The following is a 57671-nucleotide window of genomic DNA, read 5'->3' as shown; positions in this document are numbered from 1 at the left end:
GCAGCCTGACTGCCCGCATAGTTTACAGCAACATTCGCTCCGGCTTCAGCCAGGGCAAGTGCAATACTGCGGCCAATTCCGCGGGATGCTCCGGTTACTAATGCATTTTTACCTTCTAACGGTTTAGACATAACCATTCCTCCTCTCCCTGAATCTACATAAGTTGAACTTCGATTATTTACACAGCCACTCCGATGACAGAATAACCTTTCAATCGCTGTTATCCCCAGATTTTCTTGATTCCCTTTTCCAAAGGGAAAAATCTGGTGATAAAGGCGAAGCATATGCTTCCGATGCAGCTTTCTTTCAGAAAGCTTTCAGCTTCGCTTTCCCAGTTTTTTTCTGTCCTCTCCGTTAAAGTGTAAATAAATAGTTTTGCTTATGTGATTTAATTATTTTTTAAGATCAGCAGCGGTTGCTTCCAAGGTTTCAAGACTGTTTACATTGTATAATTTTACGGTTTTATCTGTTTTTTTAATCAAACCGGTTAATACATTGCCTGAACCAATCTCAACAAACGTATCCACACCTTGCTCAATCAGCCATGTCACACTGTCTTCCCATAAAACCGGAGAATAGACCTGGGTGGTAAGCAAGTTCTGAAATTGTCCATCTTCAGCAGGTCTTGCGGTTACGTTAGCTACCACAGGAACCTTCGCAGGTGAGAACGTCGCTGTACTCAGCTTATCGACCAGCTTATCGGCAGCGCCTTTCATCAATGAAGAGTGGAACGGACCACTTACTTCAATTGCAATTGCGCGCTTGCCACCTGCTTCCTTCACCCGTTCTGACACGGCAGCAACGCCCTCTTTTACACCCGAAATAACGATTTGTCCAGGACAGTTAATGTTGGCAAGTTCAACTGTATCTCCGCTTTCTGACACTTCACGGCAAAGCACCCCCAGCGCTTCCCGATCCGCACCCAGTACAGCAGCCATTGCTCCCTGTCCACCTGGAACAGCTTCTTCCATATACTGACCACGTGCCCGGACAATTTGCACAGCATTCTCAAAGGAAAGAACACCCGCTGCCACTAGTGCACTGTATTCGCCCAAGCTATGACCTGCAACGTAGTCTGCCTCAATTCCTTTTTCTTTGAAAGCTTCCAGCAGTGCAATACTCGCGGTGAGCAGTGCCGGCTGGGTATTGGATGTCTGTTTCAGCTCCGTGTCTGGTCCTTCAAAGATCAGGTTGCTCAGCGAGAAGCCCAGCGCCTCATCTGCTGTGCGAAAAACTTCCGTGGCTGCAGGTACAGACTCATATACATCTTTGGCCATACCTACTTTTTGTGATCCCTGTCCAGGGAATACAAAAGCGATTTTACCCATTTCATTCATCCTCCAGCTGTCTAGTTTACCATACGAGTACGGATGCGCCCCAAGTTAAACCGCCGCCGAAACCAACCATCAAAACAGTATCTCCTGCTTTCATACGGCCTTCTTCTGCAGCTTCAACCAGTGCAAGTGGAATGGATGCCGCCGACGTGTTCGCATACTTGTCTACATTGACAACCACTTTCTCCTCTGGAAGTTCAAGTCGTTGCATAGCCGATTGAATAATTCGAACATTCGCCTGATGTGGAACGAACAAATCAACATCCGTGCGATCCATGCCAGCTTTGCGAAGAACTTCAATCGTTGCTGTACCCATGACACGAACAGCAAATTTAAACACTTCACGGCCGTTCATATAGATATAATGCTTTTTGTTCTCGATCGTTTCCGCACTTGCTGGCAGACGTGAACCACCGCCTTCAATGTTAAGAAGACTGCCTCCTGCCCCTTCTGCACCGAGATCAAATGCTTTGAAACCACGGCCTTCCGGAACTTCACCAACAACGACAGCTCCTGCTCCATCACCGAAAAGAACACAAGTGTTGCGGTCTGTGTAGTCTGTAATACGTGACAAACAATCTGCACCAATAACAAGCGCGTTGTTGTACATGCCGCTTTGAATGAAACTGGTTGCCGTTGCAAGACCGTATACAAACCCGGAACAAGCAGCAGACAAATCAAATGCAGCAGCGCCCTTGGCACCCAGTTTATCTTGCAGAATGCAAGCTGTCGACGGGAAAGAGGAGTCCGGTGTAATCGTAGCAACGATAATCAGATCCAGATCACTGCCTGTCATGCCAGCAGATTCAAGCGCTTTTATTGCTGCCTCATAGGCTAGATCAGAAGTAGCTTGATCCGGTGCAGCGATATGCCGCTCCTTAATACCTGTACGACTGACAATCCACTCGTCATTCGTATCGACCATTTTTTCCAAATCACTGTTTGTCAAAATTTTCTCCGGCACATATTTACCTGTACCAATAATCCCTACTGGGCGCAAATTATTCATATCGTCACTCACTTCCCACTAATTTCCTTAGATATGCTCTCCACCAACTGGTTTTGTACTGCAATCCGTGCCTGACGCACGGCATTTTTGATCGCATTGCCGTCAGCGGAACCATGGCTTTTGACGACCAGTCCACTCAAACCTAACAATGGGGCACCACCGTGCTCCGTATAATCAAGTTTGCTCTTTAACCCACGCAATTCTGGCATGAGTACCGCCGCAGCCAATTTATTTCTGAAGGATGAAGTAAATTTTTCTTTGAGCAGACCGAATATCGCTCCTGCCGCGCCTTCCAGTGATTTCAGCAGGATGTTGCCTGCAAACCCGTCACACACCAGCACATCACAGGCACCAGTCAGTACATCACGTGCCTCTACATTCCCCACAAAACGAATCGGAAGCTGTTCTAAGAGCGGATAGGCATGTTTGGTCAGCTCATTGCCTTTGCCCGGCTCTGTGCCCACGTTGAGCAACCCCACTCTCGGGGAGGCAATGCCTTGTACTTTTTGCCGGTACAAACTGCCCATCAGCGCGTATTGTGCCAAGTGTTCCGGTTTAGCATCCATATTCGCACCGAGGTCTAACGCAAGCACACCTACATCATCCATCGTGGGAATCATGGGGGCAAGTGCAGGACGTTCAATTCCGTCCATCCGGCCTACAACAAGCAAACCAGCCGTCATTAACGCCCCTGTATTCCCTGCCGAGATCATGGCGTCGGCTTCCTTCTCTTTGACCATACGTCCGGCTACAACCATGGAAGAATCCTTTTTGCGCCTTACTGCCTTTACCGGCTCATCATCTGAACCAATCACTTCGGAAGCGTGCCGAACGCTCAAATTGGCTGGTCTTGCTCCTGACTGACTTAAAAGAGGTTCAATCTTGGTTTCATCGCCAACCAGGACGATCTGTGTATCCGCCCATTCCGTAGCTGCGGCAATAGCCCCTTCTACGGTTGACGCAGGAGCATGATCTCCTCCCATGGCATCAATGACGATTCTCATTCCATATGACCTCCTTCTTTGCTGTCTTCTCCACCTGAATGATAGATCACAAAATTACCTTGGAACACCATTTCTTCACCAACATAGGTGAACACTTCAACTTTGGCTTTCCCCTTCTGACCGGGAATTGATTTCACATAAGCTTTGGCAATACACTTTTCTCCCAAACGAACAGAGCGAACAAAACGTATATCTGCCGAAGCAGTTAACGCAATCTCATCATTAATGACAGCGACAGCAAGTGAATTCGCTTGTGCAAAGACATAGTGCCCGCGGGCAATACCTGTTCTTGAAAAAACATGTTCCTCTTTGATCTCAAATAAGGATATCCCGCTCTTGTCCAGCTGTAAATCCACAATGTCACCGATAATCTCATGCAGGGGCAGTGATCGCACCTGATCATACGAGCGCTCCGCCATCAGTTTCATCCGTTCCCGAAGCTCCGGTATGCCAAGTTCCAGCCTGTCAAGACGGATCGTCTGGATACTTACCTTCAATTGACGTGTAAGCTCCTGATCGGTCACAAACGGATTCTCGTCTATCATTTTGGTTAACTGCTGTTGCCTCTGTCTCTTCGGTAAACGCTCGATGCCTGACACCCCCCGCTGTATCGTTTCCAGAACCTACCTTTAGGTCAAGTTCGTTCCTTCAAACCTTACTTCTTTATATGCTGTAGCCCTGCTTATTCAGGGAGCTTCTAAATAAAAGTGTATGATGATCTGTATGTAACGTCAAATCTTAGAACCTGGTACTAAACTATAGTATATCTCATCCTGTGTCAAAAAGAAAGGCTAGTATAACAAATTCACATCACTTCATCAAAGTGCTGATGAACATGTGTAACAAGCATACATACCCGCTTGAACAAGCTTATGCGTTCACTTTTCTTTACACAAAAAAGCAACACCTCATCGAAATGAAGTGTTGCTTGATGTGTAGCTATTATTGAGAGATGATCTCTCTTGCTTTGTACGTTCCGCACACTTTGCACACGTGGTGAGCAAGCTTCAATTCGCCGCATTGTTCACATTTCACCATGCCCGGTACAGCCAATTTAAAGTGAGTGCGACGTTTGTCGCGACGCGTCTTGGACGTTCTCCGTTGAGGTACTGCCATTATTCCCACCTCCTTATCAAAATCAACCTTTGCAGGTAGTTGTTACGTTCGATTTTCAATCATGCTCATTTAAAAAAATCCTTGAGTCCTGCAAGCCGCGGATCAATAACCTGGTTATCGCAACCGCAGTCACCTTCGTTCAGCTCATGGCCACACTTAGGACAAAGTCCTTTGCATGTCTCGCTACAGAGCGGTACAAACGGAAGATCCAGCAGAAAAGCTTCCTCGGCATAACCTTTCAGATCAACGCTATCCTCATCCACATAGAGAGTATCGTCATCTTCAGATAATTCCTCCGGTTGTTTTCCCTGCTTGAATTGCTCATGAAAATCAATATGAAAATGTTCACTTAGTGGCTTGAGACAACGGGAGCACAACATGTCCACCCCTACTGTCAGTTTGCCATGAACATCCACAACGTTCTCCTCTCTGATCTCTGCAGACAAATCTGCAGTCAGCGGAGTAACGGCTGTGATATCTTGTCGGTTAGAAACCAGATGTTTGATATCCCACTGTTCGTTAAAGCGCAGGGGGCGATCACTGGTTGCCACTTTGCGAAATGGCATTATCATGTTCTATCACTCCAAACGAAACCAATTTCATAAATAGTTGTCTAACGAATGGCGGCAGTATACAGTACAAGACGATCCTAATATGTGCGTTCATTCCTGACTGTATGTATGCTGTCTGTCACTCACAAAAGATTTATGAAACTGACTTAACAAACAAAATTCATTATACCGATTTTCCAAGAGGTTTGTCAACACTTTTAACTTTACACCCTTTCTGGAAAACAATCACTCCGATTCAGCCGTCACATCTGATCTATTATAGACCTACTCCATCATAACTACAAGTCATCTATAGGATCTATACTTACGATTCTATCCCTTACTTATATCTGATGCTCTCCACTCCTTACATCGGTCACCAATCGTTAACGAATGGTGTGATCTATGTCACACAGGTCGCTAGACCTGATGCCTATACTTGTCGTAGATTCAATCACAAAGTAACTTTCACAACCATTTTTATAACCATCCATTATTGATATTTCAAAGAAAATCGGGAGGGAAATTACATGTTAAGCCAACAAACGATTGACGTAATCAAATCTACAGTACCCGTACTTGAAGTTCATGGAGAAGCCATTACACGCCATTTCTATCAAACGATGTTTACGGCTCACCCGGAGCTATTAAACATTTTCAATCACGCAAATCAAAAACAAGGCCGTCAGCAAGCCGCACTCGCCAACATGGTTTACACCGCGGCAATGCACATCGATAACCTCGCAGCTATTTTGCCAGCCGTTCGTCAGGTTGCTCACAAACACCGTAGCCTCGGCATTGTACCTGAACAATACGCTATCGTTGGCACTTATCTGCTTCAAGCCATCAAAGATGTACTCGGTGATGCCGCAACTGATGAAATTTTAGCCGCTTGGGGCGATGCTTATCAAGGGATTGCAGATGCCTTTATAGGCATTGAGCAGGATATGTACAGCGAAGCCGCAAATCAAACGGGTGGATGGGACGGTTTCAGAACCTTCAAAGTTGCCAAAAAAGTACAAGAAAGCGAACTCATCACTTCGTTTTATTTGATACCGGAGGATGGCAAGTCTATCTCTTCATACAAGGCAGGACAATATATCAGCATTAAAATCCAGCCTGCCGGACAGGAATTCACTCAGATTCGTCAGTATACCCTTTCCGACGCACCTGGCAAACCCTATTATCGTATATCCGTGAAACGTGAGTCGGGCGGATCGGATCGCCCTGACGGTGTAATTTCCAATTATCTTCACAATCATATTACAGAGGGGAGCCTGGTCGAACTTTCCGCTCCTGCGGGTGATTTCACATTGGATATGGAAGATCCGCGTCCTGTTGTGCTGTTAAGCGGAGGTGCAGGGATAACCCCTATGGTCAGCATGCTGAATACAATGTTGGAGTCGGATGATCAGCGTTCCATTACCTTTTTACATGCTAGCCCGAACGGATTATCGCACGCGTTCCGCGATCACGTAAGTCAACTGGCTCAGGAGCATGTTAATCTCAACGCACACTATTGTTACACTTCTCCTGCCGATTCCGATCTGGAAAATGAGCTGGTTTACAAACAGGGATACATGGATGCGGCATGGCTTCGTCAAGTCATTCAAGAACCGGATGCGAACTATTATCTGTGCGGCTCTGTCACGTTTATGCGTTCGGTATATGCAGAACTTCAGTCCATTGGTGTTGCAGAAGATCGTATCCATTATGAATTTTTCGGGCCAAAAGCCAGTCTTGCTCCTGCTACGGAGAATGTGTGAGCATAAAATACAGTCGGAAAGAAAGATAATAACAACTATATTTCAGGTACAGGCTGCATCTGCGGATGCAGGTTCTGTGCCTTTTTTCATCATTTGCTCTAATGCCAGCTCTATTCTATGATGAAAGAGGTAAAATGAGCTTTGACGGTGAACAAACAAATGTATGCTATCCTATATTGTAAAAATGTCATGACCCGCGTGATTAACGACCCCATGGGAGATTTCAACGCGACAGGAAGGAGTAACGCTCATGAAAGCTGTAGGCGTTATTGTGGAATATAACCCGTTGCACAACGGACATGTGCATCATCTGAATGAATCGCGGCGGCTTAGCGCAGCAGATGCCGTTGTTGCCGTGATGAGCGGCCCTTTTCTCCAGCGTGGCGAACCCGCCATCGTTGGTAAAAGGGCACGCACCGAGATGGCGCTCCATGCTGGCGCCGATCTGGTGATTGAACTGCCGGTTGCCTATGCGGTTCAACCGGCGGAGTGGTTTGCCTTCGGTGCGGTATCATTGCTGCACCGCACCGGGGTTGTGGACTCGCTCTGCTTTGGCAGCGAGTCCGGCGACATCGACAGCCTGCAGCGCATTGCGCGCGTGCTGGCTGTGGAGCCCGCAGGGCTGCGCGAGGATATCGCGCGCCGCCTACGGGAGGGCGCCAGCTACCCCGCCGCGTACGCAGGCGCGGCGGCAGCGCTGGCGCCCGGCGGCGTCGATGCTCACGACGCCGCGGCACTGCTGGAGCAGCCCAACAATTCGCTTGGGCTACACTACCTCATCGCGCTGCAACGGCTTGGCAGCGCGATCCAGCCCTTGACGGCGGCACGTACCGGTGCCGCCTATCATCAGGCGACGCCCGGCCCGGGGGCGATCGCCAGTGCCACAGCTGTCCGCCGCCTGCTGCTGGCGGACGGGCCCAAAGCCGCCGCACCATATGTGCCGGCGGCAACCCTTGCCATTCTGCATCGCGAATGGCAAGAAGGACGCGCTCCCATGCACTGGGAGCGCTTCGCCCAGCCGCTGCTGCACATCGCGGCCACCCGCCGTGCCTCCGAGCTGGAACGTATTGCCGAAGTCACGGAAGGACTGGAGCATCGGCTCATACGTGCACTCGCCCAGCTCCCCGAGCCTTCAGTCGAGGCTCTCCTGAATGCGCTCAAAACCCGGCGTTACACGCGCACCAAACTGCAGCGCATGCTCGCCCACCTGCTCCTGAACCACACAAAAGAAGAGTGTTCACCAGAGCGATTAGCCACCGGACCCGGATATCTGCGTGTCCTCGGTTTCACTTCAACAGGCCAGAGTCTGCTCAAACAGATGAAAAAAACAGCCACCCTGTCTGTTGTAATGAAACCCTCAACGTTTGAACATGCTCAACTGGAGTTGGATATCCAGGCGCAAGCCGCCTATGCTCTTGCCCATGACCAACAGGATTCGCGCAACATATCACGCATAATGTATAGCGACTACTACGAATCACCCGTGAGAATCTGACTCATCTCGCCCTACAAACTATAGAACCAGCAAAAAATCCCCTGTGCCGAGCCTTTGGCTGTCATCACAGGGGATTTTGTCATTTCGATTTTTTAAAAGCAACGTCTTACACATGTATCCTACCAATGCACAACACTTATCGTATTATTCAACCTGACCTGGACACTTAATTTACATCCCTTTTTCTCATTGCTTTCTCGCTCTTTTTTATGAATCTCCTATAACTGTTTTTCCGAGCGTACCTTCTTATTTTAAAAGAGGTCACTGCCCAAGCTCTTCTAAGTCCAATCTTCTAGTAAGATACTCTTATTTCACTTAAGACTTCACAGACAGAGTTTTCAAGAAGGCTAACGCATCATCGAGTGTGCTTACGGGCACAAGCTTCATTGGAGTGTTGATTTCTTTTGCTTTGGCCTCAGCTTCTTTGTAGTTGTCTTTAGGTACAAAGAAAATTTCTGCCTTTTTACGGTCGGCAGCGACAATTTTATGTTGCACACCGCCAATGGCTCCTACAACACCATCTTTCGTAATCGTACCTGTACCAGCAATCCGATGTCCCTTGGTCAGATCACCAGGAGTCAACTGATTATAAATCTCCAACGTGAACATTAACCCGGCAGATGGACCTCCCACCTGCGTGCTTGAAAATGTGATTTGTTTGTTCGGGTCTTCCGGCTTCACCTTCTGCACGGCACCAATCATCACCCCAAGTCCAGTACGCATCTTGCCTGTCTTGCTGTCTTTCACCTCAACCAGCGTGATATCCCGGCTAATCGTTTCACCGCCGCGCTCCAATTGCATCTCCACCGTATCCCCGGCTTTTTTTCCTTCCAGCTGTTTGGCAAGCACCGTATTATCCGGTGTAGCTGTACCGTTCACACCCAGAATAATATCTCCGGGTTCAATATCTCCATCCGGTTTGGGATTTTCCGAAAGACCAAACACAAAGATGTTTTCAGGCACAATGGAGTATGCAATGCCCGCTTTCTCATAGGCCGCTTCCATGGCAGAGGATTGCGAATCACTCATGAACCAGACTTGTTCAGCGGAGTATTCCGCCTCGCTTTTACCACGCAGACGATCTTCCTTTTTATCCACTTGTGCATTTTTATCAAAATACGAAGTGCCTAACAAAAATAAATTGGCATACGTTGCCGACACGGTGGTCATCATGAATACGCCTTTTTCATCTTTGTCACCGTCCTTCACGGTAACCATGGGTTTAACTTCATCCGCACTGCCGGGTTTATAAATAATATACGGCGTTGGCATGTACACCGTAAGATAAACAATAAGAGCCACCGCGATCACGTAGATCGAAGCTCTGAAACCACCTGTTTTCCGGAACCGATTCATCTCATGAGCCTCCGTTCTTATCTCTATACAAGCTGAACCCACTCCACAAGAGTTGCTTTGTGTAATTCATTTAGCTCATCTTATTCCATATGATTATAATCCAAGTCTAACACCTTGTTGTTCCTGCATACAATGGTACAGGCCGGATAGGCCGCAGGATGATTCGCCGTCTATCCGGTCAAGGCCGAACCGTTTACGAACGTGATTCGGCCGTCCACTATAATCCCAATGCCCGAGGGGCGTTAATTGATATGAGGTGAAACGATGACCGTATCCAGTGAGGTTCGAAGTCCGGGTTTGGTACGAACCGTATTCCTGAGCACCAGTGCATTCATGCTGGTTGTTGCAATAGTTGCATCTCCGAAAGAAGCGTTCGACGCATCCATTCAAGGACTCGACATCTGGTGGAAAATTGTCTTTCCTGCCCTGCTGCCGTTCCTGATGTTATCCCAGATGCTGACCGCGTTTGGCTTTACCCACGCCCTGGGGGTTCTGCTAGAGCCCCTGATGAGGCGTTTGTTCAAGCTACCCGGCCATACCGGGTTCGTTCTCGCTGTGGGCATGTGTGGAGGTTTTCCAACCGCCGTAGATGCCGTATCTCGATTACTCAAGGATCAACAAATGACCGCCAGACAGGCGGTTATTATTACGGCAGCAGCTCATTTTGCCAACCCTATGATGATTCTGCTGGTTATTGGAGGTGCTTTTCTTCATAATCCTGCCGCTGGATATTTTCTCCTCATTATACACTGGATCAGTGGCTGGATTGCAGCAGCCGTTGCCATTCGTCTCATTCCTGCATCCCGCAAAAAAAATCTTGTACCAGACTCCATGTCACCTAATAATGATGTCCATTCTCTCTCTCCAGCCCAAGATCACACAGAGACAGAAAAGAAGCAGTTGCCTCCCTTAGCTCCAGATTCTCAGAAACTCCGCATCGGTTCGCGCATGTTGCGAGCCGCTAGAGAAGCACATAGCCGGGACGCACGAGGGTTTGGCAAATTACTGGGGGACACCGTATCTCAGGCCGTACAAATTCTATTATTAACTGGAGGATACATCATCGTTTTTGCTGTATTTATCCGGTTACTCTCACTCTATCTGACTCCCGGTATTTCAGCTGCAGTTTGGCCTTCTGTGCTGGAGCTTCACCTGGGGACATACCACATTAGCAAAACAGCAATAGCACCCGCCCTACTGATGGCATTCCTGGCAGGTGCGCTTGGCTGGGGAGGCGTATGCTCGCACCTACAAGTCTCGTCGATGCTAAGAACAGCCATCCCCGGACTGCATTCCATGCTCTTTTTCATTATCGTTCGATTAGGACATGGGTTAACCGCCTTTAGTCTTACCCTCTGGTTGTGGGAACCATTCAGCCGTTACAGCACAGAAGTATCGACCACATGGCAGACCACTGCGGTAGAGCGCTCAAACTCTTTATTCTATTGGCCGTTTCTGCAATTTCCAGACACCACAAGTACATGGCAACTCATCTGGAACAGCTTCCCTGTAGCAGCCCTAAGTCTCGCTTTACTTCTTGGGGTAATGATTAGTCTCTCGGGCCTTACCTTATGGATTAACCGCCTTTTTTCTCGCTGATCTTCTGACGAAGCGCAGCTTCAACTTCAGGCGATACCAGATCCGTTACATCCCCATGATAGTGGGCGATTTCTTTAACGATACTAGAACTGAGGTAGGAGTATTTCGGGTTGGTCATCATAAAAATCGTTTCTGCATCCGGGTTCAACTTGCTGTTGGTCGACGCGAGTTGCAACTCATATTCAAAATCGGTTACGGAGCGGATGCCGCGAACGATAACCTGCGCTTCCTTTTGCCGTACATAATTAGCGGTCAGATCACGGAAGCTATCCACTTCCACATTCGGCAGGTGGCTGGTTACAGTAAGAATTAACTCTTTGCGTTCCTCTACCGTGAACAGCGGATTTTTACTCATATTGTTCAATACAGCGACGATGACACGGTCAAACTGTTTAGACGCTCTCGCAATTATGTCGAGATGTCCCATCGTTACGGGATCAAAGCTTCCTGGGTATACGGCAATACGTTCCTGCCGATGAATCATTTCAGTCATGAGGAGCCTCCTCTTCTGTGATGCTGTTTTCTTCATCCTCTGCCGCACCGGGTACGTAATCGTAAATGGATACAGCTGTCTCACCGTACACCGCTTTACGCGTTTGCTCAAACGGGCCAAATTGCTCCGGGTATTCATGTTTGGATTCATACTCAAGCACGATGGTTGCACCTTGGGTAAGCAGCTCCAGTTCGTGCATCGTTAACATTAACTCGTGCCCGTTCTTCATGCGATAGGGCGGATCGAGAAACACCAGATCAAATGTTGCGTTACGTTTAGCCAGCGCTTTGAGCGCACGACCTGCGTCATTCCGATATACAGCCGCCTGATCCTCCAGCCTCGTTGCCTTCAGATTTTCGCGGATCACTTCAATACTTTTCGATTCCAGATCAACAAAAACAGCCTTGTCCATGCCGCGGCTCAGCGCCTCGATACCGAGACCTCCACTGCCTGCAAACAGATCCAATGCTGCCCCGCCCTCAAAATAAGGACCAATCATACTAAACAACGCTTCCTTCACCTTATCAGTGGTTGGACGCGTACCTGTGCCGGGAACTGCCTTCAGCGGCCTGCCCTTCGCACTTCCAGATACCACTCTCACGAATGTGTCACCTTTTCTCTCTATGTAAGTTTATTGATAAAGCTATCGTACCACAATCAGGTTCCGTTTGAAAAATACTGTTGAGCAATATGTATAAAAAGGAAACCCTTGGGCCATTCTATAATTATCGACATCACAAGTGTCGTAGACAACCGCGGAGAAGACTTACGTTTCCCCATAAGCTCTTCGTCCGGTTTCTCCTCTCCCATGAAAAAGAAGCTCTCGAAAGAGGGCTTCTTTTTGTTGAGCAATTTATCGAGAGAAAAATTGGGTTAATGTGAAAAGTACAGACCATAAAATGATCCCAACAAAGATAAAAAACAGGAAAACTTTAAAAGCATCGAAAACAGAATGAATCGTAAACCAGCCACTTAACAGCAGGATCGGATAAATGGTCACAAGCATTACAGTAAAATGGATACCGCTTTTTTTCGCCAAAGTCCAATGTTCTATGTTATAAATAACAGTTGCAGCACCGACAAAAAGAGCAATCAGACTTGCAACAAATGTGCCTTTAGCGTCAGCATATTTTCCTTGAGAATAAAGGATCAGAGCGATACCGTTCATAATCACGAAGGGTATTCCACCTCTTAATAGTGCATTCATCACCAAGATTTCCAACCTTCTTTCTCAAAAGAACTAGATAATAATCCATTTTGGATAAATTGCTGGCCATTTTCCATCTTTCTTCTTTATACGGTAATCATTCCTTACAATGATTTAATGTCCTCTTCAATTTTACGAATCGGAATCCATACTTCAGTGATGAAATCCTTCTCCCGTTCATCCACCCAGTAATATTTTTCTATACAGGGTCCTTCCACTTGTTCAAAATTCGTTGACGGGAACCACTCGGTGTAGATCCGTTTCCAAATATCCTGAATGCTTACATCAATTTCGACATCATCTGGCATCGTCCCTCGGCTGTCAAAAACAGCATAAGTTTGATCAGGTATAGGAAGGACAGTAAATTCATCCGGTACCTGAATGCCCTCTGGCACTTCTGCTCCCATCAAATACCGCCTCGAACCATTCTCAGCAAAATCATAATGATACCCATATAACAATGATCCATCCGGTTTCTCTAACAACTTGAGTATCTGACCATGGGTCCCATCTTTCCAAATGCCCTCCACAAATACGGGTATCTCTTTATACGCATCTTCATGGATGATAACGCTTTTCCCAAATACAATAGAGCCTTTTTCCTCGACAAATCGATAATTCATCTCTGATTCACCTCTAACCTGAATTTGAAAGGAGATTCGAGGAAATGCTTTAAGTTTCACATTCATTTTCTTCGCCTCAAGAGGTGTTACCCCATGCATCCTTTGGAACGCTTTTGTAAAAGCTGCTGGACTTTCATAACCATACTTAAGTGCAACATCAATAACTTTACAGTTTGTTCCTGCTAACTCCTGAGCCGCAAGTGTGAGACGTCTGTTTCTTACGTACTGGGTAACCGTTACGCCGGTTACTGCATGAAACATTCGCTGAAAGTGATACTTCGAACTCATGCCTGCCCTAGCAATATCTTCAATCTCAATTGGCAAATGAAGATGTCGTTCCACATAATCAATCGATTGGTGAAGCAGTTTAAATATTTCCAGGATCTCTCATCTCCTTTCTTTTACAGTGTAAAAGAACCCTCTGGAATCTTCTTGCTCAGAAATGCTCTGATTTGTCTATTATTAAAAGAACCGACTAATCAGTCGGCCAGATACTGCTATTTTGACACTTAACTTATTTCTTATAGGTTACTCTAAGAATGATTGAACTCACCCGTTTCTACTCATACTTCTCCTGCATCTCATTCAACTCTGCTTCCTCTTCCGTCTGCAACCATCCAATTTCTTTAAGCCACGCACCCATATCTGCAATAAATGCATCCCTATCCAGATGATCTATCTTATACTTCTTCATCTTGTCGCTCACAAACGTATAAAACGCATGGCCTAATGCATATCGCTGTTTACTTTTGCTCCAGGTCTTATAACGGTCTTCACTAACCGTCATATCGAAATAGATTACCTTTTCTGCCTTCACATGTCTGACGTTTGATTTGCACCCATATTCATCGGGAAGGCAGCGGAAGACAAAGTACAGTTCAATATCACACGAAGCATATTTTTCAGCGGCTTTGTCGAAAACAGGCTGCAATTCATCAGATAGGTCAACAACTTGTGTCAGCCCTGACGTATCGGTTGTTTTGTCCAGAATCAAAGCGCAACCTCCTTGTCTCGACAACTCAAGTACATTCTTGTTTAACACGTTCTCTTTGTTTTCGATTCGAGATTCGCATATTCATTAACGTTATAAAAAGTAGGACAGACGGCAAGAACATAGAAGATGCTCCTGATCTGATCGCATAGAAAGCAAAAAAAATCAGTGAAAGCCAAGTTATGATTTCTATGATCTCCAACTTCGTTAACGTCACTTTAAAAGCTTTTTTTGAAATGATGCGAATCAGGAGGTAAGCAATTAAACTATAGAAAGCAACCATACCCAGCAAGGAAAGAGCAACGATTAACATCATCATTCTGAATCACTCAACTCTCATACTTTTCCTTAATTTTACTACAGAAGTAGAATTATGTCTCCTGATCTATCTACGTACTATGGATCACCAGAGTACCTGTCACTTCACTTCTCTTCACTTCTCTTCCGTCACAATCGTAGCATTGTAGATCACAACCCGTTTCCCGTTCAGGTCAAACAGTACTTTATTGCCATACTCCGTATCCTGTACGTCAATCTTGCCTTCGTAAGTCTGAATCAGCTCACCCGAATTACTATATACCTTAACTACACGTTCCAAGCCGCCAGCATTATTTGATCTCATCGTTTTGAGTGCACGTTCACCTGAAGCCGTATTGAAATACCATATAAATGATCCAACAATGATGCCCAGAACGGCGATCACTGTCACCCACACCCCTGTTTTTGCTTTTCTGCTCATCCTGTCCCCTCCTCAGTATCTTTGTGCAGTACTCTACGAGAATGAAGCGAGAACGGTTTCAATAAGGGAAAGCAAAAAAACAGAGGCCCCCATCCAAGGGAACCTCTGCCTCTGATATAATCACGTTTTAATTCAAGTTACCACTACATTGACAAGGTGCCAACATCACTTGTTGTTCTTACCGTATACTTCCCTTTTACAGTGAACGAATAACGAATTCAAAGCTCAGTTCACCATTGGAAGGAATTTGATATTCCGGATGTACCGGAGCGCCCCAGCTATCGTCACCGCCAACACCCATTTGTTTACCGGCTACCGTAACGACAGTGTAATGCACTGGTGGCAACTCATACACATGCTGCGCATTCTCCAGTTCAAACGCTGTATATGGTGACACATTCAATTCAACCGGTGCACCGGAAGCTTCGATTTTGAAACCGCGTCCTGCATTGTCCGTCAACTTAGCCCAGCGTACCCCTGTACGGTTACCCGACTCTTGCGGTACAAGATATGGAGCCATCGTATCTGCAACCTTACTGCCATGGATCCCCAGACGAGCGCCAAATGCGCGATCCGAATAGTTTTCCTCTGGTCCCATTGCCAGCCATTCCACATTCTCATAATCCGGAGATGTTCTGAACGACAATGCGTGGATAGGCAGGTTTGGCAATCCTTCGGTACCTTTGTACGTGTTATGCACATGTACACTTCCATCAGCCAGCACCGTATAGGTCACTTTTACCTCTACATCGGCCGAGATGTTCAATTTATAGGTGAACTCAATCCGGTACTGATCCGATTTTTGTTCATGTTTCCATTCTACAGAACGTGGCAACAGGCTGGCAGCATACCATGCACCAAGCTCAAAGCCCATTGCTGTACCCTTATCATTGTCTGTCGTTGCACGCCAGAACAGTGGTGCAGGTGGGATCGCAATCGTTTCACGACCGGAGAATTTCAGGGAAACGAGTGTTCCAAACTGCTTGGAGAACAACACATGCGTTTGACCAACGCGAACACCAATGTTTACGTCACCTTCAACCACCTGAATATCGCTCACAACGTTTTTATCCGTTACAACAGCCGCTTCGCTACCTTCTTGTGTGAAAATAAACTGGCCAAACGCGACTTCCTCACCTTTGTCACCCCACAGCGTTGCTTCTTTCAGTACAAACGCCACGTTAACAGCATATTCGCCACCTTCAAGAGCCTTTGCATTCAAAGGAAGTTCTATCACAGTTTCACTTTCCGCAGCAACATTTACATCCAGTGTACCGCGCAATACTTCATTTCCTTCACGCTCCAGGCTGTACACCAGTTCATACGCGGAAGTATCTGTGAACAGGTTCTGGTTTACGATTTTAACGCCGTCACGGCTTGGGAACAATTTAATGTTTTGATACAGGAATTTAACCTCCTGCATTTTAGCTGTCACTTTACGATCTGCGTGCACAATCCCGTTGCCACAGAACGAATAGTCTGATGGACGATCCCCGAAGTCCCCGCCGTAAGCCAGATACTCTTTACCGTAACGGTCTTTTTTGTAGATCGATTGATCGATGTAATCCCAGATGAATCCACCTTGATACATCGGGTACTTATCTTCAAGTTCTGTGTATTTATGCATACCGCCAATGGAGTTACCCATCGCATGCATATACTCACAGCTGATATATGGTTTGGTCGGGTTATCGTTCAGGAATTCCTCGATGTCAGCCGGTTTTGCATACATCCGGGATTCCATGTCACTTGTGTCATTGAAACGGCGGTCGTGGAACACACCTTCGTAATGAACCATACGTGTTGGATCTGCCGATTTGAAGTATTGTGATACTTTGTAGATCACTTCACCACCATGGGACTCGTTACCACAAGACCAGATCAGAATGGACGGATGGTTTTTGTCACGCTCTACCATCGAAATTGCACGATCCATAACAATATCATGCCATTCCGGCTTATCGCCAGGGATTACCCATGAAGGCTCAACAGCCCCAAGCTTTTGCCAGGAACCGTGTGTTTCCAGGTTCATCTCATCAATCACATAGAGTCCGTACTCATCGCAGAGCTCATACCACAAACTTTGGTTCGGATAATGTGATGTACGAACAGCATTCATATTGTTTTGTTTGATCGTACGCACGTCCCACAGCATGTCTTCCTTCGTTACAGCACGACCACGGCGCGGATTGAACTCGTGACGGTTTACGCCTTTGAACACAATACGCTTGCCATTAATGTGCATCACTTTGTCGATCATTTCGAATTTACGGAAACCGACGGCTTGAGGAACAACTTCCACAAGGTTGCCTGCTGCATCATATACACGGATGTACAGACGATACAGATACGGAATCTCTGCACTCCAGAGGTTAACTTGGCCAATTTCTTCACGCAGTTGTACCAGCCCATTATCGACTACATTACCGCCAAAACTTTTGACTGTATTTCCGTTCTTGTCCAGAAGCTCAGCTTCGATCCGTGCACCTGTTGCCGCTTTTCCTTCCAGTTTCAGATCGAGTTCCAATGTACCGTTTGTATATGAAGCATCCAAATCGGTACGAACATGAACATCACGGATATGTGCAGCCGGAACTGTGTACAGATATACATCTCTGAAGATACCGGAGAAACGCCAGAAGTCCTGATCCTCTAACCAGCTACCTGTGCTGCGTTGGTATACTTCAACCGCCAGTTTGTTCTCTCCATCTTGAAGGAACGGTGTCAGGTCAAAGTCAGATGGTGTGAAACTATCTTCTCCGTACCCTACGAATTGTCCGTTCAACCATACATAAAATGCGGATTCCACACCTTGGAACGAAATGTATACCGGATTCGCTTCCCAGCCTGCTGGCAGATGGAATGTGCGAATGTAACTACCCACCGCGTTTTTATCCTGCGGCAGAGCTGGCGGACGGAGTTCATTCAATCCATCCCATGGATATTGCGTGTTCACATATTGAATCTGTCCGTAACCTTGAAGCTGGATATGTCCCGGTACTTCAATATCATCCCAGCCTTCGCTGGAGTACTCGGATGTATAAAATAGTTCAGGACGGCAATCCGGACGGATTGAGTAGTTGAATTTCCAAGTTCCATTCAGATCGTAACGAAGTGCCATCTCAGCGGAAGCCACAGCTTCTTCCATCGTTTGATAATAGCGGTGATCGGAATAAGCATGAAGACGGTTTACCTCAAATACACTTACGTCACCTAACCAGTTGATATCTGCCTTTGTTGCTTTCATCGGCTCTCTCTCCCTCTGTAGTACGAATTTCGTGATGAGTTTGCATCTATACAAAAAAGATAGAGGTACGCCTGTACAGGCGTCCTCCCTTCTTTCCTGCATTCGTCCAGTTGGACGTGATATGCACTTATGCTTATTTTACGGAACCAACCATACCTGCAACAAAGTGTTTTTGCATGATGAAGAACACCAGTGCAGTTGGAAGTGTTGCAATAACAACTGCTGTCATAATAACGCCGTAATCTGGAGCATAACCTGCGCCCAGGTTGGAGATCAGGAGCGGAATGGTTTGCTGATCTGGCGTTTGCAATACGATGAGTGGCCATAGATAGTTGTTCCAGCTGCTCATGAATGTAATGATCGCTGCTGCTGCGTATGTTGTTTTCATCGTAGGCATGTAGATTTTCAAGAAAATACCCAGCTCGCTCAGACCGTCAATCCGACCTGCTTCCAACAAATCTTTCGGGAACATTTTGGTGTTCTGACGGAAGAAGAAGATCAGGAACGCTGTTGTGATGGTCGGGATAATAACCGAAGCCATTGTATTAATACCGATTGCCGGTGCTGCACTCGAAATGGTTGCAAACATCCGATAGAGCGGAATCATAATCGCTGCAAACGGGATCATCATCGACATGAGCAGGATGTTAAACACGATATCGCGGGATTTTGTCCGAAATACTTCAAACCCGTAACCCGCCATGGAACCAATCAAGAGAGCAAGAATGGTTGACACGATGGAGATAATCGCTGAGTTGCTCAGTGCCTGAATCAGATTCGTAGTGTCGAGCAATTTGTTGATGTTTTCAATTAAAGCGGAGCCCGGCAGCAACGTGCCTCTAGTTACGTCTACTGATTTGTTTGTAGCGCTGACGATCATCCAGAAAAATGGGAAGATGGAAATAAAAGCGACGAGGGACAGGAAAACATATGTGAAAATGCGTTTTGCTTTTGAATTAGCCATTTTTATTATCACCTGCCACTTTGAACTGGATGATGGACAAAATAATGATCAGAATTACGATGGAATACGAAACGGTTGCTGCATAACCGAAGTCCGGTGAATATTTGAACGAAAGGTTGTAGATGTATTGTGAGATCGACATGGTCGCGTTACCTGGACCACCTTTGGTAATATTCATAATTTCATCAAAGATTTGCAATGTACCAATCGTTGATGTAATGGACGTAAAGAGAATGATCGGTTTGAGCAATGGTACAGTAATCTTGAAAAATTGAGTGAAAGCATTGGCTCCGTCAATCTTCGCTGCTTCATAGATCGATTGATCGATGTTTTGCAAGGATGACAGATAGAAAATCATGTTATATCCGGTCCAACGCCAAGTAACGGCGATTATGATCGTAATTTTAGCCCAGAACGGGTCGGTAATCCATTGAATTGGTGTGCCGATAATGTGTAAACCCAGCAAAGCTTGGTTCACCATACCATCCGGTGCAAACAAATACTTGAATACAACCGAGTAAGCAACAAGTGAAGTTACACAAGGCAAGAAAATTGCAGTACGGAAAAAGCTCCGGAAACGCAGTGTGCTGTCATTCAGCAATACGGAAATGAACAAACCGAGAATGATCATTAAAGGTACTTGAATGATTAAGTAAATGAACGTGTTTGATAATGCCGTACGGAACGTGGTATCAACGAGCAATCTTTTGTAGTTCGCTAGGCCCGAAAACTCAAGGTTGGCACCTTTGCCTGACTTGAATGATAAGAGCAGCGCTTGAATCATCGGATAGAAGTAGAATGCTACAATTCCGACAACAGCCAGCAAAACAAAAGCCCATCCAGTCAAATTATTTTTCTTTTGGAGACTGTCTCCTGTATTTATGGCTTTCACAGTATGGCTCCTCTCTCTCCATGCAACATGGTCAGAACCTACAGAGCCTCTCGCCATGTCCAGCTCGACTTGCGCCAGACAAGGGAGACGGCTCCGTTGTTTCCTAGGTTCTATAAGTTACCTTGGGATATTAGTTTAATTGTGCCTCAGCTTGTTTTTGTGCATCATTCAGAACGTCATCGATTGATTTACCGTTCAGGTATGCTTGCATTTCAACAACCAAGATATCTTCGATTGCATAAGTGTTGCTACCATAGTTTACTTTTGGAATTTCTTTAGTCCAGTTAGCGAAATCAGCGAAGATTTTTTGACCGCTGAAGAACTCGTCTGGTTTGTTGTATGCTTCACCATCAACAGCCGGCGTGTACGTACCGATTGCACCGATTTTAGTCAACAATTCTTGATACAACTCTTTGTCGGAACCAAAAGTTTTAGCCATAAAGTCAGCCGCTTGATCTGCACCAGGAACATCATTCATGATGTACCAAGAGCTACCACCCAAGTTGGATGCATGTACAGAGTTTGCTTGACCAGCCATTTTCGGCATTGGAGCTACAGCCCATTTACCGGATTGGGAAGCTTCTTGACGAACGGATGGTGAGAACCAGTTACCTGTAGGAATTGTTGCTACAGCACCGTTATTGGCATTGGCAACGAATTGGCTCCAGTCGGAATGCAATTTAACAATGTTAGCATCCATCATTTTTTTGTATGTTTCGAACGCTTCTTTCAATGCAGGGTTGTTGTTCAGATCAGGTGTTTTACCATCTTCAGCTGTGTACCATTTACCTGCAGTTTGGATCATCATCCGGATGATACCCAGGTCGTTCGGGTCAAGAGACAGAAGCTCTTTACCTGTTTTTGCTTTTACAGCTTCACCGATTTTGATGTAATCATCCCACGTGATATCTTGCAGGTCAGCAGCTTTGTAGCCTGCTTCCTCAAGCAAGTCTGTTCTGTAGTACAAACCAGCTACGCCGGAGTCAAACGGAATACCGTATTGTTTACCTTCATAAGAAGTTGGTCCAATTTTATACTCTGCAAAATCGGATGCTTTGATTGTGGAAGACAAATCTTTGAACGCATCTGGATAAGCGCTCAAGAAGCTTTGTGCACGATAGTCTTCAATCAGAACTACGTTTGGCAGACCGCTGCTTGTTCCGGAGTTCAATCCAGTGTTCAGCTTTTGAATGATCGCATCTTGAGCATTCTCAATGATGTTGATTTTCAGATCCGGGTTTTCTTTTTGATAAATGGCTTTAGCTTGCTCCAGAGCAGCAACGTTAAATGCTTTATCCCAAGCCCAGATCGTAATTTCTTTTGCTTTCTCGCCGCCACCACCGCTAGCAGCTTCTTTACCTCCACCGCCGGATGAACATGCGGACAACAGCAATACGGTTACGAGCATCAATACCCACATTTTTTTCAAAACATTCAACTCCCCTTCGACCTCTTTGTTTGTAAATTTGTTTGCGTTTTCTGAAAGCGGTTGCTTCCGATGTATTCATCTTATCATTCCCATTTCTCCATTCGTTAGTAAAAATTTTGTGCAGATTTGTCTTCTTATTGCCACAATGAAAACCTTTACAGAAAACGGTTGCACTTAATTTGGTTTTTTGTACTTTCTTTTGATTTTGTACTATTTTGAGCTGAAAATTTTACAAATATGCAGTGAGTCCGTGAATTTGCATACGAAAAACCCCTCATCTCTGGGAATCAGAAATGAAGGGTTGTTGTATTTTGAGACTTTTTATTATCTTTTTCAACTCGTAATCAACGGCAACGTTACAGTGACTCTTGTCCCCTCGCCAACGTTGCTCATAATCGTCACACCATAAGGTGAGCCGTACAACAACTCAATTCGATCATGCACGTTTCGGATACCTATGCCACTGAACAGTTGACGATTATTTTTCGGATTGGGTAGTGCTCCTTCTACATTAAGTCCTGCAATACCATCACCATTATCCATGATCTCGCACACTAATGATTCTCCCGCGCGGGAAACCATCACATGAATCGTGCCCGTTTCTTTTTTAATAAACCCATGAAAGAAGGCATTTTCGATAAAGGGTTGAATCACCAGCTTGGGAACCTGATAGTGTGTGCAATCCGGAGCTACGTAAAAGGCCGCTTTGATCCGTCCGCCATAACGCACATGGTTGATGAAGACATAATTTTTCAGGTTCTCGACCTCTTGCTCTACTGTTACCGTCTCTCTGACATCGCTAATCGTATTTTGCAACAAACCAATTAGCGCATTAATCGTTTCCGCAGCCCGATCTTTATTGCCCTGCTGTACCAGAACTTTGACAGAAGCCAGGGTGTTATACAGAAAATGAGGATTAATCTGGCTCTGAAGCGCCGCAAGCTCAGCATTACGTTGTTCCCGTTGCGTCTGTACAAGCTGATCCACGTAATCATGCAATTCATCTAGCATGTAATTGTACGCATGACCTAACTGCCTGCTCTCATAACTGCCGCTGATCGGGATATAGTTATCCAGATCACTCTTCGTAATGTTAGACATCTGTTTGACCAGTCTGCGTAGCGACTTCGTCATCTGACTCGTAATCAGGAATACCAGCAACAGAGCCGCAAACACAATCGCAGCACAGATCAATGCGACCGTCTTCATATCAATGAGCTGTCCCATCGCAGATTCCTTATCCACGATGTTTACCATATACAAACGGTAAAATGGTAAATATTCAGATAATATGATGCTATCCTGCCCCATGACTCGTGCATTGATGTTTTTGGGTGCCGTTTCATTTATGGTTTCGGCATATGATAACAGTTCAGATTGAGTCGTGCCAATCCAGTCTTCCCGGTTAGAGGATACGATCTCCCCTTTTTCATTCATAATGACGACATCATTGCCCCGGCTTGTAAAATTGGCGTAGAACTGACGGAATGACTCTTCCCTCATCGTGATATAAACCGTACCATAGATTTTGCTTCGCGTTCGATCCGTCAGCGCTTTTGTTGCAGAGATCATTCGCAATGTGCCCTCTTTGGTCTGGGCCTGGTAGTCATCGAAGATCAGACGACTCGGTGACTCGGTCGCTGCCTTTGTGATCTGATCCTGTTTTAATTCGTCGGCTGTTTTCTGGATGTATGAGGGATTGGTCGAAAAACTTCGTCCATTTACCCCCGCAATCGTAATACCCACTTCATAAAACTCAATGATGGACTGAACCCGCTTCATCGTTTCCCGCATACTGTAGTACGATTTGGACATGGTAACCGAATCCCCATCCCCATCCGATAGAAACCCTCGAATAGCCCCACTTTGGGCCACATTGTTCGTCACCGCAGCGATGGAGTCGTTAAACGCATCAAAATTCGTTTTGATCTGGCTCAGCACCTTCGAATTCGTGATGCTGAACGTTTCAGTAAACAGATTGGTTGACATATGAATTGTTGTCCACAATATAAGCACTGACACCAGGACTATACTGACAACCATAACCAAAATTAGCTTGGGGAATAATCCGAGACGCGACAAGCCATTTTTCCACTTTTTCATGAAGTAATCTCATCCATTTCTATATTAAGCCCAAAATTTACGCCGATAGCGACTTGGAGATAGTCCTGTGAATTTTTTGAACACTTTACAGAAGTAACTGTGATCTGAATACCCCACCATACTGCTAATTTCAGATATCGTGACATCATCCGATCGTAGCAATTCCTCCGCTTTCTCAATGCGAATCTTGTTCAGATATTCATTAAATCCTTCTTTTTTATGTGACGAGAAGTAACTGGATAGATACGACGGGTTAAAATGAAAATGTTTGGCCACTTCGGACAGCCCCAAGGGCTGGTCATAGTGCGCATGCATGTAATCCAGCAACATGGTCATATTCGGATCACTTCGTTTACCTCCTGAACCGGAAACACATTCCTGAACCTCCGTCATGAATTGATCCAGAACCAGCATCACTTCGGTAAGCGTCGAGGCTCCATCCACATTTTTAAAATACGTATATTTACTCTCTTCAAGCCCCGCTGACTGCACATCCATATCTGCCAGGGTAATCGTGACATTGAAGATCAAGTTACCCAGAAATGATTTGATCTCGAATACATCAGCAATATAGTCTCTCCCAAGTGTCGCGGCATGTTCATGCAAATATTCTTTGGCTGTCTCCACCCGATTGCGTTTTACATGTTGCAAAAACATATTGACGTTGAATTGATACCCTGCAGGATGCATTGGCGGAAGCTCGCCATCAATCAGAATCGCACGATTCGTATAATAGAAGCAAAACTCCATTAATTTAAGCAAACGCTCGCGATAGATGTCTCCCATCTTTTCAAAAGAAAGAAATCTCTCACTAAGCACCCACACCGGAGCATTCTGTCCTGCCCCTGCTTCCGCAGCCCATTCCCTGATCTGCTCAACCGTAGCTTCATCTTGCTCAGGTTTCATGTTCAGCAACATAACAGACAATCGGCTTTCTGCTGGTAAAATAGCACATTCAATCTCAGGCAAGCGTTCTCGAACCTCAGCTTCAATCTGATCCTGATTTTTCAAACTACTTTCAGTAATCTGAAATGCGAGCAAGCGAAAAGCGCCTAACGGGAAGTTTTCCCGAATAACAGGCATTTCGTTGTCTTCGTCCAGCGTGAATCCGGATAACATTTTCTCCATTAATTGACCAAGCCGCCAGCCATCATGGGATGGCTCGTATTGAAGCTCCGGTATTTTGCCGGCCGTACGTCTTAACACTTCCAGAAGTTCATTCGTATCCAGCTTGGGCTTCAATATGTAATCTGCCGCTCCATGCTGCAATGTAGATCGAACATATTCGAATTCACTGAAACTGCTCAGCACAATGACCTCAATATGCGGGTAACCCGCTTTGAGTGTACGAACAAAAGTTTCACCGTCCATAACAGGCATCACGATGTCGGTAATGACGATATCCGGTTTTAACAACTCCACCTGTTGCAGACCTTCTTCGCCATTGGATGCTTCCCCTACAATATTAAATCCTTCTGCTTCCCAGTTCATGTGGTGCTTAATACCCTGTCTAACCAGAAATTCATCGTCAACAATCAGCACCTTGCACAACCGGTTCATGATCGCGACCCCCCTGTCTCTTCTATCACTCTATATCTATACCGTTTAACCCTCTATATGTTGGTTATTGAAGTTGTTGTTGTTAGCGGTTACATGAACATTATAATAATCGTACATATTGTTATATCTTAAATCCTATGTTTAAGCAATAGTAACTACTTATAGTTTACACTATATTTCGACAAAACAAGAAGTCCCAAAAACGCCACGACCTACTCAGGCATTTTGAGACCTCTTGTTCATTATTATTTTCTCAATTCAATCATGAACCGAATGTTACGGCTCTATTCCCCATTCAAGTTGACCCGCAACATATCCAGTTACTTTGGACCAGTCAGCATAAGAGGTATGCGTTCCTTCAAAGGAGTAATCATCCGTTTGAGTGTAATTGGTCCAATTGTCTTTGGAAAAGCGAGTCTGGATTTCCGTGCTCTGTCCTGCGTTTAACATTCCCGCAGTTGCCTTGAATCCAACCTCTAACACATGATCCGCTCCTGGCAACGCAGGATTAATGGAACTGAACGTACCGGTAATATTGGCACTTCCCACAGCAGCCCAATCGCAGAAGAAATTTTGAGGCTGACTACCGTCAATCGTATAGTAGTACCTTATTTTCACATCAGACAAATTCAGCGGCGCAGTGCCTGTGTTGGTCAGCTTGAATTTAGGGTTGATTGAACTGTTTGTAGCTGCCGTTGTACCGTTGTACATCTCGATGCGAATCGTTCCACCCGGAATCACAACTGTTGTATCCTTGATGGTCAGATTCAGTGCTGCAGGATTGCCTGCACTGAACTGGAATGTCAACACAGCAGCACCTTTAGACAATGTGGCTAAATAATTTTTGGACAGCACAACCTGATTACCCGCAACGGTATAGTCGGTTCCGGCTACAAGTATCGCGTTTCCGTTCCGAATAGAGGTCAGTGTATTGCCATTAAGTGTTAACGTGACAGGAATATTGGCCTGATGATCCACATTCAGATCAAATTGAGCCGTTACCGGGGTGATGGTCGAATTAGGTACTGTAGGTGTGCCCCCATTGCCATTAACCGGGTCCGCATAGAGTATTCCGCGTCCGTTGGTACCTAGATATACTCTGCCATAAATACGTGGGTCACCTGTAATTGTGGTCACACGGGCGTACTGATGCTGATCATCGTTAATTCGCACCCAGCTCGTGCCACCATCATCAGAACGGAAAAATCCGCGAGTCCCATCAATCTGTGCAACGGCATACAAAACGACAACACTTTGCCCAGGAGCTGCTTTACCAAAACCGATGCTGTCCGCTTCTTCTACATTGGCGAGCTTCGTAAAAGTCGCTCCAGAATCTGTTGAGTGCCACAAGCCGTAGGGCCCTTCTTCTTCATTGCCCCCAGCAAACCACAGTTCTCCTTCCACACCTGGCACAGCGTCGAGGTCTGAATTACCTGAGGCAGGAAGCCCAGTAGCTGGAGATACAGTGAACGATGCTCCACCATTAACACTGACGTAAATTTTCCCTGCAGCGAAGCCATAAAACTTGCTCGGGTTAACTCTGTCGGAAATGACTTTGGCGCCTGCTGGTATGCCTGTACTTGCCGTCCAGGAATTACCGCCTACAGAGTGGAATACCCCGCGATCCGATGTGCTCCAGACCAGACGGTTGCCTGTCGCCGAGATGGCAACAGTTCCGCCTCCGGCAGTACCTGACGGCTCTGCACTTGCTTTGTACCACGTTTTTCCTCCGTCGCTGGATAATCCAATGGATCTCGCATTGGGATCAACCGTGTAATCTGCTTTCCCCACCCGTACCATGGTGTTTGGGCTCAATTCGGCAAAATCAATACTCTCTGTTGAAGGATAATTCGGATTCGTAAACATCGTTGCTGGAGCTTTGGTGAGATCATCATGACGGAACCCGGCAACATCACCGAGTGCACTAAGCAGATTCGCTCCGCTTGGCGGGCTAATCAAATCCATGACATTGGTTTCTTCAATGCCTTTGGCCATAACGGAAATGTTAATTTTCTTATCCTCGTCCCAATCCGTCAGATTGTTGGTTCCGTATATGGTTGCCCCCGTTCCATACATCAATCGGTCGGAATCAAACGGATCAATCTCCAGAGCAGCAATCATCCAGCCCAGCTTAGGCGAAATTTCCGGCGGTGCAGGATTCACACCGAAGGTTAACCAAGGCGCCGCGGAAATATCCTGCGTATATCTGAATTTTCGGTCAGGATACCCTTCAAAGTCCCATATTCGTGTCCAGGTATCTCCACCATCTTTACTACGGAACAGAATAGCATCAGGCCACCAGGAATTCAGCGTTGCGACCATTATCGTTCCAGGCTCCTGTGCATCAATAGCCAACCCGCCATAACCATAATAGTTATCCGAACTGCTGCTCGGAACTGGGCTGATGTTCTTCCATACTCCGGTTGCTGTGTTTAGCTTCCAGACATCCCCTTTCGTTCCGTCGTAGGGTCCCGCACCATTACTGTAGGTAATATACAAACTTCCATCTACGTCCATTTTCCCATGATGAGGCAGATAACCCGTAGGTTGTCCGGGAACAGCAGTCCAGGTCAAGCCGCCGTCGGTACTGCGATAGATGCTTTCACTTTTATCAGCTACGCCGACATAAATGGTTTGTGAAGCCTGTCCCGCAGAGCCGCTTGTTTCATCAAAAGTAATCCAGGCGAGACCTATAATGTCACTTGTGTATTCATTAGCAGGGTTCTCAACATAGTTACCCGGATTCGGAAAACTGGTCACTTCACTCCAGGTTACTCCAGAATCTGTACTTTTCCATAATCCGTTGCCACTGCGGGCTCCGAAATACAATATGCTGTTATCATTCGGGTCCACAACCAGACGCTCACCCATGGAACGTCCGGGCATGTTTCCCCCTACCTTGAAGGGTAGCTCGGTTTTCTCCCACGTATCTCCGCGATCAGTGGAACGGAAGATATATCCGTTGTCCTTCACCCATGAGTTCGTATACGTCCCTACAGCCATGTACACCCGATCTGGATCAACAGGGTCGGAGGCGAGCGCATCTACCCCGTTATTGTTCCAGTCGTCCCAGCCTACAAAGTCAGTAAGCGGAGTCCAGCTACTATCCACCGGATTCCAGCGATAAGCTCCACCTATATCAGTGCGCGCATAGATCAAGTCCTTTTCAGATTCATTAAAGATAATGCCGGGTATAAAACCTCCGCCTCCGCCAGTAACGACGCTTTTCCATTCGTAGGCCTCACTCGGCGCAGCCTCTGAAGTTCCTGCCATCCCCAGACCACCCAGTGAAGCCGTAACAATAGCCACACTTAAACTCAGGATTCGTAACTTGCTCATCCACCTTTTCATCTCAACTACTCCTCCTTTTCGCGTTTGTACATTTTGGCAATTCGCTCTATCCCCGCTGTCTCACCTGCTGATGATGGCGTATCAGACGAATCCATACCTTCTCCCTTAGAGGAGATCCACCTCCCTTCAATTTGCGGTTAAGCGCTTACAAAATTTTTCGAACGCCACCACAAAATGGATAATACTTTCAATAATAACATTCGATAGAAAACGTTTTTCCCCTCTGTGTAAATATCCACTTTTCAAAAAAAATTTGTAATCCTCTGGTAAAATAAAAAAAGATGCTGTTCACACAGCACCTTTAAACCCACTATGATTTTTCCTGCTCACTTTGCTTACGCTTTTCGTCCGTAGACATGTGTTTCCTGCCCTTTAACACCCGGCTTAACGACAAATAATGCACCTGCTTGCGGCGTTTCCTGCAAGCGCTCTTCCTTAATTCCTATACGTGCAGTAGTAATATATAAATCTTCGAGATCCGGGCCGCCAAAACAACAGGAAGTCACCTGATCTGCATGCACTTCGATCTGCTGTAACAGTTCCCCTGTCTCCGGGTTCCAGCGGGTGACTCTTCCTCCACCCCAATGGGCAACCCACAGCATACCTTCCGCATCCACAGTCATGCCATCCGGGAATCCCATGTCTTCCGGCACTGAGATGATACTCGTCCGATTGGAGATCGTACCCGAAGCCAGATCAAAATCAAAACGATCCACGGAACGTGTCGGCGTATCGATGTAATACATGAACTCACGATTCGGGCTCCAACCCAGACCGTTGGAGGTGGATACTTGCTGCACCATATTGCGTACAGGCTTCCCTTCCTCCAGACAATATAATGATCCAGCCTTTTGTTCGTTGTTCAGGCTCATCGTACCGGCCCAAAAACGTCCGTATGCATCACATTTTCCATCATTGAACCGATTGGTAGATTTGTCTTGCTCAGGGTCCGCGATCGCTTGCTTCTCACCCGTGAGCAGATGATATGTATAGAAGCCGCTTCGGAGTGCAACGATCACTTCATCCCCACGATAGGGCACCACCGCTCCGACATGTTCACCCACATCATAAGCCTGATCCTCACCTGTCTCGGGATGGTATGCATGTACTTTAAACCCTTCAATATCTACCCATAACAAACGACTATTTTCCGCATCCCAGCTTGGTCCTTCTCCCAATTGTGCTGGTGTATCCACAACTACAGTTACATGACTCATATTATCGCTCCTTCTTAGGATTTCGTATTTCTCGTCCATTCAAATCCAATCGCATCTAGAAAAGCTTTGCTAAGTACCATGTGACCCGTAGCATCCGGGTGTACTCGATCATGTGTGAGAACCGATGTATAAAAATGATCCCACAGTGGCGCAAATGCTGCCTGCGTATCTACAAACAACGCGTCATATTCCGATGCTACTCTGCGAACCGCTTCTCCGTAGATGTCCATCGTCGCCCGCATCGGATCTTCCGGGTTCGCTTCCAGATAATACGGGGTCATAAGCACAAGCCCTTTCAGATTCGGGCGCACGGATGCGACCAGTTCACGCAATGTTGCCTCGTATTCCTCCAGAAACACCTGTGAGTCAGCCAGTGGGTGATCGAACTGCCGCCACACATCGTTAATACCGATCATAATTGTGAGCCAGTCCGGTTTCAGATCAAGTACATCCTGTTGCCAGCGTTGCTTCAAGTCACGAACGGTATTCCCACTATTACCCACATTCTGCAATCTCAGCATCAGTTCGGGATAAATGGACCGCAATAAAGCATACACCTGTGCCACATACCCATGTCCCAGCCCTGAACTTCCTTCACCTACAGGATGTGCTCGTCCGCAATCGGTAATGGAATCCCCGATAAAAAGAAGTCTGTCATTCTTTTGCAATTTCATGGCGTTGTTCTCCTTTGCTGGATATTGATCGGTTAGTTCACTGGCAAAATAGAGTTTGTGCCGTTGCCGACGTCACCAACCTTGATTTTTAAGCCAAGTGAGACATAGATCAGACCACACTCGAACCGTAGCATCATGCTCCGCCAGTCCTAAACCATGTGGACCTTTTTCAAAGATGTGAAGATCATATGGAATCCCATGTGCACCCAAAGCCAAAGCATACCGTAAACTGTTCTCCACGGGTACAGCCTGGTCATCACTCGTATGCCAAATAAATGCTTCAGGAGCATCTGCTCTAACCTGTCGCTCTGCACTGAACGCTTGAACCTGTTCTTCGGTTGCATCCTCGCCTAGCAAGTTGATACGCGAGCCTTCATGTCCATAAGACTCCATTGTGATAACCGGATAACAGAGAATGACACGGTCCGGCCTAGAGCTTACCTGTTCAATCGGATCCTCATGGCCCGGTTGTCCATCATCGTACTGCGTACCCAATGTTGCTGTGAGATGGCCACCTGCCGAAAAGCCAAGTACTGCAATTTTGGACGGGTTGATCCCGTAGTGTTCCGCGTGAGCTCTTACATAACGGATTGCACGTTGCCCATCCGCCAGAGGCGCCGGATGACTGTGCGGTGCTACTCGATATTTGAGCACAAAAGCACTAATGCCAGCTCGATTGAGCAACTCAGCAACGGGCGCACCCTCATGGTCAGCGAGATGGCCATAACCGCCCCCTGGACATACAATGACAGCGCTCTCGGAACCCGGTTGAATAAAAGGAATCAGATGTGGCATTTCGTCTTCATGGCCTGTAGCCGCGTATGGGGCCGCCTGCTCCCACAAAGGAATAATTGAACTCATGATCGGACTCATCCTCTCTCATGTATATGGAATAGATTCGTTTAATCGTTTTCGATTCTAGGATTCGATACCATCATAACGGCAACAGGAAGAAGCATCAATACCCTTCTGATCTTTTTGTTCAACCTTGGCGTAATTAGTACAAGTTGCGAAACTGTTCAGGTGTGGCCCCTTCAATCCGGCGAAATGTGGCAACAAAATGACTGGCATCCCGGAACCCGGCCCGTGCCGCAGTCTCCTTGATCGTAAGTTCCATACTGCCCGTCAGCATTTCTTTGGCTTTACGTATGCGAAGCAAAATGAAGTAACTGTAGGCCGTTATGCCGAAGGATTGTTTAAACAGCGTATTCATATGCCTGGATGAGATTCCGATAATGCATGCCATTTGTTCTAACCCGATGTCCGGGTCGCCGTAATGTTCCTCCATAAAGGCAAGCAGCGGAGCAAGCCTTGCTACAGCTTGGGAGATGGAAGAGCGATTGCCAGTCATTCCGTGTTTTTTCAGCAAAATCAAGAAACGATACATGTCCGCCGAGGCTTCCAATCCGGATAAATCCTGATCACTCCCGATCGAACTCAGCACATGCTGACCATAATCGTTTAGTGGACTATCTGTTTCCCACTGGCGAATATCGGCCTCACCCAACCCAAGTGAATCTACGATGGCGGCACACTGCGAACCACCAAATGTAATATAAATGGTCTCCCACTCGTTTTGAACACGAGCATATTCATGAGGCAGGTTTGGGGGAAGCAAAATACCCGAGGTTTCGCCAACAATTGCTGAAGTCCCTGACAGCTTGAACTCTCCTGCTCCCTTGACCGTTTGCAGCCAGTGGTAATACGGATAACCCGCAGTTCTGGAGACTTTTTCCTGATTTCCGTTATATCCTATACTCTCGATATATAGTGGGAGCGGCTGATCCCGCGGTGTCATAAAAAAACGCTGATGCCCCGGTGAGATGAGCATGATAACCTCCTTAAATACAATAGAATCCAGTTCCATATTCTTATATGCATCATCACTTTTATTATATTTTAAAAGTCATATGTATCATATAGTATAGAATTATTCTTATACAAGAGGTGAGCACATTGATCAGCAGCAAATTACCCAAAATGTTTTATGGAGGCGATTACAATCCTGAACAATGGGATCATGAGACCCACCTGGAAGACCTCCGCATGTTTAAACTGGCGGGCATTGATATGGCCACGATTAACGTTTTTTCCTGGGCACTAATTCAGCCTGACGAGGTGACGTATAATTTTGAATATCTGGATCAATTGATTGATCGTTTGTACGAAAATGGGGTTTATATCTGCCTTGCCACAAGTACCGCCGCGCACCCGGCATGGATGGCCAAAAATTACCCCGATGTCCTGCGGGTAGACGCGGACGGACGCAAACGGAAATTTGGCGGACGGCATAACTCCTGCCCGAACAGTCCGACCTACCGGAAGTACTCCGAAATCATCGCAAACAAACTGGCCGAGCGATACAAAGATCATCCCGCAGTCCTTGTCTGGCATATTTCCAATGAATATGGCGGGGATTGTTATTGTGAAAACTGCGAAAAAGCATTCCGTGTATATCTCAAGAAACGTTATAAAACCATAGAACAGGTCAATAAAGCATGGAACACCAACTTCTGGGGCCATACGTTCTATGATTGGGACGAGATTGTGCTTCCAAGCAATCTGAGTGAACATTGGGGTCACAACAGTTCATCATTCCAAGGCATCTCACTGGACTACTCCCGTTTTAACTCGGACAGCATGCTCGAATGTTATCTGCTGGAGTACAATGCCATTAAAAAGCATATTCCCGATTCTGCCGTCACAACGAATTTGATGGGCTTTTTCAAACAGATCGACTATTTTAAATGGGCTAAATATATGGATATCGTGTCCTGGGACAGTTATCCCGGTCTTGCGACACCAATCAGCTATACCGCCATGGCTCATGATCTCATGCGCGGTCTCAAAGACGGTCAGCCATTTATGCTAATGGAACAGACACCCAGTCAGCAGAACTGGCAACCGTATAACTCACTGAAACGCCCTGGTGTCATGCGTCTATGGAGTTATCAGTCAGTCGCACACGGCGCGGATACCGTGATGTTCTTCCAGCTTCGCCGTTCCATCGGTGCATGCGAGAAGTACCATGGTGCCGTCATTGAACATGCAGGACACGAAAACACAAGGGTGTTCAGAGAGGTCGCACAGCTCGGCAAGGAACTGCAGATCCTCGGCGACACCACGCTTGATGCCAGAGTTCAGTCCAAGGTAGCGATTGTATTCGATTGGGATAACTGGTGGGCAATTGAAAAATCAAGCGGGCCAACGGTGGCTCTGAAATATGTCGAGCAAATTCACAAATACTACGCGGCATTTTTCCACCGCAACATTCAAGTGGACATTATAAGCGTAGACAGCGATATCAGCTCATACGATCTGCTTCTTGCGCCTGTGCTTTATATGGTCAAACCAGGCTTTGCTGCAAAATTGGAGCAGTTCGTTGCGGCCGGCGGTACCTTCCTGACCACCTTCTTTAGCGGAATTGTTAACGAGCATGATCTCGTGACCACTGGCGGTTACCCCGGTGAGCTTCGAAACCTGCTTGGCATCTGGGTCGAAGAGATTGATGCTCTCCTACCCGAACAGAAGAATAGCATCGTTCTGAAGGAAACATGGGGCGCACTTGAAGGCGTATACGAATGCGGTATGCTGTGCGATCTCCTTCACAGTGAAGGTGCAGAAGTGATTGCCGAGTACGGTGAAGACTTCTATCAAAGCATGCCTGCACTTACATGTAATACCTTTGGTCAAGGGCAAGCCTGGTACGTCGCCACTGATCCGGAAAACATTTTCCTCGAAGGTTTACTCGCAGAGCTTGCGGCCGAAAAAAATATTAAACCTTTGCTCGAAACCCCGCAAGGTGTAGAGGTAAGCGCACGTACGAAAGATGGGTTAACTTATCTTTTTGTCATGAACCACAATGCTTCCCCGCAGTCATATGATCTCGGTGATTCAAGGGTCCGTGAGTTGTTAACAGGCAAGGAATACACTGGAGAGATTAGCATTGAAGCCCGCGGAGTGCACATTTTAGAACGCACAACGTAGCGGTATAATCTATATTGTTGCACCGCTACGCGTGCATAAGACTTCGAAAAGAAAATAAAAAACAATCCGGCAGTTTATTACAACTCGCCGGATTGTTGTCTTGTTTTATTTTGCAACACGTAGATGAGGTTAGAGAATAACTCCGTCTTTGAAGATCGCGATCTCCCGGAAACCATGCTGTTCGCTAAGAGTCTGCGCACGTCCTGAAGCAATATCAATAATCTGACTGAATAATTGTTCTTTGACTTGTTCCATCGTCTGTCCTTCAAGCAGCTGACCGGCATTAAAATCAATCCAGTGCTTTTTACGGTTCGCCAGGTCCGATTGCGTTGCAATTTTGACCGTAGGTACCGGACCGCCAAACGGTGTGCCGCGTCCCGTCGTAAACAGCACGATATGCGCTCCTGCCGCAGATAAAGCTGTCACGGAAACGAGGTCATTGCCGGGTGCCTCTACAATGTTTAGACCCGTTTTGGTCACCCGTTTACCGTAACGGAGCACATCGACAACCGAGGAGCGTCCTCCCTTTTGCGTACATCCGAGTGATTTTTCTTCAAGTGTTGTAATTCCGCCTGCTTTGTTACCCGGCGAAGGATTTTCGTAGATATTTTGACCATGATTCACGAAATATTGCTTGAAACCATTCACAAGGTCTACCAAATCGTTGAAGACATGCTCATCTGCCGCACGGTTCATCAGAATGGTTTCCGCTCCAAACATCTCCGGAACCTCAGTCAGAATCGCTGTTCCACCCGCAGCAACGAGCAGATCCGCAACAGCGCCTACGAGCGGATTCGCTGTAATGCCGGATAAGCCATCCGAGCCTCCGCATTTCAATCCAATTTTCAGTTTGCTCAGTGGCAGAGGCTGACGTTTCTCTTGCTCAGCAATCTCAACCAGCTCTTCCATTAAACGCAATCCTTCTTCCAACTCGTCCTCGGTCTCTTGCGCTTTGAGGAAACGTACCTTCTCCCGATACTCCGGTGCGATGCACTCACGGAACTGATCCACCTGGTTATTCTCACAACCTAAACCAATGACCAGCACACCACCAGCGTTTGGATGCTCGACCAGTGAGGCCAGCAACTGTTGAGTATATTTCAGGTCGTCCCCCAGCTGGGAACAGCCGAAAGGATGCGGAAAATGAAACACACCGTCCACCCGACGGCCAAATTGGGACTGCCCCATCCGTGCAAGAGCTTCACACACCTTGTTAATGCATCCAACGGTATTGACGATCCAGATTTCATTGCGAATTCCCGCTTCCCCGTTCGGACGCAAATACCCATCGAATGTTCGTAAATGTTCAGGAGGCATGTCTATCGTCATCGGTTGTCCTGGCTGATATTCATATTCAAGCAAACCATGCAGACCTGTCTTCAAGTTATGGCTGTGTATCCAGCTCCCCTGTGCAATTGCTTCCTGGGCGATGCCGATGGAAAAACCATATTTCATCACATCTGCTCCCTGTGCAAGATCATGCACAGCGATTTTGTGCCCTTTAGGTACATCATCTTGCAGTGTGAACGAGTGACCATCCGGCAGATCGATACGCTCTCCCTTCACATAATCGCGAAGTGCTATGATGACATCGTCCTGAGGCTGGATCGCAATCCAGTCGTTGATTGTGCTTGTTGTACTCATTTCACTTCACCTTCCAGTTTACTGATTTCATGTACGAGTGCTGCTCGCAATCCTTCTTTTGCATCCAGATTCTCTCCCCAGATCACTTCATCGGAGAGAACCGCAGCAACTCTTTTCTCCAATTCAGCCGTTCCACTGGTCAAGTGATCGTAACCTTCCCAATGAGTAGCCAAAGCTGCCAGTACATCAGGGTCATCTCTTAGTGGAATCGTTTCTCCGCTCAAAAGCTGCGCTCTGTAGCCCTCCTGCGTCTGCAATGGGCGATATAAATAGAGGAATCCGGCAAAACCTTGTATTAGCCGCTCAGGCCAGCTTCCTTGACTCTGTTCATAGGCGAGCAGGGTTGGCAGTACACGTACTTTGAATTTACCGGCCGTATTCAGTGCAATATCCTGCAACTTGTGATCAATATATGGATTTAAGAAACGTTCAAAGACTTCTTCCGCATATGGCTCCAATCCCAGCTCAGGCATATCCAAAGCAGGCACAATCTCTTCAAGCACCGCTTGCCTAATCCAGGAACTAAACTGCGGATCTTCCATGGTTTCTCTTACATGTTGTTTACCGCGAAGCAAGCCCAGAGAAGACATCAGGGTGTGTGAGCCGTTCAGGATGCGCACTTTCCGAAGCTGATATGGCTTCAAATCTTTAACCCAGTGCACATTGAGCCCTGCTTGTTTCAATGGAAGGCGCTTGTCCAGCGACTCCTCGCCTTGAATCGCCCAGAAATGATAAGGCTCTGCCGTATTAATCAGTTGATCCTCATAACCCCAGCGTTCCGTAAGTGTATCTGCCTCTTCCTGGGTTGGCGCACCCGTCACAATACGATCTACCAGATTGTTCAGGAATTGATTGTGATGTTCGATCCAAGAGCGGAAGCTGTCCGAGAATCCGAAATCTTCACTATGACGGAGCACGCATTCTCGCAGAACATCACCATTGCCCTCAAGCAATTCACATGGCAGGTGAATGAGTCCTCTCGATGGATCTCCAGCAAAACGTACATATCTTTGATGCAAGAAAACCGTCAATTTACCAGGAAAAGATTGAACGGGCTCTCCTGGGATATAGTCTGATTGGATATATTTCAAGCCGGATTCTGTCGTATTCGAGATTACAAATTCCAGCGATGGCAGCTCCGCAAGTTCCAGAAACGTCTGCCACTCCTCGTATGGATTAATAAATTGGGAGAAGACAGAGACCATTTCCGTACGTTCCACACGCTTCCCTTCAGAGAGACCACGCGTAATCATTGTATATAATCCATCCTGATCACGAATCTGCTCCAGCTTGGCCTTGCCCCCAGGCCGAGGCTGTGTCACGGCTACAGAGCCGTGAAACTTGCCTTGCCGAGCACTCTCATGAAGCATCCAGTCTGCGAATCCCCGTAAAAAATTACCTTCCCCGATCTGCAAAACTTTGACGGGACGTTCAATCATTTCTTTGCATTTGCGCTGACTATCATTGCCGAGCAGATGCATCTTCAATCTTGGCCGCTTTGTGCTTGCAGACATGGACACTCACCTCACCGATTATTTGCGAACTCAGAATGCGAACAGCATATGCTGGCATCCTTTTATTGTAAACGCTTTAAATTCATTGTATCATCAATAAAAGGAAATTAAATTGCTTATATTGCGTTAAATATACTGTTTTTTGATCAGAATTGACATCTTATCTGAGACATTTGTCTCCCAAAGGAGTCCCAATGGAACATTCACCAGTTCGCACCACCATTCAGACCGAATCGGGCATACCGTTCCGCCTTGTCTATAGTGATACGAAATCTCCACAAAATGAATTACCGGATCATCTGCACGACTGGCATGAAATTATCTATGTCTATAGGGGACAGGGAAGTATTTTTATCGATGCAGGTCTCGAAGATATGCAGGAGGGAGATTTATTTCTTATTCCAGGCAGTACCGTGCACCGTGCATTGCCTGATGCAGGTAATCCGGTTACCTCTTCTGCACTGTTCTTCAGTCCGGGGTTACTGGCTTCAACCGCCGGAGGCATGTCCTCCTCCTTGCTACACCCATTTGAACGCTGTCGCAAACGGCGAATATACAAAAGGCATCTAAACCATGCCGAGCAGACACAAGTGTCTGCCTTCATTGATGATATTCATGCCGAGTTCCGTTCCGATCATCATCTGAGTTCTCACGCCGCACTGCTCCGATTGCAGCTCTTGCTTATTTTCCTTGAACGTCTGGATTCAGCTACCGGTCCTGCCCATGCTACAACATCACTACCTACACCGTCATGGCTGTCCTCCATTCTGTCTGACATTGATCTTAAACTGCGCAATCGATTGACTTTACCTGAACTTGCACAACAAGCTGCCGTATCTCCTGCTCATCTTAGCCGGGCATTCAAGCGTTACACCGGAATGACGCTAACGGATTATGTACTCGCTCGTAGAGTTATTATGGCGAAGGAGCATCTTCTGAATGGGGATGAAACGATGGCTGCTGTCGCAGATGCTTGCGGATTTGATAGTTTGCCTCATTTTTACAGACAGTTCAAGAAACTGACGGGCACGACACCGGCCGCATATCGCAGAACGATGGTACAACATCGCTAGGATGTGAAACGGAGATATGCACACACATATTATTCCAAGAGAGGATATGGTATGATATTCAAGGTTTGCGCAACACGATTATATTGTTACTGGAGTTGAACCTGTGATTATTAAATTTCTTATTTTTGTCCTGCTCTGGCAGATCGTTGGCAATCCGTTCATCGCCATTCTGATTTTGCTCGTCATCCTGTATTTCCTGGATCGTCGTTTTGTCGGCGTATTTCCAAGCTTCACCAAACCCCTTAAACGGTTGCGTAACATTTCCAGGTTGAAACAACAGCTAGCGCTGAACCCTAACGAAGTATCTTCCAAGCTGGAACTGGCCCGATTGCTCATTGAACGCAAACGTTACAGTGAGGCACATGCCTTTTTGCTTGAACTGGAACGCCCTTACGAACAGTCTGCTGAGTACTGGGAAGCTTTGGGCACAACTGAACTGTATCTCGGCAAAATCTCGGAAGGCGAACGTCATATCTTGCATGCACTTGAGATTAACCCCAGAGTCAAATACGGACAGCCTTATCTGAATCTGGCTACAGCCTTCAAGGATACGGATCGTGACAAAGCCCTTCATTATGTGCAGCAGTTTCAGGAAATCCATTCTTCCTCCAGTGAAGCCTTTTATCTGCTTGGCTCGGTATACCGTTCGCTAGGGCGTAATGAAGATGCCAAACAAGCATATGATCAATCCCTGAATGTGTATCGTTCCTTGCCCAAATATAAAAAACGTCAGGAACGGCGCTGGGCTGTCCGCAGTTGGTTCCGCAAACGTGCTTTGTAGATTGAACTACCTTCGTATATCAGCAAGCATCCTATAAAAGAAAGATAAGTGTGCTGGTTCTGCTCTTTTGTCCGTAGCAGAACCAGCACACTTATTTATTTGCCACGCATGTTAGTTCGTTAACAATTGACGTAATTGATTCTCATGCCGCCCCATCCAGTCCATTCGCTGTTTGAGTTTCACAATTTGCTCTGTAGCCACCTCTGGTTTATCCGTCCCTTCCAGCATCCGGCTGATAAAATGCATAACCACATCCAGACTTCGCAGCAAAATCAGCTGCGGGATTGCTTTCAGTTCGTCAGCGGTGAGTTCAACCTCTTCTCGAAAGCCCTGCACCAGATTAGCCTGCGCCTGCCACATCCATTCTTCGCTCTTGTCCATGGTCAGCATGTCAGACATCGGAACAGCCAGTTCCATGACCCGCAGATCCCAGGTGGCAAACTCAAAATCAAGAATCGCACTCATGTTGCCTTCTGGGTCTACCAGCACATTGGATGCGTTCACATCACCATGCACGATTTGATGCGGAAGTTGCTCCATTCCACGCAATGCTTTGAACAAACCTGGCAGTTCAACCAGCAACTGCTCTAACTCCTCGGCACAAGCCTTCAGCGTTTCCGGCGGCGAAGCACACATTCCCAGTAAACGTTCTGGTGTACACAGCGGATAAGCCTCGTCGATCCGGTAATATGGCGGATATACCGGCTTAAGTTCCAATTCGAGCTTGGCAAGAGCTGTTGAGAGATTTCCCGCTGCCCGTCCCAAAGGAAGCAATTGCTCGGGGGAATCCCATACCGGATTTACGCCTTCCAAATAACGAAACAGAGCCACGACTTTAAAAGTTCCCGTGATATGATCTTGTACAAGCTGGTAAGTCTGCCTATTCTCCTCATTAGAATGGTTACTTTCCTTCGATTCTTGATCCGCTGTCTTGCCGCTACTACTAGATAATGAAATGACTGGTGTTGGCGAATGAAGTTTAAAATCTGTATTGGACAGTGCGATAAGCACGCCATGTTCAAAAGCTATTTTCGCTTGATCATTATGTGTTTCGTATTGTCTCATAACATAGTCTGCATCACGGGTGTGAAGTACAAAAGTAGAATTATTCATACCTCCATTGCTGCGCTTACCTTGCCAATCCGATCTGAAGCCGTATAAGGCTAACACTTCAGAGATTAATTGTTTTTCCAATGGAAGAAGAGAATTTTGCTGTTTGTTAGACACCGATTTGAACTCCCCTGTTACGATAATTTGAATGAACTCTTTCATCATATCGGAAGTTGTAAGGCGGGTCTAGTTTTCTTCATGCTTCAAGCAAAAGGAACATAGCCCGTTCGATTCAACTGCTCCGCGATAATCCGGTACCCTCTTGCGTTTGGATGGACTCTGTCCCAGAACAGCAATTCTCGCTCACGTCCTTCAAACTTGTCGTACACCTGAGCACATGCATAGTTACCTGAACCTGCACTATTAAGATAAGAATTGTACTGTCGCACCCAGTATGCAGCTTCGGTTGATTGTGGATACGGGTTGTACAATCCAATGGAACGAACAAAGTACTTCTGATCCCCTTTTAACTGCCGAATTTGTCGCATAACCTGAGATACATGATGACGTGTTTCACCAAGCACTTGTGTCATTTTCCCGGCATTTGGAATACCTCCGCTAGCTTTAAATGTACGGATCAGATCGTTACCACCAATGGAAACCGTAATCATATCTGCTTCACGTATCGCTTGACGCACCCGAGGATGTCCGTTAATCATCTGCTGAAGTTCTGCCGATGTTAGTCCGTTCACACCCAAATTGTCCATAGATACAAATGTACGAAGGTTCATTTCCGCCATACGGCGATAGATTGGAACAAATCCGGTTCCGAGCAAAGCTCCTGTACCTACCGTCAAGGAATCCCCTATAGCTACATAACGATATACCATCCCGCCGCTCCTCTCTCTGCTGATCTCCCTGATCATTCATGAACTCCCTATATCCTATGAAGATCGATTCGACAAAGCGCGGGATAGTGTCCTTAGGCAAACACCAATCTTTGTGTCCATGATGAGTATTATAAAAAAGAAAGCCCCACCACATGATGCGGCAGAGCTTCCCTTCCATATGAAATATCAACATCAATGAGAATCACATACCAACGGTATGATTCGATTCGGAAGATTCCGACTGTTCCTTGTTGCGGAACGGCCACCAATTCGCCCGCCCGAACATCTTCACCATTACAGGTACGAAGAATGGCAGGAATAAGAGGGAATACAGAATCAGACCGCTAAGCACAACGGTAGCGATTTGCATCATCGAGAGTACCCCGGACGGATACATCGCCGCAAACGTCCCGCTTAGAATGACCGCAGCGGACAAGATGACGGTTCCCATGTTTTTCATCGCGTATAACATCGCATCCTGTACTCTCATTCCTTTGTTTTCGTTAAATCGATCCATAAGGAAAATGCTGTAATCAACGCCAAGCGCAATCAGCATAACGAATCCAAAGAATGGCGTAACCCAACTGATTCCGGCATAACCCATGATATTCACAAAGACCACTTCCGTAAGTGCCATCGATGTGAAGTACGCAAGCAGAAGTGAAATAATGAGATAAATCGGCATGATGACGGAACGAAGCAGGATTACCAAGATGATAAATGTTCCTGCGAGCATCAGCATAACGGTACGTGTGTAGTCTTTGTTCGAGATCGACTGCAAATCGGCAAACGTGCTGGTTACACCGCCTACGGCAACATCGGCTTTTTCAAGCGCACTGCCCTGAACTGCACGATGTACTGCCGCTTCGATATCTGGCACACGGTCAATCGCTTCTGTACCATACGGATTCTCAGCAAAAATAACATCCAGCGTCATCGTCTTGCGATCTTTCGATAGATACGTATCAAACACTTTTTTGAAGTCCTTATTATTCAAGGCTTCTTCAGGTACGTACCAGCCTGCGAGATCCGAATCCGGTGAATTTTGCAGTTGTGTCAAATAATCCTGAGCAGAATCCAAGCCACCTGATACTTTCTTGATTCCATCCACACTTTGGTTCAAGCCATCTGTCAATTGTGTTAATTGACCACTGAGATCCGAGAAGCCCTTCTGGATCTTCTCCTGCCCTCCCTGAAGCTGACCCAGACCATTCTGGATAGAAGGGATTTCTTTGATCACCTTACCTTGACCATCGGCAGCCTGTTTCAATCCTGTTTCCAGTTGACCAATACCTGTTACAATCTGACCCAGACCATCGGCCAAAGCCTTCTGTCCGGACGCTGCGGAAGCAAAACCTTCATTCGCTTGATTGATTCCAGCCGCCGCTGCACTCAGATTCGTCTGAATTTGGGAAAGTCCCTGCGCAAGCTGCGCTGTGCCTGAACCGGTTTGACCAATCGTGCCTTTGATGCGTTGATAGTCGGCATCTTGCTGCAATTCAGGGAATCGCTCCTCTAGAGCAGAGAAGGATGCTGTAAGACTCGTCAAAGCTGTTGAAACACCTGTCAATTGCTGCTCCAGTTCCTTCGTTCCATCGCCCAGCGCAGCAACACCTGCTCCTGCCTGACGGTAGGCTTGCAACAACTGATCATTCGCTTTGGCAAGCTGGTCTGCACTCGTTTTGGCTTGTTGAAGTCCGGCTTTGAGATCCCCTGCACCAGATGATCCATCCCGAATGCCTTTTTCAATACGCTTCAGTCCATCGCTTAGCTGTGTAATACCGGATTGCAGCTGGCTTGTTCCCTTGGTTAGCTGACCTGCTCCGTTTGCTGCCTCTTTAAGCTGTGGTTCATTTTTGCTCAATTCATTACTAGCTTTGCTAAGACCATCGCTGATTTTATCCAGACCTGTCTTGCCCTCGCCCAGACCATCCGATAGTGTACCTACCTGTTTGGTTACTTCAAAATCTTTGATCTCATCCCCCGTTGGACGTGTCATACTACGAACACCAGCAACACCGGGAACTTTTTCTACTTCGCGGCTGATCTTCTCTGCCACAGCCATATATTTGGCATTATCCATCGTTTCGTCATTTTGAATGACGATCTGACCCGGCAGGGATTCTCCTGGCCCGAAGCTATCTGAAATAATATTAAAAGCTTTGACCGAATCGTATTTGTCACCAATCTCATCCAGACTGTTGAATGATAATTTCCCGTCATATGTCAACAAAAGAGGCACCGTAACTGCGGCAACAATCAGCAGAGCTGCCCACGGACGTTTAAGTGAGAATTTGCCTGCTGCACCGTAGATTTTGCTCTCGGCATGTTCGAGCGATCCTTTGGATGGCCAGAATAACTTTCTGCCCAGCACAGCCATAAAGAACGGCACAATCGTCACGAGTGCCAGCATCATCACGGCAATCCCTACAGCGACCGCGACCGCAGAACGGTACAACAAAAACTGTGCAAAACCGATGGCCACGAATCCAACCAGCACTGCTAGAGCTGAGAAAAACACCGTTTTACCTGCGGTGCGATATGTAGCAATAATGGCATCCCATGTATTCTCATGGTGTGCTAGCTCTTCCTTGAAGCGGCTGATCAATAGAATGCAGTAGTCTGTACCGATTCCGAACATGACTGCAACCATAAAGATCTGTGTGAACGTGGAGAGCGGGAAGTTAACCCCATCGACCAGGAACGCAACAATCTGCTGGGATACGATGTAACTGATGCCCACCGTCAACAGCGGTACAAATGGAGCTACGAATGAACGGAATACGAGAAAAAGAATAAGTAAAATAAAGACAACCGTAATGTATTCCGATTTCTTGAGTCCTTCTTGGGAACTCTCAATCGTATCTTCATCAATCAAACCTTTACCTGTAATATAATGCTCAACATTCACTGGTTTCAGCGCACCATTCAGATCATTCCGCATTTCCTTTACGGTGCGGTCACCCATTTCAATCGAAAGTGAAGTCAGAATGGTTGTACCATCCTTCGAGATCATCTTATCTGACAGTTCCGGCTGTGTGAAGGGGTCCAGAACAGACAAGATGCCGAGTTTTTCTTTATCGGCCTCGAGTAACTTAACTGCCTTTTCCGCCTCTTGTTTGCCTGTTGTACCAAGACCATCCGGATTATAAAATACCAGTGCGATCGAGGTACCTTTCTGTTCTCCACTTTGAGCTGCAGCTTCATCCAGAATTGCAGCTGCTTTTGTAGAAGAGTACCCCTCAGGAACCGAAAATTGCCCTTTTTCCCGAATTAACTCACTCATGTTTGGCGCGGTAAACATCAATACAGCCGCGGCGACAATCCACAGCCCCATGATCCACCAGCGTCCTTTTAAAATTGCTCTCATTACTTCTCCAGCCCTTCTTCTTGTGTTAGTAACGCTGCAAGCTTCTCAAAAGATTCAATAAAGTTCTGGACCGCTTCTGGTGTAAAATGTTTCAAGTAAGGTTCAAGAACCTTCTGAATCTCCAGCTCAGTCTCCTTGTAAATCTGAAGACCGGCCTCGGTCAGAGTCAGATAGATAACACGACGATCACGTTCATCCCCTGCACGATGCACCAGATTCCGGTCAGCCAGCTTGGTTACCAGAGCCGTAATGCTGCTCTTGCCCACACACAGGAGCTCCGCAAGATCCGACGGGGTGCAGGCAGGTTTTTCATGTATGAGGCGCAGTGCACAAAACTGATCCGTTGTGACCGTTTGCCCTACCTTTTCCCGTATCTGGGTATCAAACCGCTTGTTAACCAGGAAAGACGCATCCAGATAACGATTCACCAAACTTTTGGCATCTGGGATGTTCATATATTTTTCTCCTTTCAAAACTAGTTCACATAACGAACTATTCATTAGTAAAACTATTCTATAATGAAACTATGTTGTGAAGCAATACTTTTTTCCTACTCCTTAAACAAAAAAACAGGACATCCGGCTCAGCACTTTTGCCAAGCCAAATATCCTATCTGATTTAATCGTATATGATTATACGCAAAACGTTTTAAAGCACATCCCTTGCTAAGCTTCCTGCTCATCGTCCTCTTTCTCAAGCACACAGCGGAATCTCTCCACGCCTGGATACAGTTCACCGAGACTATAGACGACAAATCCCGTGTTTCGGTAAAACTCCACCGCTTCCTGATCTGTCTCTGCGATCAAAGTATCCGGATTGTACTCTGCAAGAAGCTGTGAAATCATGCCCCGCCCATAATTTTTGAAACGGTTCTCGGGCAGAACTGCAATATGGCGAATGGTAATTTCGCTCGCTCCCGTATGTTCATAGCCAATTAGACCAACCAGCTGTTCTTCATCCTCATACCCCGTCAGAAACAGGTTACTTTGTGTCACATATTGCTGTACCGTTTCATTAACCTGATCCGGGTCTGGGAATACAGCGTAAGAGAGCAGCTCCTGGACTTCCGGCTCCTGCAATCGTGGCTTCAAATTTTTCAACAAAACAATTCCTCCAATTAAGTATTTAGTCTTTCTGCACAGCAAACCGAAGCAACTCGCAACGAAACTCTGTCGGTTCATCATACTTCTCTTCTTGGATCGTCTGGGTTACATGCTCCTGAAACAGAATGTTCCAGCCCTCGTAGGCCTGTTCCAGTAAAGCAATGACTTCGGATGTCGGCAGGTTCAATTCAATCAATGGCTCAATCTGACGGCCTGTCTGGATTTCTTTTTCTTCCACACTGGTACTCATCGTAATACAATGGATACCTCCGAGCCGGGTTCCCTCTTTTAATCGTTCCACTGTTTCAAGAAAAGCCTCTTTGCTAGATGTGTGTTCGAGACAGGAACAAGCCGCAATAAAGTCGAAAGCTTTCGGTTGAATCCGGTAATGCTCAACATCTGCTTTTTCGGCCTGAACGATGTGATCCACCTCATACTGTTTCGCATACTTGCGAAGTCCGTCTACCGCTTCATCCAACAGATCCACGCCAATAACCTCGCTGTTTGTATCTGCAAGACGTTGTGCAATCGGAATCGTATGTCTGCCCACACCACATCCCAGGTCAAGTACACGTAATTCCTGTTTATGAACAAGCAAACGTTCCAACATCTCCATCACCATAGGCATGGGTCTGGACATCCATGTTCCGTCTTCAAACAATTCATTGTTTTTATAAAAGTTAGAATGATATCCCGCTTCTGCTTGACGAGCAGCCTCAAATTGTTCTTCCCGCATTCAGTTACCTCCTGCAATGGATTTAGACCTTTACAGTAACGTTCACCTAAAAGCGAAGAAAAGAATCATATAAATTACTATCATAATTAAACTGGCCGTGACAAGTATTTTCCCCGCATCCCGTTTACTGGCATAGTCATTAAACAACAGTATTCCACCAATGGTCATCGCAATGGGCGCAAAAAATATCGTCATGATCACGAGCAGCACCATAGAATAACGATCCAATGCCGATTCTTCATACTCCGACATATATGGCTGATCTGGCTTGGCCGTTTTGGTCGTTACCATATTGCCGCACGACTTACATTTGAATTCATCTTCTCCCATAGGTTGATGACAATACGAGCATTCTCTTGAAAAACGTGGCATATCTATCTCCCTCCATCGGTGAACCGGTCTCAAAGTGGCATATGTTTCTGCAAAAAAGCTCCCAGCACCGCTTTATATTTCTCGCGATCAACCTGAAAGGCCGTTCCGTGACCTGCACGAGGAATCGTCAGCAGTTCCTTCTCTGACTTACACACTTCGTACAAGCGATACACCATTTCCGTTGGTACAAACAGGTCCGCCTCACCATGGATGAAGAGCACCGGTACGTTAACTTTGGCGAGTTGCTTCAGTGCAGATGCTTCTTTAAATGAGTATCCGGCCTTCCATCTTGTAATCAAGCTGGTCACCGGAATGAACGGAAAAGGCGGTAGCTTGTACAACTGTTTCAATTGGAATGTCAGTTCTTCCTCAACCGATGTATAGGCACAGTCCGATACAATGGCTCTGACCTGATCAGGCAGCTCTTCCCCGCCTGTCATCAGCACAGTCGCACCTCCCATCGATATGCCATGCAGAACAATATCTGTATTTAGTCCTACATGTCCCAGCACCCATCCGATCCACTGAACATAATCTTTCCGATCTAACCAGCCAAATCCGATGACCTCTCCTTCACTCTGACCATGTCCGCGATCATCCGGCATTAATACGTGATAACCCAGGGTTTCAGCGTAAAATCGGGCGAAGCCCGCCATTTCTCTGCCTTTCCCCGAGTAGCCATGAGCCAGAATAACTGTCTTTGCAGACTTGTTCTTTGAAGGAAGCCAGATGCCAGAGAGTCTCAATCCATCTTGAGACTGGATGGTCACGGTCTTGGTATCCTGAGCATCAAGCCATTGTAAATCAGCAACAGTACTGATCAGTTCATCTTCCACTTCAGTTTTAAGATTCGGATTATCCGCCAAAAATGTTTTCGGCGTACGCCGAATCGCTGTCTTGAAGAAATAAAGTCCTCCAACCCACAGCAGAGCTATGATGATGATGATGAGAGCCGCCAGCCCGTAAAATATCATGTAAAAAATCCTCCATTTCAGTCTATGAGTTAAAGCGACTCCATATTTAAATCAATTATAATGCCGTCATAACCTAGCATGCTTCAACTTTTATTAGCCTGCTGCAGCGCTCCGCAAGCAGCCTGGTACGCGGGAAGTAGCTTATCAAGCAGTGGTTCTGCTTGATGGGTTAGTTCCTGTTTCGCGTATTTCTCAATCTGGCTGAACAACGTTGAGAGATAACTAATTCCGAGGCTTAGACTTCCTGATTTCAAGTCGTGGGCAGTCTCGGCCGCCGCCTTATGATCGGCTGAAACAACATGTCTGCGCAAGTCCTCAATTTTACCTGGCGTTTCCGCCCGGTACATCTCCAGCAACATACTGAGCAACGTTTGGCTCCCATCCGTATTTAATTCAGCAATCTCACGGACAACGTCCATATTCAGAATCTGTACAGGTTTCGATGCCGAGTGCCACTTCCGAATGGTCGTATCGAGCACCTCTAAGGTAAATGGCTTACCGATAAAGTCATTCATTCCAGCCTCATAACACTTGTCCTTCTCACTTTGCATTACATTGCCTGTCATTGCAATAATCGGCGTCGATGGACGCATCTCATCCTGCTCTATTGCACGAATCTGGCGTGTTGCTTCAATCCCGTCCATAACGGGCATCATACTATCCATCAAAATCAGACTATATGTTTTATTGCGAAACGCATTCACAGCTTCTTCCCCACTGGATACACATTCGAGTTTAGTAAAACCCAGCTTTTTGAGTTGCAGTTGAACAAGCTGACGGTTAATAACATTATCATCAGCCAGTAGAATGGGCAAGGTGCGAGCATCTTGCTCAGGTGCATCCTTAGAGCTGTTCTTCGTTGCATCACCAACATTGTTTTTGGCATCATTTGTAAGGTTCGAAGTTTCGTCATCTACCGTTAACTGGGCACTCTCTTTGCTTTCCACCATGTGCAGCCCAAGTTCAAGCTCAAACCAGAAAGTGGAACCTCCCCCTTCCTTACTCCTGATTCCGATCTCTCCGTTCATTAATTGAACAAGTGACTTGCAGATCGATAAACCAAGACCTGTACCCTCATACTCTTTCGAACGTCCCTGCTCTGTCTGCATATAGGGTTCGAACAAACTTATTTGATCTTCTTCTGAAATACCAATTCCCGTATCATGCACCTCGAAGCGTACAAGCTGAGTGCGTGCCTGCTGCCTTACAAGCTTAACTTCCACCTTAACAGATCCATCGGTAGTGAATTTGTTTGCGTTCTGAATCAGGTTAATCAGTATTTGTGTAATTCGGGTAGAATCTCCTTCAAGCACGGCGGCGACTTCTGGGTCACAATCCATGATCATGCGATTTCTTTTCTTATCAATCTGGGGCTTAAGCAGACGCAAGATGTAATCCATAATCTCTTGGAGCTTTACCTCTCCTTGTTCAAGACGCAATTGACCTGCTTCAAGCTTGGAAAAATCCAGAAGATCCTGAATTAATTTAAGCAAAAGCTTGGCTGCCTCCTGGATAACAATGACTGAATCCTTCTGCTCCTCCGATAAAGGCGATAACGTTAACAACTCAGCCATCCCCAATATTCCGTTTAACGGTGTCCGAAAGTCGTGGCTGATGACCGCCATAAAAGCACTTTTGGATTCGTCAGATGCTACAGCCTTCTGACGTGCTGACTCAAGACCCGCATTGTTCTTGGAAAGTTGCCGCTGAAGCGTCACAAGCTCATTATTCATATCAGAAAATGCTGAAAGAGTGCGTTCCTCTTGCTCCTTGCTTCGAATCAGTTGGTCAGATAACTGCTCAATCGTTTTACGCAGTCTCTGTATCTCTTCATTGTCACTCGGCATCCCTTCATCCCTTTCCTATTCACTTGCCGTACTTACATTGTCAAGCGACACCGGATGATTAAGCAGACGCTCAGCGATAGCAACAGCCTCTTCTGCTCCAGGTGCATAACCATCAGCACCGACTGTTCGCCATAATTCTTTGTCTATATTAAACGGATAACCGCCAACCATCACTTTGACATGAGCCGTTTCTGCATGGTTACGAATACGTTCAATCAACTCTTTAGCCAGATGAAGATGATAAGTCATCGTCACCGAAATCGCTATTACATCACTCTCATGTCGCTTGATCGCTTCCACAATGCTTCCATTTGGAACATTGGCTCCAAGATAATACGTATCCCAGCCTTCCATTTCGAATACATCTGTAAGCATGCGTAACCCAATCTCGTGCTGTTCACTCCCCACACAGGCTGCAACCAGTTTTTTTCCCTTATTCGGTCCAATCAGCCATCTGGAGTACAAACGAGAAATAAAGGATTGTGTTGCTGCTGTGCAAAAGTGTTCCTGACCAACACTAATCTGTCCCCGTTGCCACAACCGGCCGATCTCGTATTGAACAGGCTGAAAAATGTAGCGATACATATCGCGGATCGTTGCACCATCATTCAGTTCTGACTCTACAATTTCGAAAGCTTCCTTGCGATTATTATCTAGCAAATGTTGCAAATACGTCTTTGCTTCGAGCCCGTAGGGCATGGATGCATGAATAAAGCTGGCCTGGGTATCCATATGCTTCATTACATCGATCCCCATCTCCAGATATTCCAACAGAAACTCACGGTGAGGTTGTTCGATTTCTTCATTTAACGCCTCTTTAATCAACTGAAGATTCATTTCCAGATCTTCCGCAGATACCTGATAGCCGGCAAGCAGAACTTTTAACCACGATATATAGTGAGTGAACAAACCGGGACTTTTCACAAGCACACTTTCTGCCAGATAGCTCAGACTGTACTGTGAGTCCTGCTTGGTTCTTATTTTTCCAATTGGACCGAAACGTTCCATTAAGTCGGGCTGCAACCGATACTGCATTTCGGTTATTTTCTCAGCCAAGATTTCTGCATCTTGAAGTAAACGTTCTCCGGCCTCCCGATGACTCATCGACGCATTCCTCCTTTGCCCTGCATCCTGTGCCGCATAAATCTATATCATGTATATCATTCCGTTTAGGAAACTCTACTAATCTAGTATACATGAAGAGTTCTATATCATTTCGATGATATAAAACAATCTTCCTATATTATGTAGCTATACGCAAGCCATATAGCCAGTATCCGAGGTATGTTGAAGACACAAAAAAAACGGATCCACGTTATATACGCAGGTCCGTTTTGCCTTCTGCAGCAAGCCCTAGTTTCTTAAGTAGGCGTATCGCCTCAACTTTTTCGGATGGTTCAAGCCCCTCCAGAATGTCAATAATGACTTGATGATGCTGTGGAAATATTTGCGTGAATAACTGTTTCCCTTCTTCCGTCAATTCCGCATATATAACCCGGCGATCCTCCTTGGAGGGACGCCGAAAAAGCAAATTCTTGTTTTGTAACTTGTCAACAACATACGTAATATTGCCACTAGACATCAATACTTTTTCACCGATCTTTTGCAAAGCCTGTGGTCCTTTATGATATAACAAGTCAAGTACTCCGAATTCTGTGGAATTGAGTCCATGGCTTTGGATGTCCCGATTGGAACGTGATGTCACTGAATTGTATGCGCGAATAAGAACCACAAACAATTGCAATGACAACTCCCGGTTATCCTCCGTTTTCAGCATTTCTATAATCCTCCATCAGTTATATACATTTCCGTCCGTTTCACCGGATAACTTCTGCTCCCACTCCTCGCGGAGCATGCCCATCCGAATGGAATCATAATACTCTCCAAGAACGAGCCGGCACTTCCGCATCCGCCCCTCGATTTGCAGTCCGATCTTTGTTGCAGCCTGCATCATTCGCTCATTACCAGACCACGTAGTCAGTCCAACCCTCACGATGGGCAGATTTTCAAATAAATGACCTGACCACATATAAAGTGAACGTGTACCGATCCCCCTCCCCCATCGAGAAGATTTGTAGATGATAATTCCCATCTCAAGCCACATCGATAACGGATCTTCAATATAATAACTGATCATTCCAACGATTTCTCCGTCTGCCTCAATGATTCGAAGGGATGCTGGCCGCCCTGCTTTTTGATCTGCTTCCAACCGTGCAAGTGTATGCTGCACAAAACGCTCGTATGGCTCATGCTCCAGCGGATAATAAGGTGCATCCCACTTTTTCCATTCGGGATTGTCATCCTTATAAATCAGCTCATAAAGTTCAGTAAGGTCATCTTGCTCCACGATTCGAAGAACAAGCTCATCATCTCTAAGGGGAAATTCTCTCATTCTAGATCATGACACCAACTTTCCGTCAAATTCGTTACGGACGGTGAAGTTCGTCGATAGTGCCGTCTTCTTTGGCAATGATCACAACGTCCGCCATCTTCACAAATAGTCCATTATCCACGACACCTGGTAACATATTCAGTTGTACGTTAAGTTCGGAAGCATCGGCAATGGCCCCCAGATGGCAGTCTGCAATCAGATTTCCGTTATCCGTAAGGTATTGTTTTTGCCCATCCATCCGCCACTCCGGCTGACATCCCATGTTCTCAAGCGCCTGAAAAGTCCATTCCGATGCAAAGGGTACAACCTCGACCGGTAAAGGGAATTTCCCCAGTTTTTGTACAGCCTTGCTACCGTCAGCAACAATGATCAGCTTATCGCTATTTGCTGCCACTATTTTTTCACGCAATAGAGCTCCGCCACCGCCTTTGATCAGGTTAAAATCCGGATCCACTTCATCCGCCCCATCAATCGTCAGATCTAGTCGTCCAATCTGGTCAAAAGGAATAATCGGAATACCCCATTCTCGTGCCAGCTTGTCTGAAGCCTCTGAGGTAGCTACTGCCTGAATGTTCAGACCTTCCCGAACCCGCTCCCCAATTCGACATATCGCATAATATGCGGTTGAGCCTGTGCCCAAACCAACTTTCATTCCATCTTCAACGAACGCTGCCGCATGTTCTGCTGCAATCTGCTTCAGATTCATTATTTAACCCCCGCCTGCTCATTAATTTGTATAAACCATTATGTAGTTATTATAGATAAAACCTCATCCGATGTATATCCAAGCTTCCTGAACAGATTAAGATCGGCTTTCTGATGATAAATGGTGTAATTTTTCCCGCTATGTTATAGAATACAGAATGAAACTAAAAAATGGCAATTTTTAAAAATAAACAGTACTAATTACCTATAAAAAGAAAGATATGTCCATAAATACGTAAAATATTAAAAAAGTTTTAACAAAACTATTCAAATTAACGACATTTTACACGACATAATAGATATAGATGTGTTTTAATAATTAGACACACTGGTTTCAAAAGGTACATAAGTCTTGCATAGTGACTAAGAAAACCAAGACCATTGTCGCACTTTCCCTTCAGAAGGAGATGACAGAATGAAGTAACTTTTTGCTCCAAAAGCGCATCTTACAGATTTTTAATTTACAGAAGATCAGGAGTGGAGTTTAGTGAAATCATTGAGTTGGAAAAACATGTCGTTTTTCTCTAAGAACCTATTGCTCTCATTTACCAACATCATCATTATTGGCGTGGCTCTGATTGCAAGCAGTTATTACTTCCAAAGAACGATTCTGGTTGATCAACTGCATGGACAAGTAGCGCAGATTACGAAAAAGTGGGCTCAAGATATCAATGCGGCAGATGTACAAACTGCAATTACAGAGCGCAGCTACGAAGGTACTGCTCAGACGAAACTAAGAGCTTATTTCGACGAAATGCAAAAATATTATCCTAACATTGCACAAGCCTATATCTTCGGTGTGGAGCTTGGCGGCGACAACAAACGGTTAACTTCCCTTGTTGCGATGCCAACAAACCTGAGAGAGGCTTTTCAGAGCGACAATGTAAATATTGGCGATATGTACGAACAACCTGTCGTTGTAGCCAATGCTCTGAAAGAGATGCTAAATACCGATCGTCCAACGTTCACCACCTTTTATTCCGATGACTTCGGAACCTGGACGACCATTGCTTATCCGATCAAAGACAGCAACGGCAAAATTTTTGCATACTTCGCTGTGGATGCGGATGCCAGCGCAGTTCCAAAAGGTCTGAATTCCTTGTTATTAAATGGAGTTATTATTCTGGTAGCGTTCTTGCTTCTGTTCCTCATTATTCAATATCTTGTCGTGAAAAATACCCTCTCTCCGATTCGTCATCTGATCAAAGGCATCGATGAAGTCAGCAGAGGTAATCTGGATGTCAACATCCCGACAGGAAAAGACGATCTGGGACTTGTAAACGAAAAATTCAATGTCATGGTACGCCGTATCAACGACACGATCGTTAAAGTGCAAATGACCTCCCAGGAAGTAAACCAGTCTGCGAAGGAACTCTATGAAGTCTCTGAGCGCAACAGTGAAAATGCAGACTCCATTAACAATAACGTTACTCATATTAGTACAAACATCCGTTCACAAGAACAGGCTACCCGTGATAGTGCACGCGCAATGTCCGAGATGGCTACCGTAATCCAGACCATTGCGAGTAGTTCCGCAAGTGTTGCGGACGAAGCCTATGAGATGGAGCGTCGTTCACAACAAGGTAATACTGTAGTTCGTCAGGTATCCGAGCAAATGAACCTGATTACGCAATCTGTGAAAAATACAGCTTCAGCGATCGAAGTGCTGGAGAGCCGTTCACAGGAAATCGGTGATATTCTGAACATAATCTCGGGGATCTCAAGCCAAACTAATTTGCTTGCTCTTAATGCATCCATTGAGGCGGCTCGTGTAGGTGAAGAAGGAAGAGGTTTTGCGGTAGTTGCTGGCGAAGTACGTAAGCTCGCCGAACAGTCCGAACAGGCAACCAGTCAGGTTGGCGTATTGATTCAAGAGATTCAGGCCGGTATTAAACAAGCTGTACAAGCCATGGAACAAGGTACTTCTGAAGTAGATACAGGTCTCTCCGTAGCGGATCAAACCGGTCAATTATTTGATGAAATCCTGGAAGCAGCGAAAAAGGTATCCCACCAAATCCAGGAAGTTTCAAGTGCAACCCAGGAAATTTCAGCAGGCACAGAAGAGATGACCGCAACAGCGGATGACTTGTCTGCAAGTGTAAGCAAGACAGCTGATAGCAGTGAAAAGATCTCTGTATCTGTAGACGAGCAAAAGGCTTCTCTGATTACGTTGGTAGACTCCTCTACTCGACTCAACGATATGTCTGAAGAACTACAGGAATTGATTTCTCATTTCAATGTAAGCAAACAGCAATAAAAAAATAACTAACACTCGGTTTCAACCAAGGAGGATACCTGAAGTGATTGAAAACCAATCTTTCTCCCACTCCGTGGAATCTGGCTTGCCTGTTCTTCAGATTCCGTTGGATTATGGACGTCGCCAGCAAACATTCTCTTATGAGTCTACTCATATTACATTGAAAGCGTCATTGAGTCGTGAACTTAATCAGAAGTTTGGGGAACAGATGGTGTACCCTGCATTCCTTTCAGCTTATGCAGCCTTGTTATTCCGATTGTCTGCTGAAGAGGAGCTCGCGATTGGAGTACTTGCTCCGGATCAGGCAGCTTCTTATCTTTCATTAGAGCTTCAGGGCAAGACAACTTTCAGTGAATTATTCGAACAGATTACACGGCAACTTCAGATTCCTTATACACAACAAACCGGAGGATATCCTGAGACACTGTTTATGCTAAACAGTGTCCAGTTGCCTCAGGCACCTCAGGTGATGAATTGGAACGTGCGTTATGATCAGAACGAGATGATTCTCGATCTGTTTTATGACCGTTCGTTGTTACAAGAATCAACGATATTGCGATATGCGGAGTATTTTCAAACATTACTTCTCGCTCTCTTGCGTGATGATCACAAAGCAATCGGTGCAGTAGACATACTGACTGCTTCAGACCGATTGCTCTATCGGGAAATGAATGACACCGCGGTACTTGAGCCAGCGCATCCGACCATCCATGGCTGGTTTGAAGCCGTCGCTGCGGCATACCCGAATTCTCCGGCGATTACCTCACTTTCAGCGAGTTATACGTACCGGGAATTAAATGAACGCGCGAATCAGGTTGCTCGCGTGTTAATATCCAACGGATTAAAGCAAGGTGAATTTGTAAGTATTTTTATGGATCGCAGCCTGGATACGATTATCTCGTTGCTCGGTGTTCTTAAAGCAGGCGGTGCCTACGTGCCGATTGATCCCGAACATCCGCAAGAACGGAACAGTTACATTGTCGAAGATACGGCTTCTCCGTTTGTACTGACAACAGAAGCCTCGTTCGATCAAGCTAAAGCATTGTTTTCCGGCATTTCTACGGTACGTCACATTCTTTCCGTGGACGGACGACTTGCAGGATTTGCTGCCAGCAATCCGAACTTGGATATCAAACCTGATGATCTCGCTTACGTCATCTATACTTCAGGCTCTACTGGCAGACCGAAAGGCGCACTGATCGCTCACCGGGGTGTCACCAATCTGGGCAGTGTTGTACAGCGTGACTGCGACATTCAACCTGGCGATGTATTAACGCAGTTTGCCACATACAGCTTCGATGCATCCGTATGGGATACGATCGGTGCTCTGTTCTATGGAGCCGAGCTTTATCTGTTGTCGGCGGAAGAACGAGTATCTATTGAAGAGTTTGCAAGTGCAATCCAAAGAACAGGGACGACCATTATTACGATATTGCCAACGATTTTCTTTAATCAACTGGCCTCTTATCTGTCAGATGAAGGCTTTCATAAACTGGAAAAAGTGCGTATCATCACCGTAGCTGGAGAAGCTCTCTACGGGGAGCAGGTTCGGGCTTTCCAACGCAAATTTGGCAATCAGATTGACATCGTTAATGTATATGGGCCAACAGAATGCACCGTGGCCACCACGACACACCGGATTAGTGAACAGGTCCCGGGACACGTTGTTAATATTCCGATTGGCAGACCTATTCATAATTACAAAGTATACATTGTCAACGAAGAACACCAGCTATGCCCTGTAGGCGTACCAGGCGAAGTGTATATCGCAACTCCTGCACTTGCCAAAGGGTACTTGAACCTGCCGGAGCGCACAGAGCAATCCTTTATTGATAATCCGTTTGCGATTGGTGAAAAAATCTACAAGTCCGGGGATATTGCCAAAATGCTGGATACCGGATTACTGGAATATGTGGGACGCAGTGACTCTCAGCTGAAAATTCGGGGTCACCGAATCGAAATCGGTGAAATCGAAGATCATCTGGCCAGACTGGAACAGATCCAGGATGTTGCCGTTATTGCAAAGAAGGAAGCGGACGGCCAAAACATGCTCGTGGGTTACTTTACGTCCAAAGATGGAAGCACCCTTTCCGTAACGGATATCAAAGCAACACTTTCAGAGAAACTTCCATCGTACTTCGTACCCAAATGGATTTGCCAGCTGGATGAGATGCCTATTGCCCCAACAGGGAAAATCAACCGTAAGGCCATGGTGTCCATGCCACATGCTGAACGTCATACCGATCAGCCAGACCG

At 46.2% G+C, this 57671-nt stretch carries 48 protein-coding genes (2 of these 48 only partly in view); 8 read left to right on the top strand and 40 right to left on the bottom strand.

Annotation, left to right across the window (positions count from 1 at the left end; genetic code table 11):
- From fabG to MHI38_RS27030, 7 genes are all read right to left on the bottom strand, one after another.
- A protein-coding gene (gene fabG / locus MHI38_RS27060) for a 3-oxoacyl-[acyl-carrier-protein] reductase (protein ID WP_090923903.1) crosses the window boundary here: on the bottom strand, positions 1-131 show its 5' end (the start). 619 nt of this gene lie to the left of the window's left edge; the window shows 131 of its 750 coding nt (coding positions 1-131); its start codon is at positions 129-131; its stop codon lies off the left edge, out of view.
- A 261-nt stretch (positions 132-392) separates the two neighbouring features.
- Entirely contained in the window at positions 393-1328 is a 936-nt protein-coding gene (gene fabD / locus MHI38_RS27055) for an ACP S-malonyltransferase (RefSeq protein WP_154886402.1), read from the bottom strand.
- Between the two features lie 25 nt (positions 1329-1353).
- Positions 1354-2343, bottom strand: a complete 990-nt coding sequence (locus tag MHI38_RS27050; protein WP_090923953.1) for a beta-ketoacyl-ACP synthase III — start codon at positions 2341-2343, stop codon at positions 1354-1356.
- An 8-nt stretch (positions 2344-2351) separates the two neighbouring features.
- Complete coding sequence (gene plsX, locus MHI38_RS27045) at positions 2352-3347, bottom strand: phosphate acyltransferase PlsX (RefSeq protein ID WP_154886404.1); 996 nt, start codon at positions 3345-3347, stop codon at positions 2352-2354.
- Positions 3344-3892: a transcription factor FapR gene (gene fapR / locus MHI38_RS27040; RefSeq protein ID WP_244159423.1), complete on the bottom strand. Its 549-nt coding sequence runs from the start codon at positions 3890-3892 to the stop codon at positions 3344-3346. The genes plsX and fapR overlap by 4 nt, the downstream gene beginning before the upstream one ends.
- Positions 3893-4289: 397 nt before the next feature.
- The gene (rpmF, locus tag MHI38_RS27035; RefSeq protein ID WP_090923906.1) at positions 4290-4463 is read right to left on the bottom strand and encodes a 50S ribosomal protein L32; all 174 of its coding nucleotides are present in this window, start codon (positions 4461-4463) and stop codon (positions 4290-4292) included.
- 65 nt (positions 4464-4528) lie between these two features.
- Entirely contained in the window at positions 4529-5035 is a 507-nt protein-coding gene (locus MHI38_RS27030; protein WP_090923907.1) for a YceD family protein, read from the bottom strand.
- A gap of 509 nt (positions 5036-5544) precedes the next feature.
- Between MHI38_RS27030 and hmpA the strand changes: the two genes are divergently transcribed.
- A complete protein-coding gene (gene hmpA, locus MHI38_RS27025) occupies positions 5545-6780 on the top strand; it encodes an NO-inducible flavohemoprotein (RefSeq protein WP_154886406.1) in 1236 nt (411 codons plus the stop codon).
- 250 nt (positions 6781-7030) lie between these two features.
- Positions 7031-8275, top strand: coding sequence for a nucleotidyltransferase (locus MHI38_RS27020; protein ID WP_341181880.1), 1245 nt, complete (start codon positions 7031-7033; stop codon positions 8273-8275).
- A gap of 315 nt (positions 8276-8590) precedes the next feature.
- Here the strand turns inward: MHI38_RS27020 and MHI38_RS27015 are convergent, their stop codons facing one another.
- Complete coding sequence (locus MHI38_RS27015; RefSeq protein WP_090923910.1) at positions 8591-9631, bottom strand: SepM family pheromone-processing serine protease; 1041 nt, start codon at positions 9629-9631, stop codon at positions 8591-8593.
- A gap of 264 nt (positions 9632-9895) precedes the next feature.
- Between MHI38_RS27015 and MHI38_RS27010 the strand changes: the two genes are divergently transcribed.
- Positions 9896-11230 carry a nucleoside recognition domain-containing protein gene (locus MHI38_RS27010; protein WP_253495462.1) on the top strand — a complete coding sequence of 445 codons (1335 nt, stop codon included), beginning with the start codon at positions 9896-9898 and terminating at the stop codon, positions 11228-11230.
- On the opposite strand, the gene coaD is transcribed toward MHI38_RS27010, so the two are convergent.
- The 17 genes from coaD to MHI38_RS26925 form a co-directional block, all read right to left on the bottom strand.
- Positions 11208-11714 (bottom strand): pantetheine-phosphate adenylyltransferase, encoded by a 507-nt coding sequence (coaD, locus tag MHI38_RS27005; protein WP_154887388.1) that lies wholly within the window; start codon positions 11712-11714, stop codon positions 11208-11210. The two genes, MHI38_RS27010 and coaD, sit on opposite strands and share 23 nt — an antisense overlap.
- 1 nt (position 11715) lies before the next feature.
- Complete coding sequence (gene rsmD / locus MHI38_RS27000) at positions 11716-12324, bottom strand: 16S rRNA (guanine(966)-N(2))-methyltransferase RsmD (protein WP_154886412.1); 609 nt, start codon at positions 12322-12324, stop codon at positions 11716-11718.
- A gap of 252 nt (positions 12325-12576) precedes the next feature.
- The gene (locus MHI38_RS26995) at positions 12577-12897 is read right to left on the bottom strand and encodes a DUF3021 domain-containing protein (protein WP_261769164.1); all 321 of its coding nucleotides are present in this window, start codon (positions 12895-12897) and stop codon (positions 12577-12579) included.
- Positions 12898-13034: 137 nt separating this feature from the next.
- A complete protein-coding gene (locus MHI38_RS26990; protein ID WP_261769165.1) occupies positions 13035-13895 on the bottom strand; it encodes an AraC family transcriptional regulator in 861 nt (286 codons plus the stop codon).
- A 217-nt stretch (positions 13896-14112) separates the two neighbouring features.
- On the bottom strand, positions 14113-14547 hold the full coding sequence (locus tag MHI38_RS26985) for a hypothetical protein (RefSeq protein ID WP_154886414.1): 435 nt from the start codon (positions 14545-14547) through the stop codon (positions 14113-14115).
- 430 nt (positions 14548-14977) lie between these two features.
- On the bottom strand, positions 14978-15283 hold the full coding sequence (locus tag MHI38_RS26980) for a hypothetical protein (protein ID WP_090923916.1): 306 nt from the start codon (positions 15281-15283) through the stop codon (positions 14978-14980).
- A gap of 196 nt (positions 15284-15479) precedes the next feature.
- Positions 15480-18530 (bottom strand): glycoside hydrolase family 2 TIM barrel-domain containing protein, encoded by a 3051-nt coding sequence (locus MHI38_RS26975; RefSeq protein ID WP_154886415.1) that lies wholly within the window; start codon positions 18528-18530, stop codon positions 15480-15482.
- A gap of 133 nt (positions 18531-18663) precedes the next feature.
- A complete protein-coding gene (locus MHI38_RS26970) occupies positions 18664-19494 on the bottom strand; it encodes a carbohydrate ABC transporter permease (protein WP_090923918.1) in 831 nt (276 codons plus the stop codon).
- Complete coding sequence (locus MHI38_RS26965; protein WP_090923919.1) at positions 19487-20386, bottom strand: carbohydrate ABC transporter permease; 900 nt, start codon at positions 20384-20386, stop codon at positions 19487-19489. Before MHI38_RS26965 ends, MHI38_RS26970 begins: the two co-directional genes overlap by 8 nt.
- A gap of 130 nt (positions 20387-20516) precedes the next feature.
- On the bottom strand, positions 20517-21815 hold the full coding sequence (locus tag MHI38_RS26960; RefSeq protein WP_167375818.1) for an extracellular solute-binding protein: 1299 nt from the start codon (positions 21813-21815) through the stop codon (positions 20517-20519).
- A 333-nt stretch (positions 21816-22148) separates the two neighbouring features.
- A complete protein-coding gene (locus MHI38_RS26955) occupies positions 22149-23918 on the bottom strand; it encodes a cache domain-containing sensor histidine kinase (RefSeq protein ID WP_090923920.1) in 1770 nt (589 codons plus the stop codon).
- A gap of 24 nt (positions 23919-23942) precedes the next feature.
- The gene (locus MHI38_RS26950; RefSeq protein ID WP_154886416.1) at positions 23943-25478 is read right to left on the bottom strand and encodes a response regulator; all 1536 of its coding nucleotides are present in this window, start codon (positions 25476-25478) and stop codon (positions 23943-23945) included.
- A gap of 276 nt (positions 25479-25754) precedes the next feature.
- Positions 25755-28829: a X2-like carbohydrate binding domain-containing protein gene (locus MHI38_RS26945; protein ID WP_154886417.1), complete on the bottom strand. Its 3075-nt coding sequence runs from the start codon at positions 28827-28829 to the stop codon at positions 25755-25757.
- 335 nt (positions 28830-29164) lie between these two features.
- Positions 29165-30046, bottom strand: a complete 882-nt coding sequence (locus MHI38_RS26940; protein ID WP_154886418.1) for an SMP-30/gluconolactonase/LRE family protein — start codon at positions 30044-30046, stop codon at positions 29165-29167.
- 14 nt (positions 30047-30060) lie between these two features.
- Positions 30061-30720 carry an SGNH/GDSL hydrolase family protein gene (locus MHI38_RS26935; protein WP_090923924.1) on the bottom strand — a complete coding sequence of 220 codons (660 nt, stop codon included), beginning with the start codon at positions 30718-30720 and terminating at the stop codon, positions 30061-30063.
- A gap of 72 nt (positions 30721-30792) precedes the next feature.
- Positions 30793-31581, bottom strand: coding sequence for an alpha/beta hydrolase (locus MHI38_RS26930; protein WP_154886419.1), 789 nt, complete (start codon positions 31579-31581; stop codon positions 30793-30795).
- Between the two features lie 136 nt (positions 31582-31717).
- Positions 31718-32551 carry a helix-turn-helix domain-containing protein gene (locus MHI38_RS26925; RefSeq protein WP_154886420.1) on the bottom strand — a complete coding sequence of 278 codons (834 nt, stop codon included), beginning with the start codon at positions 32549-32551 and terminating at the stop codon, positions 31718-31720.
- 125 nt (positions 32552-32676) lie between these two features.
- Here MHI38_RS26925 and MHI38_RS26920 point away from each other — a divergent pair, with 125 nt between their 5' ends.
- Positions 32677-34707 (top strand): beta-galactosidase, encoded by a 2031-nt coding sequence (locus tag MHI38_RS26920; RefSeq protein ID WP_341181879.1) that lies wholly within the window; start codon positions 32677-32679, stop codon positions 34705-34707.
- A gap of 129 nt (positions 34708-34836) precedes the next feature.
- On the opposite strand, the gene MHI38_RS26915 is transcribed toward MHI38_RS26920, so the two are convergent.
- Together MHI38_RS26915 and MHI38_RS26910 are read right to left on the bottom strand one after the other, a co-directional pair.
- On the bottom strand, positions 34837-36351 hold the full coding sequence (locus MHI38_RS26915; RefSeq protein ID WP_186809552.1) for a UxaA family hydrolase: 1515 nt from the start codon (positions 36349-36351) through the stop codon (positions 34837-34839).
- A complete protein-coding gene (locus MHI38_RS26910; RefSeq protein WP_308722046.1) occupies positions 36348-37865 on the bottom strand; it encodes a tagaturonate reductase in 1518 nt (505 codons plus the stop codon). Before MHI38_RS26910 ends, MHI38_RS26915 begins: the two co-directional genes overlap by 4 nt.
- Positions 37866-38059: 194 nt before the next feature.
- On the opposite strand from MHI38_RS26910, the gene MHI38_RS26905 reads away from it, so the two are divergent.
- Both MHI38_RS26905 and MHI38_RS26900 read left to right on the top strand, forming a co-directional pair.
- Complete coding sequence (locus MHI38_RS26905; RefSeq protein WP_154886423.1) at positions 38060-38938, top strand: helix-turn-helix domain-containing protein; 879 nt, start codon at positions 38060-38062, stop codon at positions 38936-38938.
- A gap of 103 nt (positions 38939-39041) precedes the next feature.
- On the top strand, positions 39042-39719 hold the full coding sequence (locus tag MHI38_RS26900; RefSeq protein ID WP_341181878.1) for a tetratricopeptide repeat protein: 678 nt from the start codon (positions 39042-39044) through the stop codon (positions 39717-39719).
- A gap of 111 nt (positions 39720-39830) precedes the next feature.
- On the opposite strand, the gene MHI38_RS26895 is transcribed toward MHI38_RS26900, so the two are convergent.
- The 13 genes from MHI38_RS26895 to rpiA form a co-directional block, all read right to left on the bottom strand.
- On the bottom strand, positions 39831-40946 hold the full coding sequence (locus tag MHI38_RS26895) for a phosphotransferase (RefSeq protein WP_186809554.1): 1116 nt from the start codon (positions 40944-40946) through the stop codon (positions 39831-39833).
- A gap of 86 nt (positions 40947-41032) precedes the next feature.
- The gene (locus MHI38_RS26890; protein WP_253495494.1) at positions 41033-41695 is read right to left on the bottom strand and encodes a GDSL-type esterase/lipase family protein; all 663 of its coding nucleotides are present in this window, start codon (positions 41693-41695) and stop codon (positions 41033-41035) included.
- 166 nt (positions 41696-41861) lie between these two features.
- Positions 41862-45029: an MMPL family transporter gene (locus tag MHI38_RS26885; RefSeq protein ID WP_341181877.1), complete on the bottom strand. Its 3168-nt coding sequence runs from the start codon at positions 45027-45029 to the stop codon at positions 41862-41864.
- Positions 45029-45484 carry a MarR family winged helix-turn-helix transcriptional regulator gene (locus tag MHI38_RS26880; protein ID WP_154886426.1) on the bottom strand — a complete coding sequence of 152 codons (456 nt, stop codon included), beginning with the start codon at positions 45482-45484 and terminating at the stop codon, positions 45029-45031. The genes MHI38_RS26885 and MHI38_RS26880 overlap by 1 nt, the downstream gene beginning before the upstream one ends.
- 210 nt (positions 45485-45694) lie before the next feature.
- Positions 45695-46132, bottom strand: coding sequence for a GNAT family N-acetyltransferase (locus tag MHI38_RS26875; protein WP_154886428.1), 438 nt, complete (start codon positions 46130-46132; stop codon positions 45695-45697).
- A gap of 22 nt (positions 46133-46154) precedes the next feature.
- On the bottom strand, positions 46155-46868 hold the full coding sequence (locus tag MHI38_RS26870; RefSeq protein ID WP_154886430.1) for a class I SAM-dependent methyltransferase: 714 nt from the start codon (positions 46866-46868) through the stop codon (positions 46155-46157).
- 42 nt (positions 46869-46910) lie between these two features.
- Positions 46911-47159, bottom strand: coding sequence for a hypothetical protein (locus MHI38_RS26865; RefSeq protein WP_341181876.1), 249 nt, complete (start codon positions 47157-47159; stop codon positions 46911-46913).
- 110 nt (positions 47160-47269) lie between these two features.
- Positions 47270-48214 (bottom strand): alpha/beta fold hydrolase, encoded by a 945-nt coding sequence (locus tag MHI38_RS26860; RefSeq protein ID WP_154886434.1) that lies wholly within the window; start codon positions 48212-48214, stop codon positions 47270-47272.
- Between the two features lie 83 nt (positions 48215-48297).
- Positions 48298-50061 (bottom strand): ATP-binding protein, encoded by a 1764-nt coding sequence (locus MHI38_RS26855; protein WP_154886436.1) that lies wholly within the window; start codon positions 50059-50061, stop codon positions 48298-48300.
- A gap of 15 nt (positions 50062-50076) precedes the next feature.
- Complete coding sequence (locus MHI38_RS26850; protein ID WP_154886438.1) at positions 50077-51165, bottom strand: cobalamin B12-binding domain-containing protein; 1089 nt, start codon at positions 51163-51165, stop codon at positions 50077-50079.
- 211 nt (positions 51166-51376) lie between these two features.
- A complete protein-coding gene (locus tag MHI38_RS26845) occupies positions 51377-51838 on the bottom strand; it encodes a MarR family winged helix-turn-helix transcriptional regulator (RefSeq protein WP_123064387.1) in 462 nt (153 codons plus the stop codon).
- Between the two features lie 15 nt (positions 51839-51853).
- Positions 51854-52453 carry a GNAT family N-acetyltransferase gene (locus tag MHI38_RS26840; RefSeq protein ID WP_154886440.1) on the bottom strand — a complete coding sequence of 200 codons (600 nt, stop codon included), beginning with the start codon at positions 52451-52453 and terminating at the stop codon, positions 51854-51856.
- Between the two features lie 34 nt (positions 52454-52487).
- Positions 52488-53159: a ribose-5-phosphate isomerase RpiA gene (rpiA, locus tag MHI38_RS26835; RefSeq protein ID WP_154886442.1), complete on the bottom strand. Its 672-nt coding sequence runs from the start codon at positions 53157-53159 to the stop codon at positions 52488-52490.
- A gap of 510 nt (positions 53160-53669) precedes the next feature.
- Between rpiA and MHI38_RS26830 the strand changes: the two genes are divergently transcribed.
- Together MHI38_RS26830 and MHI38_RS26825 are read left to right on the top strand one after the other, a co-directional pair.
- Entirely contained in the window at positions 53670-55415 is a 1746-nt protein-coding gene (locus MHI38_RS26830; protein WP_090923961.1) for a methyl-accepting chemotaxis protein, read from the top strand.
- A gap of 43 nt (positions 55416-55458) precedes the next feature.
- Positions 55459-57671, top strand: partial view of an amino acid adenylation domain-containing protein gene (locus MHI38_RS26825; protein ID WP_154886444.1) — the 5' portion only. 1492 nt of this gene lie beyond the right edge of the window; 2213 of the gene's 3705 nt are visible here — the first part of the coding sequence; the start codon lies at positions 55459-55461; its stop codon lies off the right edge, out of view.

The organism is Paenibacillus sp. FSL K6-1558 (assembly GCF_038002565.1).
In the GTDB taxonomy this organism is placed as follows: Bacteria; Bacillota; Bacilli; order Paenibacillales; family Paenibacillaceae; genus Paenibacillus; species Paenibacillus polysaccharolyticus.
The sequence above is the reverse complement of the archived record's forward strand: the minus strand, read 5'-3'. Positions and strand labels throughout refer to the sequence as shown.

What these genes read in the sequence shown, in the direction of transcription:
- MHI38_RS26915 (WP_186809552.1), bottom strand. Translation starts at nt 36,351, where the DNA reads ATGAGTACAACAAGCACAATCAACGACTGGATTGCGATCCAGCCTCAG.
- MHI38_RS26950 (WP_154886416.1), bottom strand. Translation starts at nt 25,478, where the DNA reads ATGAACCGGTTGTGCAAGGTGCTGATTGTTGACGATGAATTTCTGGTT.
- MHI38_RS27030 (WP_090923907.1), bottom strand. Translation starts at nt 5,035, where the DNA reads ATGATAATGCCATTTCGCAAAGTGGCAACCAGTGATCGCCCCCTGCGC.
- plsX (WP_154886404.1), bottom strand. Translation starts at nt 3,347, where the DNA reads ATGAGAATCGTCATTGATGCCATGGGAGGAGATCATGCTCCTGCGTCA.
- MHI38_RS27050 (WP_090923953.1), bottom strand. Translation starts at nt 2,343, where the DNA reads ATGAATAATTTGCGCCCAGTAGGGATTATTGGTACAGGTAAATATGTG.
- MHI38_RS26840 (WP_154886440.1), bottom strand. Translation starts at nt 52,453, where the DNA reads ATGAGAGAATTTCCCCTTAGAGATGATGAGCTTGTTCTTCGAATCGTG.
- coaD (WP_154887388.1), bottom strand. Translation starts at nt 11,714, where the DNA reads ATGATTCATCGGCAGGAACGTATTGCCGTATACCCAGGAAGCTTTGAT.
- MHI38_RS26865 (WP_341181876.1), bottom strand. Translation starts at nt 47,159, where the DNA reads ATGGTAACGACCAAAACGGCCAAGCCAGATCAGCCATATATGTCGGAG.
- MHI38_RS27010 (WP_253495462.1), top strand. Translation starts at nt 9,896, where the DNA reads ATGACCGTATCCAGTGAGGTTCGAAGTCCGGGTTTGGTACGAACCGTA.
- MHI38_RS26860 (WP_154886434.1), bottom strand. Translation starts at nt 48,214, where the DNA reads ATGATATTTTACGGGCTGGCGGCTCTCATCATCATCATCATAGCTCTG.
- rpmF (WP_090923906.1), bottom strand. Translation starts at nt 4,463, where the DNA reads ATGGCAGTACCTCAACGGAGAACGTCCAAGACGCGTCGCGACAAACGT.
- MHI38_RS26830 (WP_090923961.1), top strand. Translation starts at nt 53,670, where the DNA reads ATGTCGTTTTTCTCTAAGAACCTATTGCTCTCATTTACCAACATCATC.
- fabD (WP_154886402.1), bottom strand. Translation starts at nt 1,328, where the DNA reads ATGGGTAAAATCGCTTTTGTATTCCCTGGACAGGGATCACAAAAAGTA.
- MHI38_RS26890 (WP_253495494.1), bottom strand. Translation starts at nt 41,695, where the DNA reads ATGATCAGGGAGATCAGCAGAGAGAGGAGCGGCGGGATGGTATATCGT.
- hmpA (WP_154886406.1), top strand. Translation starts at nt 5,545, where the DNA reads ATGTTAAGCCAACAAACGATTGACGTAATCAAATCTACAGTACCCGTA.
- MHI38_RS26945 (WP_154886417.1), bottom strand. Translation starts at nt 28,829, where the DNA reads ATGAAAAGGTGGATGAGCAAGTTACGAATCCTGAGTTTAAGTGTGGCT.
- MHI38_RS26910 (WP_308722046.1), bottom strand. Translation starts at nt 37,865, where the DNA reads ATGTCTGCAAGCACAAAGCGGCCAAGATTGAAGATGCATCTGCTCGGC.
- MHI38_RS26850 (WP_154886438.1), bottom strand. Translation starts at nt 51,165, where the DNA reads ATGAGTCATCGGGAGGCCGGAGAACGTTTACTTCAAGATGCAGAAATC.
- MHI38_RS26970 (WP_090923918.1), bottom strand. Translation starts at nt 19,494, where the DNA reads ATGGCTAATTCAAAAGCAAAACGCATTTTCACATATGTTTTCCTGTCC.
- MHI38_RS26845 (WP_123064387.1), bottom strand. Translation starts at nt 51,838, where the DNA reads ATGCTGAAAACGGAGGATAACCGGGAGTTGTCATTGCAATTGTTTGTG.
- MHI38_RS26905 (WP_154886423.1), top strand. Translation starts at nt 38,060, where the DNA reads ATGGAACATTCACCAGTTCGCACCACCATTCAGACCGAATCGGGCATA.
- MHI38_RS26930 (WP_154886419.1), bottom strand. Translation starts at nt 31,581, where the DNA reads ATGAGTTCAATTATTCCTTTGTGGGAGCAGGCGGCCCCATACGCGGCT.
- MHI38_RS26935 (WP_090923924.1), bottom strand. Translation starts at nt 30,720, where the DNA reads ATGAAATTGCAAAAGAATGACAGACTTCTTTTTATCGGGGATTCCATT.
- MHI38_RS26855 (WP_154886436.1), bottom strand. Translation starts at nt 50,061, where the DNA reads ATGCCGAGTGACAATGAAGAGATACAGAGACTGCGTAAAACGATTGAG.
- MHI38_RS26880 (WP_154886426.1), bottom strand. Translation starts at nt 45,484, where the DNA reads ATGAACATCCCAGATGCCAAAAGTTTGGTGAATCGTTATCTGGATGCG.
- rpiA (WP_154886442.1), bottom strand. Translation starts at nt 53,159, where the DNA reads ATGAATCTGAAGCAGATTGCAGCAGAACATGCGGCAGCGTTCGTTGAA.
- MHI38_RS26980 (WP_090923916.1), bottom strand. Translation starts at nt 15,283, where the DNA reads ATGAGCAGAAAAGCAAAAACAGGGGTGTGGGTGACAGTGATCGCCGTT.
- MHI38_RS26975 (WP_154886415.1), bottom strand. Translation starts at nt 18,530, where the DNA reads ATGAAAGCAACAAAGGCAGATATCAACTGGTTAGGTGACGTAAGTGTA.
- MHI38_RS26870 (WP_154886430.1), bottom strand. Translation starts at nt 46,868, where the DNA reads ATGCGGGAAGAACAATTTGAGGCTGCTCGTCAAGCAGAAGCGGGATAT.
- MHI38_RS26955 (WP_090923920.1), bottom strand. Translation starts at nt 23,918, where the DNA reads ATGAAAAAGTGGAAAAATGGCTTGTCGCGTCTCGGATTATTCCCCAAG.
- MHI38_RS27015 (WP_090923910.1), bottom strand. Translation starts at nt 9,631, where the DNA reads ATGAATCGGTTCCGGAAAACAGGTGGTTTCAGAGCTTCGATCTACGTG.
- MHI38_RS26885 (WP_341181877.1), bottom strand. Translation starts at nt 45,029, where the DNA reads ATGAGAGCAATTTTAAAAGGACGCTGGTGGATCATGGGGCTGTGGATT.
- MHI38_RS26940 (WP_154886418.1), bottom strand. Translation starts at nt 30,046, where the DNA reads ATGAGTCATGTAACTGTAGTTGTGGATACACCAGCACAATTGGGAGAA.
- fapR (WP_244159423.1), bottom strand. Translation starts at nt 3,892, where the DNA reads ATGATAGACGAGAATCCGTTTGTGACCGATCAGGAGCTTACACGTCAA.
- MHI38_RS27020 (WP_341181880.1), top strand. Translation starts at nt 7,031, where the DNA reads ATGAAAGCTGTAGGCGTTATTGTGGAATATAACCCGTTGCACAACGGA.
- MHI38_RS26925 (WP_154886420.1), bottom strand. Translation starts at nt 32,551, where the DNA reads ATGCTCATCTCACCGGGGCATCAGCGTTTTTTTATGACACCGCGGGAT.